A 52,317-nucleotide genomic window follows, 5' to 3' on the forward strand; every position below is an offset into this window, starting at 1 on the left:
GAGGTCACGGCGATGCCGGACCCGAAGTCGATGAGGCGGTTGCCGTCCACGTCCTCGATGACACCGCCGCCGGCGCGGGCGGTGAAGACGGGCAGCACGGACCCCACACCGCCGGCAACCGCGGCGGTACGGCGGGCCTGCAGCTCGATCGACTTGGGCCCGGGAATGGCGGTGACGACGCGGCGCTCCTGCGGGATTGCGGTCATGAGGGGCTCCTGGGGGTGCTTTGGACGCTACTTCTCTTTCTCCGCAGGCTAGGCGCGGGGGAGGGGGGCGGGCATGCGCCGTTCGGGAGTGTTGGGGGTGTGTCGTTGTCCGTGCCGGACATAGGCGGGGCGGGCGGGGACCGGTCCCGCCGGACCCCCGGCAGAGACCACACGAGCCCACACGGGGCGAGGCGAACCACTGAACTACCCACGGCGGGGCACTAGATTGACGGGTGCACAGAGCGGGCCTGGCTGGTCAGGGGGCAGCAGTTCATGGATTCCGAAGGCACATTCGACGCACGCGGCACACGGTCCAATCCCGTGCCACGGCCCGCGAGGCCACCCGTCGTGCCCGGGATCCCCGCCATCCCCGGCCACGCCCCCACCACCCGCCCCGCCGTCGTCGACTGGCTGCGCACACCCCGCCCGGCCGCCGAGCCCGGAATCTGGCGGCTCGGCCACCGCGCCCGGCCCGAGGAGGAGCCCGAGCTCGTCCCGGCCCGGCGTCTGTTCGCGGGTGCCGTCATCGCGCTGCTCAGCGGCTGGCTGCTGTGGTCACTCCTGTGGAACGGCTACCTCGGCCGCTACTGGATCTGGCCGCTGCTCGTCCTGACCCCCGACTCCTGGCGTTCCGACCCGCCCACCTGGGCGACCGCCAGCTACATCTACTACGCGATCGTCGGCGGGGCCCTGCTCGTGTTCTTCGCCCGGATCGGTCATGTGCCGGAGATCTGGCAGCGCTATGTGCGCCGTACCGACAAGCCGGTCACCGCACCACTGCCGCCCCCCGAGGCCGACCCCGCCGACTGGCCAGACCTGCGCTCAGCGGGGCTGACCGACGCGGCGCAGAGCCTCGCCGAGGCCACCCGCTCCGGCTCGCTCGGCGATGTCGACTACGCACGGATCCGGCGTGCCTGGCAGGGCGTCCACGCCCGGCCCGACCGGCTCGCCGCCTTCACCGAGACCGTGCGCAAGCACGGCGCGGCAGCCTGCGCGCATCCCTCCGGCGTACGCGATCTGCCCGTGCGCACCGCCACCCACGATCTGGCCACCGCCCAGGTCAAGATCGGCACCGCCGTCGACGACGCGCGCAACCCCTACGCCCGCCGCACCACCGGTGTCGCCCTCGAACCCGCCCTCCTCGGGACCTCCCTGCTCGCCGTCGGCCCCTCCGGGTCCGGCAAGAGCGTGCGGCTCGTGCGGCCCGTCGTCGAGTCCATGTGTCTGCTCGCGCTCGCGAACCGCGCCGCCGTCGTCGCCGTCACGGCGTACGGCACCGGGCTCGCCCCCGACGACGCCTTCGATCTCGTCATCGGTGTCGGACGGCCCGACTCCACCCACGACCTCGACCTCTACGGCGGCGCCGACGACCCCGACGAGGCCGCCCGGGTGCTCGCCGAGGCGCTCGTCGGGGATCTCGCCGCCACCCTTCCCGGCGGCGACAGCAGGCGCGCCGCCACCGCGCTGGCGCAGCTGATCGGGCCGTATCAGTGCGTCCACGGGCACTTCCCCGCCGTGCCGGAGCTGCGTGAGCTGCTCGGCGGCGCGCCCGCCGCTCTCGACGCGCTGCGCACCGCCCTGGAGGCGGCGGGCGATGCGGGAGCCGCCGCTCAGCTGCGTGAACTGGACGCCCGCGAACGGCAGTCGGCCCGCTCCGACGACATCGGCGTGCTGCTCGCCGAGCGGATCGCCTTCCTGGACCGGCCCGCGTTCGCGAGCTTCTTCCGTACCGACGGCACCGGCCGGCAGTTCTCGCTGCGCGCCATCGAGCACCCGCTGCGGGTCCGTATCGATCTGCCCGAGCGCGGCCACGCCGAGGCATCGCGGATCGTGGCGCGCCTGGTCCTCGCCCAGTTCACGGAGGCCGCGCTGACCCGCTCGGACCGCTCGCTGTTCGCCGCTCTCGTCCTCGACGACGCGACGAACACCGTGACGGCCGACTCGGTGCGCGCGGTCCAGCGGCTGCGTTCGGCCAACGCGGGCGTGCTGTTCGCGCTGCGCACCCTCGAGGACGTGCCGGAGCCCCTGCGCGGCCCGCTGCTCGGCGCGGTCGGCTGCCGGATGGCCTTCGCCGGGCTCGCCCCCTGGGACGGCGGCCGCTTCGCCGAGACCTGGGGCACCGAATGGGTGCAGACCCGGGATGTCACCAACCGGCAGATCATCTCCGACGAGCCCCTCACCAAGGCGCTGCACATGATGCGCCGCCTGGTCACCGGAAAGGCCCCCACCACCGAGGCGGTCACGGTCCGCGAGGTCGAGCGGGCCCGCTGGTCCGCATCCGACCTGGCCCACGCCGTTCCCGCAGGGCACGCGGTCCTCTCGCTGACGACCGTACGGGGCGAGCACGCACCGCCCCTTCTGGTGGATCTGCGCACCTGAGCCGAGCCCGGCACTGCTACGCCCTGGCAGAATCGATGTACGCCGTTCATACGGGACGGCGAAATCATCCACTGCTGGAAGGGCCACCGGTCCCATGCCGCCCACGCTCGCCTCGCTCGTCCAGCACTCGGCGCTCAAACTCACTGTGCGCGCCGGTGAGGACCGGCTCGAGACGCCCGTGCGCTGGGCGCATGTCAGCGAGCTCGCCGACCCCGTTCCGTACATGGAGGGCGGCGAGCTGCTGCTGGTCACGGCGATGACCCTGGACGCCGAGGACCGGGAGGCCATGCGCCGGTACGTACGCAGGCTGGTGGGCGCGGGTGTCGTCGGGCTCGGCTTCGCCGTCGGCGTCTACTACGAGGACATCCCGGACGCGCTGGTCGAGGCGGCGAAGGAGGAGGACCTTCCGCTGCTCGCCGTACCGCGGCGCACGCCGTTCCTCGCCATCAGCAAGGCGGTCTCGGCGGCGATCGCGGCCGACCAGTACCGCGCGGTCACGGCCGGTTTCGAGGCCCAGCGCGAGCTGACGCGGGCCGCACTCGCCGAGGGCCCGGCCGCTGTCGTGGCCCGGCTCGCCGCGACCGTCGACGGCTGGGCCGCGCTGTACGACGCGTCCGGCGCGGTCATCGCCGCGGCCCCGGAATGGGCCGCGCGCCGGGCGGCCCGGCTCACCGCCGACGTGGAGCGGCTGCGCGAGCGGCCCGCGCCCGCGAGCGCGGTGGTCGGCGACACCGACGACGACCGGGTCGAACTGCAGTCGCTGGGCACCGGACGGCGGGTCCGCGGCGCCCTGGCCGTGGGCACGGGAGCCCCGCTCGGCACGGCCGAGCGGTACGCCGTGCACTCCGCCGTGGCCCTGCTGACCCTCACCACGGAGCGTTCGCGATCGCTCCAGGCGGCGGAACAGCGCCTCGGCGCCGCGGTGTTGCGCATGCTGCTCTCCGGCCAGCAGGACCATGCGCGCGCCGTCGCCGGTGATCTGTACGGCGGGCTGCTCGACGCGCCGTTCCGGCTGCTGATCGCCGAGTTCGCGGGCGAGCCGGACCCGACCGCCGAGCCTCCGCTCCAGGCCTTCGCCGAATCGCTGGAGGCGGCGGCGTCACGTGCCGCGGAGCCCCTGCTCGTCGTCCCCGACATCGACGGCCGTCTCGTGGTGCTCGCGGCCGACGGCGGCGCGGTCGTCGCCGCCTGCACGGCTGCGTACGGCGACAAGGAGGCCGAGGACGCCGAGGTGGTCGTCGGGCTCTCGGCGCCGACGGGACCGATAGCGGCCGCGGGCGCGTACAAACAGGCCGAACAGGCGCTCTCGGTGGCCCGGAGGCGCGGCCGCGCGCTGGTCGAGCACGAGGAGCTGGCCGCCGGTTCGGTGCTGCCGTTGCTCGCCGACGACGCTGTGCGCGCCTTCGCGGACGGCATGCTGCGCGCGCTGTACGAGCACGACGCGACCGGCAGGGGCGATCTGGTCGCCTCGCTGCGTGCCTGGCTCTCGCGCCACGGTCAGTGGGACGCGGCGGCTGCCGACCTCGGCGTGCACCGTCATACGCTGCGCTACCGGATGCGGCGGGTCGAGGAGATCCTCGGACGCTCGCTGGACGACCCGGATGTGCGTATGGAGCTGTGGCTGGCGCTGAAGACGACGGCGGGCCCGGTCACGGAGTAGACGGCGACGGAGTAGAGGGCCGGCGCGAGAGATTCTTCCGTTTCCGTGCCCGAAGTCGGGCAAAATCATTGGAACTTGCTGGCGAAAGTGCCTAGGGTCCTGCCTCGTGGCCACCAACTCCAGCACCCCCGAGGCCGGCACCTCCGCCTCCGACACCTCCGACGCCGTTGCGGCTGGCCCGCCCCGCAGCCGGATATCCGGAGCCGTCTGGGGCGCGCTCGCGATCGTGTACGTCGTCTGGGGCTCCACCTACCTCGGCATCCGCATCGTCGTCGAGACCATGCCGCCCTTTCTCTCCGCCGGAGCCCGCTTCATCCTGGCGGGCCTGATCCTCGCCGGGCTCGTGGCCTGGCGGCAGGGGCCCTCTGCACTCAAGGTCACCCGCGTCCAGCTCGCCTCGGCCGCCGTGGTCGGCCTGATGCTTCTGCTCGGCGGCAACGGACTCGTCGTACTCGCCGAGACCTCCGTGCCCTCCGGGCTCGCCGCCCTGCTGATCGCCGTCGTGCCCGCCTGGGTGGTCGTGCTGCGCAGGGCCTTCGGCGAGCGGCCCGGCCTCGGCGCCTATCTGGGCGTGCTGCTCGGCCTCGCGGGTCTCGCGGTGCTGACCCTCCCCGGCCTCAGCGGCGACGTACGCCTGTGGGGCGTCCTCACCGTGATCGTGGCGACCGTCATGTGGTCGGTGGGCTCGTTCTCGTCCTCGCGCATCCCGATGCCCGCCAATCCCTTCGCGGCGAGCGCGTACGAGATGGTCGCGGGCGGCATCGGTTGTGCGCTGGTGGGCCTCGGCAGGGGCGAGCAGTACGGCTTCTCGCTCGGCGAGGTATCCGGCCGCTCCTGGACGGCGCTCGGCTATCTCGTCGTCTTCGGCTCGCTCGTCGCGTTCACGGCGTACGCCTGGCTGCTGCACTCAGCGCCGCTGTCCCTGGTCGCGACCTATGCGTACGTCAACCCCGTCGTCGCGGTCCTCCTCGGCTCTCTGATCCTCAACGAGCAGCTGACCTGGCCGATCGCGCTCGGCGGCGCGGTGGTCGTGGCGGGGGTCTGCCTGATCGTCTCGACGGAACGCCGCCGCTAGTTTTCCGGCCCGGCCGGCGATTGAGGCGCGGGCGAACCACGTCACCCAGTCGCAGTTCGCCCGCGACACCACCCACCGGACAGCAACCGCCAACGCCCCCTGGCCCACGCTCACCACGAACCCGTTCACTGGCCAAAGCGGCGGACACGCCGCGTCCACCACTCCACCCCGGACAAACGCCGACGCGCTCTTCCGCCCCTACCGTGGGGCAGAGACAACCCCATCTATCTCGGAAGGGCCGGGACATGACCTCCACCCACGCCTTCTGGCTCGCCGGCCGTCAGGCCACCGGCGAGACCGCCTTCGACGTCACCTCCCCCTGGGACGGACGCCTCGTCGGCCAGGTCTCGGTCCCGACCGAGGCCCAGATCGAGGAGGCCGTGGCCGCCGCGCACGCTGTGCGGGACGAGTTCGCGGCCACCCCGGCCCATGTACGCGCCGCCGCGCTCGACCATGTGTCGCGCCGGCTCGTCGAGCGCACCGAGGAGATCGCCCAGCTGATCTCCGCCGAGAACGGCAAGCCCGTGAAGTGGGCCCGCGGCGAGGTCGGCCGTGCCGTCTCCGTCTTCCGCTTCGCCGCCGAGGAGGCCCGCCGCTTCAACGGCGGCGAGGCCCAGCGCCTCGACACGGACGCCGGCGGCCAGGGCCGTCTCGCGCTGACCCGCCGCTTCCCCAAGGGCGCCGTCCTCGGTATCGCGCCGTTCAACTTCCCGCTGAACCTCTGCGCCCACAAGATCGCCCCCGCGATCGCGGTCGGTGCGCCGATCATCCTCAAGCCCGCTCCGGCCACCCCGCTCTCCGGCCTGATCATCGGCGAGCTGCTCGCCGAGACCGAGCTTCCCGCGGGCTCCTGGTCCGTGCTCCCGGTCCCGAACGACCAGATGCCCGCCCTTGTGAAGGACGAGCGCCTGCCGGTCATCTCCTTCACCGGCTCCGACAAGGTCGGCTACGCGATCATGGACTCGGTGCCGCGCAAGCACTGCACCCTGGAGCTGGGCGGCAACGGCGCGGCCGTCGTCCTCGGCGACTGGGCGAGCGAGCAGGATCTGGACTGGGCGGCGACCCGTATCGCCACCTTCTCCAACTACCAGGGCGGCCAGTCCTGCATCTCCGTGCAGCGTGTGATCGCCGACGCCGCGGTGTACGACCGGCTGCTGCCGAAGATCGTCGCGGCCGTCGAGACCCAGGTCACCGGCGACCCGTCCGACTCCGCCACCGACGTCGGCCCGCTGGTCAGCGAGGACGCCGCCAAGCGCGTCGAGTCCTGGGTCGACGAGGCGGTGCAGGCGGGCGCGAAGCTGCTCGCCGGCGGCAAGCGCGACGGTGCCTCTTACGCGCCGACCGTCCTCACCGACGTCCCCGCGGACACCACGCTGGCCTGCGAGGAGGTCTTCGGACCCGTCCTGACGGTCACGAAGGTCGACGGCGAGGCCGAGGCCTTCGGCGCGGTCAACGACTCCAAGTACGGCCTGCAGGCAGGTGTGTTCACACACGACGTGCAGACCGCCTTCCGCGCCCACCGTGCCCTCGAGGTCGGCGGCGTGATCATCGGCGACGTCCCCTCGTACCGCGCGGACCAGATGCCGTACGGCGGCGCCAAGCAGTCCGGCGTGGGCCGCGAGGGCGTGCGCTACGCGATGGACGACTACACGTACGAGCGGGTGCTTGTCCTCACGGGCCTCGCGCTGTAACCCGTACGCGTACAAGACCGACGGCCGGAGCCCACTGTGCGGGGGCTCCGGCCGTTGCCGTTCTGGCGGGCAGTTCCCTCCACTGCGGTACTGAGACTGGTGGACGGGTGAGGAATCGGGTACTACGGACGAGTAGCACCGGTCGGTAAAGGCGATCCCCGCCCCGGCCGACGCCCCCGGATTCCCGACTCGCGGCGAGGTGAGCCTCATGTCCGCACCACTCGACAAGACCCAGTCCCAGCCCCACTCCCAGCCTCCGAAGGTCAGTGAGCGCGAAGCACGACAGGTCGCCGAGGCCGCACGCGAACAGGACTGGCGCAAGCCGAGCTTCGCCAAGGAGCTGTTCCTCGGCCGCTTCCGGCTCGATCTGATCCATCCGCATCCCACGCCCCCCGAGGAGGACACCCGGCGGGGCGAGGCATTCCTCGCCAAACTGCGCGACTTCTGCGAGACGAAGATCGACGGGGCGCTGATCGAGCGCGAGGCGCGGATCCCCGACGAGGTGATCAACGGGCTCAAGGAGCTCGGCGCGCTCGGCATGAAGATCGACACGAAGTACGGCGGTCTCGGCCTCACCCAGGTGTACTACAACAAGGCGCTGGCCCTTGCCGGGTCCGCCAGTCCCGCCATCGGCGTGCTGCTCTCTGCGCACCAGTCGATCGGCGTACCGCAGCCGCTGAAGATGTTCGGCACCCCGGAACAGAAGGAGCGGTTCCTCCCCCGCTGCGCCCGCACCGACATCTCCGCCTTCCTGCTCACCGAGCCCGACGTCGGCTCCGACCCGGCACGCCTGGCGACCACGGCCGTGCCCGACGGGGACTCGTACGTCCTCGACGGGGTCAAGCTCTGGACCACCAACGGCGTCGTCGCCGACCTGCTGGTCGTCATGGCCCGGGTGCCGAAGAGCGAGGGACACAAGGGCGGCATCACCGCGTTCGTAGTCGAGGCCGGCTCGGAGGGCATCACCGTCGAGAACCGCAACTCCTTCATGGGGCTGCGCGGCATCGAGAACGGCCTGACCCGCTTCCACCAGGTCCGGGTCCCCGCCGAGAACCGCATCGGCCCCGAGGGCGCCGGCCTCAAGATCGCCCTCACCACGCTCAACACGGGCCGCCTCTCGCTGCCCGCCTCCTGCGTCGCGGCCGGCAAGTGGGCCCTGAAAATCGCCCGAGAGTGGTCCGTGGCGCGCGAGCAGTGGGGCAAGCCGATCGCCAAGCACGAAGCGGTCGGCACCAAGATCTCCTTCATCGCGGCGACCACCTTCGCCCTGGAAGCGGTGCTCGACCTGTCCAGCCAGATGGCCGACGAGGACCGCAATGACATCCGTATCGAGGGCGCGCTGGCCAAGCTCTTCGCCTCTGAGATGGGCTGGGTCATCGCCGACGAACTGGTCCAGATCCGCGGCGGCCGCGGCTTCGAGACGGCGGACTCGCTGGCGGCGCGCGGCGAACGCGCCGTACCGGCCGAGCAGATCCTGCGCGATCTGCGCATCAACCGCATCTTCGAGGGCTCGACCGAGATCATGCACCTGCTGATCGCCCGCGAGGCGGTCGACGCCCACCTGGCCGTGGCCGGGGACATCATCGACCCCGACAAGCCCCTGTCGGCCAAGGCGAAGGCGGGCGCGCGCGCCGGTGGGTTCTACGCCCGCTGGCTGCCCAAGCTGGTGACAGGGCCGGGTCAACTCCCGCGCTCGTACTCCGAGTTCGGCGATCTCGCGACTCATCTGCGCTACGTCGAGCGCTCGTCCCGCAAGCTGGCCCGCTCCACGTTCTACGCCATGTCGCGCTGGCAGGGCCGGATGGAGACCAAGCAGGCCTTCCTCGGCCGGATCGTCGACATCGGCGCCGAGCTGTTCGCGATGAGCGCGGCCTGCGTACGGGCGGAACTGCTGAGCACCACCGGGGACCACGGCCGCGAGGCGCACCAACTGGCCGACGCCTTCTGCCGCCAGTCCCGCATCCGCGTCGAGGAGCTCTTCACGCGCCTGTGGTCCAACACCGACGACCTGGACCGCAAGGTCGTGGACGGCGTCCTGTCCGGTACGTACACCTGGCTCGAACAGGGCATCGTCGATCCGAGCGGCGAGGGCCCCTGGATCGCCGACGCGACCCCGGGCCCGTCCGAGCGGACCAACGTCCACCGCCCGATCCGCTGAGCAAAGAGAGGCACGCACTCGACCGCTCCGGCACCCCTGCCCCACAATCGACCTCTGATCACGGATCACGGTCAACACGGAAACGGGGCAGGGATGTTCGGGGCAGGGAATCGGAGTGTCCGACAGCGGACGGCCGCCCTTGTGGCGGTCGTCCTCGGCGGGATCGGCGCGTGCGACGGCGCCAAGGAGAAGAAGTCCGACGACAAACCCACTGCCGTCGTCGCCAAGGCCCTCACCGAGGCGCAGCTCAAGGCCGTTTCGTTCACCGATGGAGACAAGGTCGGCGCGTACACCGCGTCCGAGTACGACCTCGGTTCCCCGCTCGGTGAGGACTACACCGCCGATCCCGCCGACTGCCAGCCCCTCGTCAGCCTCGCCAAGGGCGCAACCGCACACGACCCCGCCGCCGAGGTCAACCGCGGGCTCGACGTCCTCGACGAGTGGACCGGGCCCAGCGTCACTGTGCAACTGCGCTCGTACGCCAAGGGTGAGGCCGCCGCCGTCATGAGGTCACTCGGGGCCGCCGGGAGCCGGTGCGCAGCCGGATTCACCGAGGAGCGGGCCATCGCCAAGGCGAAGTACCTCAGGGTGGAGCCCGTCAAGGCGCCCGCCTTCGGCGACGAGGCCAGGGCGTACCGCTTCACCGTCCTCGATGTGAAGGGGAAGCTGAAGCTGTACGAGTACCTGACCGTCGTCCGCTCCGGCTCCACCACGCTCTCCTTCCGCGCCGAGATCATCGGCACCAAGGACATCGGAGGAGTGCCCGAAGAGGTCATGAAGGCCCAGTGGGAGAAGTTCCGGGCGGGCTCGAACACCGGCGCGTAGGGACGCACTGTCCAGTCGGACAGGTGGAGCGGCCACAATGGGGGGATGAGCGACAGCCCATCCCCCCTCGCCGACCCGCATCTCGCCTTCGACGCGACCGAAGGCCGCCGGGACATCGTCGTCCTTGGCTCCACCGGGTCCATCGGCACCCAGGCCATCGACCTGGTTCTGCGCAACCCCGACCGCTTCCGTGTCACCGCGCTCTCCGCAGCCGGCGGCCGGGTCGGACTCCTCGCCGAGCAGGCGCGGCAGTTGCGGGTCGACACTGTCGCGGTGGCCCGCGAGGACGTCGTGCCCGCACTGCGCGAGGCGCTGGCCGAGCAGTACGGCTCCGAACCCGTACCCGAGATCCTGGCCGGACCCGACGCGGCCACCCAGCTCGCCGCCTCCGCCTGCCACACCGTGCTCAACGGCATCACCGGCTCCATCGGCCTCGCGCCCACCCTCGCCGCCCTGGAAGCAGGCCGCACCCTCGCCCTCGCCAACAAGGAGTCGCTCATCGTGGGCGGGCCGCTGGTCAAAGCCCTCGCCAAGCCCGGCCAGATCATCCCGGTCGACTCCGAGCACGCCGCCCTGTTCCAGGCGCTGGCGGCCGGGACGAGAGCCGATGTGCGCAAGCTCGTCGTGACGGCCTCCGGTGGCCCCTTCCGCGGCCGTACGCGCGCCGAGCTGGCGGATGTCACCCCCAAGGACGCCCTCGCGCACCCCACCTGGGCCATGGGCCCGGTGATCACGGTGAACAGCGCCACACTGGTCAACAAGGGTCTTGAGGTCATCGAGGCGCATCTCCTCTACGACATCCCCTTCGACCGCATCGAGGTCGTCGTCCACCCCCAGTCCTACGTCCACTCCATGGTGGAGTTCACGGACGGATCGACCATCGCCCAGGCCACCCCGCCCGATATGCGCGGCCCGATCGCCATCGGCGTCGGCTGGCCCGAGCGGGTCCCGGACGCCGCGCCCGCCTTCGACTGGACCAAGGCCTCGACCTGGGAGTTCTTCCCGCTCGACACCGAGGCCTTCCCGTCGGTCGGGCTCGCCCGGCATGTGGGGGAGCTGGGCGGTACGGCACCGGCGGTGTTCAATGCCGCGAACGAGGAGTGCGTGGACGCTTTCCTCGCAGGGCGGCTGCCGTTCAACGGAATCATGGATACGGTCACCGAAGTAGTCACCGAGCACGGTGTGCCCGCCAGGGGAACCTCGCTCACGGTGGCCGACGTCCTGGAAGCGGAGACCTGGGCCCGGGCGCGGGCCCGGGAACTGGCAGTGAAGGCAACAGCGGAGGCTCACGCATGACGATTCTGTTGACGGTCATCGGCATAGCTCTCTTTGCTGTGGGCCTGCTGATCTCCATCGCCTGGCACGAGCTGGGCCATCTGTCGACGGCGAAGCTCTTCGGCATCCGCGTGCCGCAGTACATGGTCGGGTTCGGCCCGACCATCTGGTCCCGCCACAAGGGCGAGACGGAGTACGGGATCAAGGCCATCCCGGCCGGCGGCTACATCCGCATGATCGGGATGTTCCCGCCCGGTGACGACGGCCGGATCGAGGCGAGGTCCACCTCGCCCTTCCGCAGCATGATCGAGGACGCCCGCTCGGCGGCCTTCGAGGAGCTCAAGCCCGGCGACGAGAACCGTCTCTTCTACACGCGCAAGCCGTGGAAGCGCGTGATCGTGATGTTCGCGGGACCGTTCATGAACCTGGTCCTCGCCGTCGCGATCTTCCTCGGCGTTTCGATGGCCTACGGGTTCGCCACCCAGACCACCGAGGTCGCGGGCGTGCAGAAGTGCGTCATCTCGCAGAGCGAGAACCGTGACGCCTGCAAGAAGGGCGACCCGGTCTCGCCCGCCCAGGCCGCGGGCCTGAAGGTGGGCGACAAGATCGTCGCCTTCAACGGACAGCCCGTCGCCGACTGGACCACGCTGTCCAACCGCATCCGCGAGACGATCGGCCCGGCCACCATCACCGTCCAGCGGGACGGTGAGCAGCAGGTGCTCAACGCCAAGCTCGCCCAGAACATGGTGGCCAAGAAGGACGCAGACGGCCAGGTCGTCGCCGGCAAGTTCGTCCCTGCGGGCTATCTCGGCTTCGCCGCGAAGACCGAGATCCTTCCGCTCTCCTTCGGCGCATCCGTCGACCGCATGGGCGACATGATCCAGAACGGCGTCGAGTCGATCGTCGCGCTCCCGTCGAAGATTCCCGACCTGTGGAACGCGGCCTTCTCGGACGGCGAGCGCAAGGCCGACTCCCCGGTGGGCGTGGTCGGAGCGGCGCGCATCAGCGGTGAGGTGCTGAATCTGGACGTCCCGACGCAGAGCATCATCGCGACGTTCATGATGCTGCTCGCGACGTTCAACCTCTCGCTCTTCCTGTTCAACATGCTGCCGCTGCTGCCGCTGGACGGCGGGCATATCGCGGGCGCGCTGTGGGAGTCCGTACGCCGGAATCTCGCCAGGCTGTTCAAGCGTCCCGACCCCGGCCCCTTCGATGTGGCCAAGCTGATGCCGGTCGCCTACGTCGTGGCGGGCATCTTCATCTGCTTCACCCTGCTCGTGCTGGTCGCCGACATCGTCAATCCCGTCAAAATCAGCTGAGTGATGCCGTTTGGTGACGACCGGACACCCTTTGTGTCCGGTCGTTCACCTTTGGGTGGCGTTTCCCTTGCGATGTGCTCGGGTCAACCTCCGTGCCGTAATCTCGGAGCCTGGAGCCCGCCGATCTCGGGACCTCGATCCACACCTTGGGGTTGCACAGCAGATGACTGCAATTTCTCTCGGAATGCCGTCCGTTCCGACCAAGCTCGCCGACCGGAGGGTCAGCCGCAAGATCCAGGTCGGCTCGGTGGCCGTCGGCGGGGATGCGCCCGTGTCGGTGCAGTCGATGACGACCACGCGGACCTCGGACATCGGGGCGACGCTGCAGCAGATCGCGGAGCTGACGGCTTCGGGCTGCCAGATCGTGCGGGTCGCGTGCCCCACGCAGGACGACGCCGACGCGCTTGCCACCATCGCGCGGAAGTCGCAGATCCCCGTCATCGCGGACATCCACTTCCAGCCGAAGTACGTTTTCGCGGCGATCGACGCCGGTTGCGCTGCGGTGCGGGTGAACCCGGGCAACATCAAGCAGTTCGACGACAAGGTCAAGGAGATCGCCAAGGCGGCGGGCGAGACCGGCACCCCGATCCGGATCGGCGTCAACGCGGGCTCGCTGGACGCGCGGCTGCTGAAGAAGTACGGCAAGGCGACGCCCGAGGCGCTCGTCGAGTCCGCGCTGTGGGAGGCGTCGCTCTTCGAGGAGCACGGCTTCCGCGACATCAAGATCTCGGTCAAGCACAACGACCCGGTCGTGATGGTCAACGCCTACCGGCAGCTGGCCGCCCAGTGTGACTACCCCCTCCACCTCGGCGTCACCGAGGCCGGACCCGCCTTCCAGGGCACCATCAAGTCCGCCGTCGCCTTCGGCGCGCTGCTCTCGGAGGGCATCGGAGACACCATCCGCGTCTCGCTCTCCGCCCCGCCCGCCGAAGAGGTCAAGGTCGGCATCCAGATCCTGGAGTCCCTCAACCTCAAGCAGCGCCGCCTGGAGATCGTCTCCTGCCCCTCCTGCGGCCGCGCCCAGGTCGATGTCTACAAGCTCGCCGACCAGGTCAGCGCCGGTCTGGAGGGCATGGAGGTGCCGCTGCGCGTCGCCGTCATGGGCTGTGTCGTCAACGGCCCGGGCGAGGCACGCGAGGCCGACCTCGGTGTCGCCTCCGGCAATGGCAAGGGCCAGATCTTCGTGAAGGGCGAGGTCATCAAGACGGTCCCCGAGTCGAAGATCGTCGAGACCCTCATCGAAGAGGCGATGAAGATCGCCGAGCAGATGGAGAAGGACGGCGTCCTCTCGGGCGAGCCCGAGGTCTCCGTCAGCTGACACATGCGTACCGGCCCCGTTGTACGCCCAGGCGTTCAGCGGGGCCTTGCTGTGAGCTCGGCAGCCTCTGGACCTGGCAGGTACAGTTCGGAGACCAGCAGACCGTATGGTGAGGCCCCCTCGTGTTGACGCAGACCACCACCCGGGTCCTCGAACCCAGTGACCTCGGCGCAGCGCTCGCCATCCTCGAGAGCGAGCCCGTCGCCAACGCATTCGTCACGTCCCGAGTCCAGGTAGCCGGACTCGACCCCTGGCGCCTCGGCGGCGAGATGTGGGGCTGGTACGCGGACGGGCGGCTTCGCTCGCTCTGCTACTCCGGCGCCAATCTCGTACCCATCTGTGCCACCCCCGAGGCCGTGCGCGCCTTCGCCGACCGGGCCCGCAGAACCGGCCGCCGCTGCTCCTCCATCGTCGGCCCCGCCGAGTCCACGTCCGAGCTGTGGCGTCTGCTGGAGCCGAGCTGGGGCCCGGCCAGGGACGTGCGCGGCCACCAGCCGCTGATGGTCACCGAGCAGATCCCGGACGGCATCGAGCCCGACCCGTACGTCCGCCGCATCCACAAGGACGAGCTGGACGTGATCATGCCGGCCTGCGTGGCGATGTTCACCGAAGAGGTCGGCATCTCGCCGATGGCCGGCGACGGCGGATTGCTCTACCAGGCCCGCGTCGCCGAACTCGTCGGCGCGGGACGGTCGTTCGCCCGCATCGACGATGGCCAGGTCGTCTTCAAGGCCGAGATCGGCGCGGCCACCAACGAGGCCTGCCAGATCCAAGGCGTCTGGGTGGCGCCGGAGTTCCGCGGTCACGGGCTGTCCGTGACCGGCATGGCGGCCGTGCTGCGCTACGCACTCGCGGACGTCGCTCCGGTCGTCAGCCTCTACGTCAACGACTACAACACCGCAGCCAGAGCGGCGTACCGAAGGGTCGGCTTCCGCGAGGTCGGCGCCTTCATGAGCGTGCTGTTCTGACCGCGAGCCACGGCAAGTAGGGTTCGCGCATGGCAGCACTTTCAGGCGGTGGACCGCACACCCCCAGCGTTGTGATCGGGCCGGTCGATCTCTCCGCGCGGATCGACGAAGCCCTCGGGGTGCAGGCCCTTGCGTTCGGGCTCAGCGCCGACGAGGTCGAGGTGCGCCGCCATATCGTCTACCGGCATCTCCTCTACCCCGGCGCGTGCGCGCTCGGTGCGCTGACGGAAACGGGACGCCTCGTCGGTTTCGTGTACGGCATGCCCAACAACCGCACCCACTGGTGGTCCACCGTCGTCGAGCCGTATCTGCGCCGCAACGGCACCGACAGCTGGCTCGACGACTCCTTCGTGATCACCGAACTCCATGTCCACCCGGGCTTCCAGGGGCGGGGTATCGGCCGTTCGCTGATCACCACGATCACCGACAGCGTCAAGCAGCCGCGCTCGATTCTCTCGGCGATCGACGTCGAGAGCCCGGCCCGCGGCCTGTACCGCGCGCTCGGCTACCAGGACCTCGCGCGCCAGGTGATATTTCCGAGTGCGCCCAGTCCGTACGCGGTGATGGGCGCCCCGCTGCCGCTGGTTCGGGGGTGAGCCGGCCCTGCCGGGGGTCCGGGGGTTGTCCCCCGGGAATTGCAGCCCGAGTGCGCCCAGTCCGTACGCCGTGATGGGCGCCCCTGTGCCGCTGCTGCGCGAGAACTGATTTCCGCCTGCCGGTGCGCCCCGGCTAACCTCCTGCTCATCACACGTTCCGAGCAGGAGTTCACCATGGCCCAGGTCCAGCGCATGTCCCGTCTGATGGTCAAGACACTGCGCGACGACCCGGCGGACGCCGAGACGCTCAGCCACAAGCTGCTGGTGCGCGCCGGTTACGTCAGGCGCAACGCCGCCGGTATCTGGTCCTGGCTGCCGCTGGGCAAGAAGGTCCTGGAGAACGTCACGCGCGTGGTGCGCGAGGAGATGGACGCGATCGGCGCGCAGGAAGTGCTGCTGCCCGCCCTGCTGCCCAAGGAGCCCTACGAGGCGACGGGCCGCTGGGAGGAGTACGGCGCGGAGCTGTTCCGCCTCAACGACCGCAAGGGCGCCGACTACCTCCTCGGCCCGACGCACGAGGAGATCTTCACCCAGCTCGTCAAGGACCAGTGCACGTCCTACAAGGACCTGCCCGTGATCCTCTACCAGATCCAGACGAAGTACCGCGACGAGGCGCGTCCCCGCTCGGGCATCCTGCGCGGCCGCGAGTTCCAGATGAAGGACTCGTACTCCTTCGACACGACCAACGAGGGTCTGGCCGAGTCGTACGCGCTGCACCGCGAGGCCTACATCAAGACGTTCCAGCGTCTCGGGCTCGAGCACCGCATCGTGTCGGCGGTCTCGGGTGCGATGGGCGGCTCGGCGTCGGAGGAGTTCCTGGCTCCGGCCGCGGCGGGCGAGGACACGTTCGTCTACTGCCCCGCCTGCGACTACGCCGCGAACACGGAAGCCGTGACCTTCGCCGCCGCCGCTGCCGACTCCGCCGAGCACGGCCCCGTCGAGGAGCTGGACACCCCCGACACCCCGACGATCGAGTCGCTCGCCGCGCACCTGGGCGTCCCGGCATCGGCCACGCTCAAGAACCTCCTGGTCAAGGTCGACGGCGAGATCGTCGCGGTCGGCGTGCCCGGCGACCGCGAGGTGGACCTGGGCAAGCTGTCGGACCACCTGGCCCCCGCGGAGGTCGAGCTCGTCACCGCCGAGGACTTCACGGGCCGCCCCGATCTCGTACGCGGCTATGTCGGCCCGCAGGGCCTGGAGAAGGTCCGCTACATCGCCGACCCCCGGGTCGCGCCCGGCACCGCGTGGATCACCGGCGCGAACAAGGCGGATACGCACGCCCGCAATGTGGTCGCGGGCCGCGACTTCGCCGTCGACGACTACCTCGACGTGGTCGTGGTCGAGGACGGCGACCCGTGCCCGAAGTGCGGGGCGGGGCTGAAGCTCGACCGCGCCATCGAGATCGGCCACATCTTCCAGCTGGGCCGCAAGTACGCCGACGCCTTCCAGCTCGACGTACTCGGCCAGAACGGCAAGCCGGTCCGGGTGACCATGGGCTCGTACGGCATCGGCGTCTCCCGCGCGGTGGCTGCCCTGGCCGAGCAGACGGCGGACGACAAGGGCCTGTGCTGGCCGCAGGAGATCGCCCCGGCGGACGTCCACGTGGTCGCGGCGGGCAAGGCCCTCCAGACGGAACTGGCTCTCGACGTCGCGGACCAGCTTGCGGCGGCGGGCCTGCGGGTCCTGGTCGACGAGCGGCCCGGGGTCTCGCCCGGCGTGAAGTTCACCGACGCCGAACTGATCGGCGTCCCGCACATCCTGGTGGCGGGCCGCCGTGCGTCGGAGGGCGTGGTGGAACTGAAGGACCGCCGGACGGGCGAGCGCGAGGAGCTCACGGTGGCGGAGGCGGTGGCGCGGCTCCGGGGCTGACGCCTGCGGGCTCCGCCCCGGACCCGGCGCGGGGGCTCCACCCCGGACCCCCGCGCCTCAATCGCCGGCGGGGCTTGAATCGGCCCAGCCCCGGGGGCTACAACCAGCCCGCGAACTCCAGCGCCAGCTCGCCCTCCTGGCGCCGTCCGGCGGCAATCGCCCGCGTCCCCGACTCCACCGCCCTGAACAGCGTCCAGCCCCGCAGGCGGTCCGCGTCCACCTCCAGGGAGTCCGCGAGTCTGTTCACCCTGCGGCGTGCCGCCGACGCGCCCGCCGCGGAGGCGATCAGGTCCTCGACGCGGTCGCGAACCAGGCGGGCCAGATCGTAGGCGCGTTCCCCGACCAGGGGCTCGGGACCGACCGCCAGCCAGGGCGTGCGGTCTGCCGCGAGGACCTTGCCCTGGCGGAAGTTGCCGTGGAGCAGCAGGAGTTCGGGGGACGCGGCCGTGAGCTCGTCGCGGACGGCCAGTGCCGCCGAGACCAGCCCGGCCGACCCCGGCTCCGCGAACGCCCGCATCGCCTCGGCCTGCCGTGCCGTCCGTTCGGCGACCGTCTCGAAGTCATGGTCCGCCGGCGGCTCGACCCACAGCCGCCGCACCGTCCCCGCCGCCTCCAGCAGCGCCTTCGCCTCCGGCAGCGAGCGCAGCGAGACCTCCGGATGCAGCCGCTCGAGCAGCAGCGCGCCGTCCGTGGCGCCGAGCAGACGGACCGTGCCCCACCCGTCCCAGTGCGCGAGCGCCGCCCGTTCCAGGCCGGGGGATGCCGAGGGCGGGGCGACCTTCAGCGTGGCGGGAGCGCCGTCGGGCTGCCGTACGAGAAGAACGAGACCGCTCCGGCCACCGGGCGCCATGACCCGCTCGACGTCCAGCTCCCAGCGGTCCGCCGCCTCCTGGATGATCTTGGGCAGCTGCCCGAGCCAGTCATCACTCTCGCCCAGCGCCCGGACGAGCCGCTGCGGCGGTTCGAAAGCCATACGTCCGTTGATCCCTTTCCCCTTCAGCGCGCTCGACTCCCGGTCCGCTCGGCGAGCCCAGGAAAGGCTACGCCGCTGCCGCGCCACCTCACCGCACGGACGGCCGCCTCGCGCAGCGCGCCTGCGGCCTCCTCGCGCAGTAGCCCTTCGGCGGCCCGTACGAGATCGGAGTAGACGTTCGCGACCCGGTCCTCCAGCACCGCCGCGAGCCGCAGGGCCGCGGCCGCGTCCGGCACCGGGAAGGGCAGCGCGTACGCCGCGGCCGAGGCGGCGGGCTGTGCGCCCAGATCGCGGGCCGTGCGGGCCAGCGCGTCGCGGCGGGCCCGGTGTGCGGCGTACGCGGCCAGGGCCTCGCCCTCGCGGGCGTCGCCGATACGGCCGCCGACGACCCCGTACCCATACACCGCCGCGTGCTCAGCCGCCAGCGCGGCCTGTACGGCGTCAAGCGTGCTCATCGCTAGACCCCCTTCGTCAGCAGGTACTCATGCGCGGCTCCGGCCGCAGCGACCGAGGCGAGCAGTCGGGCCAGCTCGGGCTCCGCGTCCAGAAGCGCGGCGGCGTGCGCGTCGGAGGTGCGCCGCTCGGCCGCGGCCAGCGACCTGAGCGCGGCCGGGGCATCGGGCGGAACCGGCACCGGTGGTGCCACCCGCGTCGTCCCGCCAAGCGCCGCGACATGCTCGGCGACCGCGGCCCGCAGCGGGGTCAACTGCCCTGCCAGAGCCGGGTGTTGCGCGATGACGGCGTCGTACTGGTCACGCAGCGCGCCGCTCGCCGCGGCGAGGCGTCGCCGGAGTGCCGCCTCCGCCCGCGCCGGATCGGGAGCCGAGCCGGCTGTACGCCGTCGATCGGGCTCCTCGCTCGAACAGCCCGTCAACGCCGTGACCGCCGCAGCACCCGTCACGATGAGCGCACGCCTGCGTGTCGTCCCCGTGCGCCCCACGCCTGTCTCCCTGTGACCTTGCAGTGATCATCGCCGCAGGCGAGCGTACCTGCGGGTCCGGCACAGGTGGACGGCAACACCCCTCGGAACCGGATACCCTTTGATCTGACACGCGACGATCCCACAACAGCACACGCGGCCGAGGAGTCACCCGGATGAGCACCACCCAGAGCGAGAGGCTGCGCGGGCTGCTGGAACCGCTCGTCAGCGCCGCGGACCTGGATCTGGAAGAGATCGAGGTGTCCCGGGCGGGCAAGCGCCGCATGCTGAGGATCATCGTGGACTCCGACGAGGGCGCCACGCTGGACGCCTGTGCCGAGCTGAGCCGTGTCATCTCCCAGAAGCTGGACGAGACGGACGCGATGGGTGAGGACGAGTACGTCCTCGAAGTGAGCTCGCCGGGCGCCGACCGCCCGTTGACCGAGCACCGCCACTACGTACGCGCCATCGGCCGCCTCGTGAAGCTGCAGCTGAACGAGAGCGGGGAGCTGGTGGCCCGCATCCTCACCGTGGACGACGAGGGACTCGACCTCGAGGTGCCGGGCGTGAAGGGGCGCAAGCCCACCGCCCGCCGGGTCGCCTTCGCGGAAATCGCCAAGGCCCGCGTGGAGATCGAGTTCAACCGCAAGGACAAGAAGGAAGAGGAGGCGTAGCCGTGGACATTGACGTAAAGCTCCTGAAGGGCTTGGCACAAGAGAAGGAGATCCCCTTCGACCTGCTGGTCGAGGCGATCGAGTCGGCCCTCCTCATCGCGTACCACCGCACCGAGGGCAGCCGCCGGCACGCCCGCGTCGTGCTGAGCCGGGACACCGGCCATGTGACGGTGTGGGCCAAGGAGGAGGCGGCCGACCTCGAAGAGGGCCAGGAGCCCAAGGAGTTCGACGACACCCCCTCCGACTTCGGCCGGATCGCCGCCACGACTGCGCGCCAGGTCATTCAGCAGCGCCTGCGGGACGCCGAGAACGACATCACCTTCGGTGAGTACGCCCGCCGTGAGGGCGATGTCGTCGCCGGCATGGTGCAGCAGGGCAAGGACCCGAAGAACGTCCTGGTAAGGCTGGACGACAAGCTCGAGGCGATCCTGCCGGTGCAGGAGCAGGTACCGGGCGAGGAGTACACCCACGGCCTGCGCCTTCGTACGTACGTCGTGCGGGTGGCCAAGGGCGTCCGCGGTCCGTCCGTGACCCTCTCGCGCACCCACCCCAATCTGGTGAAGAAGCTCTTCGCGCTGGAGGTCCCGGAGATCGCGGACGGCAGCGTCGAGATCGCGGCGATCGCCCGCGAGGCCGGTCACCGCACCAAGATCGCCGTACGGTCGACGCGCTCCGGTCTGAACCCGAAGGGTGCCTGCATCGGCCCGATGGGCAGCCGTGTGCGTAATGTCATGGCCGAGCTGCACGGCGAGAAGATCGACATCGTCGACTGGTCGGACGACCCGGCGGAGATGGTGGCCAACGCCCTCTCGCCGGCCCGCGTCAGCAAGGTGGAGATCGTCGACCTCGGCGCCCGCTCCGCCCGGGTGACCGTCCCCGACTACCAGCTGTCGCTGGCGATCGGCAAGGAGGGGCAGAACGCCCGCCTGGCCGCCCGCCTCACCGGCTGGCGCATCGACATTCGCCCCGACACGGAGCAGAGCGACGAGGGCTCCGACCGGGACTCGGACCGGAGCTCCGACCGGGGCTGAGGAATGCATCCGGCCCGGAACCCGTTGCGCTGACGGCGGGATCCGACCGCGATCAGGACAACAACCGTTCGATTTTTGCCCCAAAGGGGTGAGGTCGGTGCGGGGAGGTAGACTAAAGGTGTCTGGCCGGACGCGTGCCCGCGCATGCCCTGAGCGAACCTGCGTGGGATGCCGGGAGCGAGCGGCCAAGACCGATCTGCTGCGCATCGTGGTGACCGGAGACGCCTGCGTCCCCGATGACCGCGGTACGCTGCCCGGCCGGGGTGCGTATGTACACCCCGCCTTGGTCTGTCTCGACCTGGCGGTCCGCCGCCGGGCGTTTCCCCGGGCCTTCAGGGCCAAGGGACCGCTCGATACCGCCGGTGTAAGGCGGTATGTCGAGCAGGCAGCACAGTAAGAAGAGAACGGCACGGGACCCCGTGCGGTCAGGTACCTCGCGAGTTGGAAGTAGGTCGAGATTGCGATGAGCACTCGATGAGTACGCGATGAGTACGCCCATGAAGTAGCGACGGTCCGGCGGTAACCCGGACCTAAAAGGAGCGAAGTGGCTAAGGTCCGGGTATACGAACTCGCCAAGGAGTTCGGTGTGGAGAGCAAGGTCGTCATGGCCAAGCTCCAAGAACTCGGTGAATTCGTCCGTTCGGCGTCCTCGACGATCGAGGCGCCGGTTGTACGTAAATTGACTGACGCTTTGCAGGGACCCGGCGGCACCGCCGGCAAGTCCGCTGCCAAGCCCGGCGCGCCCCGCAAGGCCGCGCCCGCCAAGCCTGCTGCGCCGTCTCCGGCGTCGTCGGCCCGTCCCGCTGCCCCCAAGCCCGGCGTCCCGGCCCCCAAGCCGGCCGCAGCCGAGGCTCCGGCGAGCAGCGCCCCCTCCGTGGCCCCGGCTTCCCCGGGCCCGCGTCCGGGCCCCAAGCCCGCACCGGCCAAGCCCGCTCCGGCGGCTCCGGTGCCCGCGGCCGAGTTCTCGGCCCCGGCTCCGGCCCAGCCCGCCGCGCCCCAGGCCCCGCGTCCCGCGGGTGCCACTCCCGGCCCGCGTCCCGCCCGTCCGGCTCCGGCCGGCGGACAGCGTGACGGCGGCCGTGACGGCGGCCGTGGCGGCGAGCGTCCCGCACGTCCCGCTGGTCAGGGCGCCCCGCGCCCCGGTGGTCGTCCGGCCGGTCCCCGTCCGGGCAACAACCCCTTCACCTCTGGTGGCTCCACCGGCATGGCGCGCCCGCAGGCGCCCCGTCCGGGTGGCGCCCCGCGCCCCGGTGGCGGTCAGGACCGTCCCGGCGCCCCGCGTCCGCAGGGTGGTCCCGGCGGCGCTCCCCGTCCGCAGGGTCAGGGCGGCGCCCGTCCGAGCCCGGGCGGTATGCCCCGTCCGCAGGGTGGCGCTCCGCGTCCCGGCGGTGCCCCCGGTGGTAACCGCCCGAACCCGGGCATGATGCCGCAGCGTCCTGCTGCCAGCCCCCGTCCTGGTGGCGGTCCCGGCGGCGGTGGCCGTGGTCCCGGTGGTGGCGGCGGCGGCGGTCGTCCCGGCGGCGCCGGTGGCGGTCGTCCCGGTGGCGGCGGCGGCTTCGCCGGTCGTCCCGCCGGTCCCGGCGGCGGCGGTCGTCCCGGTGGCGGCGGCGGTTTCGCCGGTCGTCCCGGTGGCGGTGGCCCCGGTGGCGGCGGCGGCTTCGGTGGCGGCGGTGGCCGTCCCGGCTTCGGCGGACGTCCGGGTGGTCCCGGCGGCCGTGGTGGCACGCAGGGCGCCTTCGGCCGTCCCGGCGGCCCGGCGCGTCGTGGCCGTAAGTCGAAGCGGCAGAGGCGCCAGGAGTACGAGGCCATGCAGGCCCCGTCGGTCGGCGGTGTGATGCTGCCTCGCGGCAACGGCGAGACCGTTCGCCTGTCGCGCGGTGCGTCCCTCACCGACTTCGCGGAGAAGATCAACGCCAACCCGGCGTCGCTCGTCGCCGTGATGATGAACCTCGGCGAGATGGTCACGGCCACGCAGTCGGTCTCCGACGAGACGCTGCAGCTGCTGGCCGGCGAGATGAACTACACCGTTCAGATCGTGAGCCCGGAGGAGGAGGACCGCGAGCTTCTCGAGTCCTTCGACATCGAGTTCGGCGAGGACGAGGGCGGCGAGGAAATGCTCGTCTCCCGTCCGCCGGTCGTGACCGTCATGGGTCACGTCGACCACGGTAAGACCCGACTGCTGGACGCGATCCGCAAGACGAACGTCGTTGCGGGCGAGGCCGGCGGTATTACGCAGCACATCGGTGCGTACCAGGTCGGCACCGAGGTCAACGGTGAAGAGCGCAAGATCACCTTCATCGACACCCCGGGTCACGAGGCGTTCACCGCCATGCGTGCCCGTGGTGCCAAGTCCACCGACATCGCGATCCTCGTGGTGGCGGCGAACGACGGTGTGATGCCCCAGACGATCGAGGCGCTGAACCACGCCAAGGCGGCCGGCGTGCCGATCGTGGTCGCGGTCAACAAGATCGACGTCGAGGGTGCGGACCCGACCAAGGTGCGCGGTCAGCTGACCGAGTTCGGTCTGGTGGCCGAGGAGTACGGCGGCGACACGATGTTCGTCGACATCTCCGCCAAGCAGGGTCTGCACATCGACAGCCTGCTGGAGGCCGTGGTCCTCACCGCGGATGCCTCGCTCGACCTCCGTGCCAACGCGGAGATGGACGCGCAGGGTATTGCGATCGAGGCTCACCTCGACCGTGGCCGCGGTGCCGTCGCCACTGTGCTCGTCCAGCGCGGAACGCTCCGCGTCGGTGACACGATGGTCGCCGGTGACGCGTACGGCCGTGTCCGGGCGATGCTCGACGACAACGGCAACAACGTCGAGGAAGCGGGTCCGTCGACCCCCGTCCTGGTCCTGGGTCTCACCAACGTCCCCGGCGCCGGCGACAACTTCCTGGTCGTCGACGAGGACCGTACGGCGCGTCAGATCGCCGAGAAGCGTGCTGCGCGTGAGCGCAACGCCGCCTTCGCCAAGCGCACCCGCCGGGTGTCCCTCGAGGACCTCGACAAGGTGCTCAAGGCCGGTCTGGTGCAGGATCTCAACATCATCATCAAGGGCGACGCTTCCGGTTCGGTGGAGGCTCTCGAGTCCTCGCTGCTCCAGCTCGACGTCGGCGAAGAGGTCGAGATCCGCGTCCTGCACCGTGGTGTGGGTGCGGTCACCGAGTCCGACATCGACCTGGCGATGGGCTCCGACGCCATCGTCATCGGCTTCAACGTCCGTGCGGCCGGCCGTGCCGCGCAGATGGCGGAGCGCGAGGGCGTCGACGTCCGGTACTACTCGGTGATCTACCAGGCCATCGAGGAGATCGAGGCGGCCCTCAAGGGCATGCTCAAGCCGGAGTACGAAGAGGTCGAGCTCGGTACGGCGGAGATCCGCGAGGTCTTCCGCTCGTCCAAGCTGGGCAACATCGCGGGTGTTCTCATCCGCTCCGGCGAGGTCAAGCGCAACACCAAGGCCCGGCTCATCCGCGACGGCAAGGTCATCGCGGAGAGCCTCAACATCGAGGGTCTGCGCCGCTTCAAGGACGACGTCACCGAGATCCGCGAAGGCTTCGAGGGTGGTATCAACCTCGGAAACTTCAACGACATCAAGATCGACGACGTCATCGCGACGTACGAGATGCGCGAGAAGCCTCGCGGCTGATCAGCACCTCTGACCGGGGCCGGTCGACGGGACGTATTTCCGTCGATCGGCCCCGGCCGTTGCGTGTACGGTTCTTGTGTCCCTGCCAAGTCGTTGGCGGGGCCGTCGAACCCGTACCGGCGGGACATCCGGACATACATGTATGTGGGGACACTGTCCTTCGATCTGCTTCTCGGCGACGTACGGTCGCTGAAGGAGAAGCGTTCCGTGATCCGCCCGATCGTGGCCGAGCTCCAGCGCAAATACGCGGTGAGCGCGGCGGAGACCGGCGGTCAGGATCTCCACCGCCGGGCCCAGATCGGCCTGGCCGCAGTGTCCGGGGACACCGGACACCTCACAGATGTACTCGACCGGTGCGAGCGCCTCGTCGCCGCCCGGCCCGAGGTGGAGCTGCTGTCGGTTCGACGCAGGCTCCACAGCGACGAAGACTGAATGAGCTAGGCAGAGCAGGAAAAGGGAGAAGGACCAGTGGCCGACAACGCGCGGGCGAAAAAGCTGGCGGACCTCATCCGGGAGGTGGTCGCCGAGAAGCTGCAGCGCGGCATCAAGGACCCGCGCCTGGGTACGCACGTGACCATCACGGACACCCGCGTCACCGGTGACCTGCGGGAGGCCACGGTCTTCTACACGGTCTACGGCGACGACGAGGAGCGGGCGAGCGCGGCAGCCGGGCTGGAGAGCGCCAAGGGCGTCCTGCGGTCGGCGGTCGGAGCGGCGGCGGGGACCAAGTTCACGCCGACCCTGACCTTCGTGGCGGACGCCCTCCCGGAGACCGCCAAGACGATCGAGGACCTCCTCGACAAGGCACGGGCCTCCGACGCCAAGGTGCGGGAGGCGTCCTCGGGCGCGGCGTACGCGGGCGAGGCCGACCCGTACCGCAAGCCGGAGGACGAGGACGAAGCCTCCGAATGACGCAGCAGAACAAGACGCCGGACGGCCTTGTCATCGTCGACAAGCCGTCCGGCTTCACTTCGCACGACGTCGTCGCCAAGATGCGCGGGATCGCACGGACCCGCCGCGTCGGGCATGCGGGGACGCTGGACCCCATGGCCACCGGTGTGCTGGTCCTGGGTGTCGAAAAGGCCACCAAACTCCTCGGGCACCTCGCGCTGACCGAGAAGGAGTACCTCGGCACCATCAGGCTGGGGCAGGACACCGTCACTGACGACGCGGAGGGCGAAATCACGTCCTCGACGGACGCCTCAAAGGTGACCAGGGACGCGATCGACGCGGGCGTGGCCGAGCTGACCGGCGACATCATGCAGGTGCCGTCGAAGGTCAGCGCCATCAAGATCGACGGCAAGCGGTCGTACGCGCGCGTGCGCGGCGGCGAGGAGTTCGAGATCCCGGCCCGTCCGGTGACGGTCTCCGCCTTCCGTGTGTACGACGTCCGCGAGGCGGTGGCCGAGGACGGGACACCGGTCGTCGACCTGGTCGTCTCGGTGGTCTGCTCCTCCGGTACGTACATCCGCGCCCTCGCCCGTGACCTCGGCGCGGGTCTCGGCGTCGGCGGGCACCTCACGGCGCTGCGGCGCACCCGGGTCGGCCCCTACGGCCTGGACGCGGCGAAGACGCTGGAACAGCTCCAGGAGGAGCTGACCGTGATGCCGATCGCGGAGGCGGCCGCCGCCGCGTTCCCCCGCTGGGACGTGGACGAGAAGCGCGGCAAGCTGCTCACCAACGGTGTACGGCTGGACATGCCGGCGTACGACACCGCACCCGTGGCGGTCTTCGGGCCCGACGGCCGATTCCTGGCGCTGGTCGAGGAGCAGAAGGGCAAGGCCAAGAGCCTCGCCGTCTTCGGCTGACCGCTGACCGTCTGCGCCTGGCCCGGGCCGCTTTCGCGGTCCCACCGTGGAACGGGCAGGGCCGCTGCCCGTTCCACGATCCCCCTCGCCCAAGGGTCTATCCGCCTCGCCCCCGGGATTCACCCCATCGGGAGGGCGCTCGGAGTGAACCCCGGGTGTATTGGGGGGCGCTTTCGGGATGCGACCTTCTCCCGCTGATCACTGCCGACCTACCGTCGACAGCATGGGACGCGGGGACCTGGCAACGCTGGTACGTATCTGCGATCTGGCGGGACGGCCTCGTGGGACCGGGTTCGTCGCCGACGAGCAGGGCACGGTCGTGACCAGTCATGAGGCGGTCGACGGGCTGGTCCGGGTCGTGCTGCACGCACCCGGCGACCGTACCTGTCTGGCCGAGGCCGACGCCATCACCCCGCTGCCGGAGGCAGGTCTGGCGCTGGTGCGCACCGAGGGGCTCGGGGTGCGGCCGCTGCCGATCAGTCCGCGGGAACAGGTCGGGGCAGGGACGTATGTACGGCTCGCTGCCCGCGGCTGGCGTGAGGCGCGGGTGCTCGGCGCGGCCCAGGTGACCTACACCGCGACGGACCGCTTCCATCTGGTGGGCGACGCCTTGGAGTTGGCGATCGGCACGGACGGCAGCGACGCGCTGCGGCTGGGCGGCGAGGCGGCCGGGGGACCCGTACTGGACGCCGAGACCGGAGCGGTTCTGGCCGTACTCGGCACCGCGCTTCAGTCCGGGCGCAGGGCGGCCGGGTTCGCGCTGCCGCTGCGCGCCGCGGGCATGCCGCCGGACGGGCCGCTCGCCGAACTGCTGCGGCGCAACGCGGCGACCGTCCCCGCGTACGGGTACGACCTCAACCTTGCCGCGGTACTGGAACTCACCGCGACCTCCGTGGGGCCGGTGGGCGGACCGAGCGCCTGGCCCGACCCCGTTGAACGGCCCGACACCGTAAGGGAGTTCGGGGCCTTCACCGCCCTGGTGATGGGGCTGGTCGGCGATCCCGGAACGGGCCGTACGACCGAACTCGCCGCTCTCGCCGCCCGCCGTGCCCGTGGCGCGGAGCCCGCGCCCACCGTGTGGCTGCGCGGCGCCGATCTGCATGCCGACGACGGCTCGGTCGCGGACGCCCTCGCGCGCACCCTTCGGCAGGCCGGACGCATCCTCGCCGCATCGGGCGCCCGCGGCGACATGGAGCTCGTCACCCCGGCCCGGGTGGCGCGGCTCGCCCGGGAGGCCGGGCGGCCGCTGCTCGTACTCCTCGACGGGCCCGAGGAGATGCCGCCCGTACTGGCCCACCGGCTGTCCGACTGGACCGCGGGCACGGTGAGTTGGCTCGGCGCCGGCGGGGTGCGGATGGTCGTCGGCTGCAGGCCCGAGCACTGGGAGCAGGCCGGGGCGCTGTATCCGCAGGACGTACTGCACCAGCCCGCCACGCCCGCGCACCGGTTGCCGCCCGCGCTGCGGATCGGCGGACTCTCCGCCGCCGAGGCGGAGCGCGCGCTGGAGCGGTACGGGCTGCCGGCCGGGGCGATCGCCGCGGCGGATGAACGGCATCCGCTCGCGCTGCGGCTGCTCGCTGAGGTACGGGAGGCGCTGCCCGGCGAAGTGCCGGGGCGGCCGTGCCGCGTGGAAGTCCTCGCAGCGCATCTGGACCTGTTGTGTCTGCGGATCGCGGTCCGCATCGCCGCGGCATCCGGGCCGCAGCTGCGCGGCTCGGCCGTGCGGCGCCTGGCGGCGAAGGTGGCGGGCCAGGTCCATGAGGCGGCGCGGCGCTGCCTCGGGCCGGGGCAGGGGGAGTTGGACCGCGAGTCCTTCGAGGAGATCTTTCCGTGGCATATGGGCTGGGCATCCGCGGTGCTCACCGAGGGTCTGCTGGTCCCGGCGGGCGGGGGCTACCGCTTCGCGCACGAGGAGCTCGCGGACTGGGTGCAGGCCGCCCACCTGGATCTCGACGCTGCGCTTCACTCACTGGTCCACCGCTGGCATGCGCGGGCGCCGGTGGGGCTGCCGTCACGTCCGGGGGCGAGCGGGCGGCGGACCGGCTACGTGCCGCCCCCACCCGGGTCGGGCGTGCGGGAACCGCGCTCCCTGCCGGTACCGCGGCACCGGATCGGCCCGGTGGTGCAGGCGCTGCTGCTTACGGACAGGGTGCACGGGCACGCGGGACTGGCGCCCAGGCTGGCGGAGCTGGTCGAGGCGCTGGACGGCCTCGAGGAGGCGCGCGGCGAGAGCGGTGAGGGCAGTACGCGGGCCGACGACGCCCGGTGGTGGGGTGCTCATCTCCTGGGGGAGGCGTTGCTGCGGGTGCCCGACGCGGGCGCGTACGTCCCGGTCCTTCGGCTGCTGGCCGAGCGGATCACACGGCGTTCCGTCCGCGAGGGCGGGCCCGAACACCTCGGCGGGCTGGGGGAGTTCGGGCCCTGGTTCTGGGAACGGCTGCGGGTGACCGAGGCGCAGCGCCTCGACCTGCTGCGACGGCTGGTGCCGGCGGACGGGGCGCCGGGGGGCCTGACGGTGGCGGCCGACGGGGCGCCGGGGGGCCTGACGGTGGCGGCCGCCGGGGGTGCACCGGGGAGCCGGACGGCTCGGGTGGACGCGGTGCCGGGGGACCGGACCTCGCCCCGGGCCGACGCGGTGCTTGGGGCCGTCGAGGTGCCGGGGGCTGACGGGGCGCCTCGGGCCGATGCGGTGCCGGGGGGCGACGGGGCGCCTCGGGCCGATGGTGCGCCTGGGGGCCGGACGCCTCGGGCGGACGCGGTGCTTGGGGCGGACGAGGTGCCGGGGGCCGATGGTGCGCCCGGGGGACGGACGTCTCGGGGCGACGCGGTGCTTGGGGCCGCCGAGCTGCCGGCGGACGGGGCGCCCGGGGGACGGACCCTGTCCCGGGCCGACGGTGCGCCTCGGACCGACGGTGCGCCCGGGAGCGGGATGGCTCGGGGTGACGCGGTGGCCGTGGGCCCGACGGGGCCGCGGTATCTGGACGCCGTCGTCGCTCGGCTGACCGCCGCGCCCAGCGCCGTACAACCCCTTCTGTGCCGGTGGTTCACCGATGAGACGCCGCTGCCCGCCGATCCCGGCGCCGAGGTGCGGCCCACCGTCGCCGCCGCCGCGCAGGCGCTGCTCTACGTCCGCCGTGACCTCGCCATCGACGACCTCACCGAGGCCCTCGTCGCCACCGCCCATCCCCGCGCCGACGAGCTGCTCGCCGCGCTCGCCGAGGAAGAACCGTCCGCCCTGTGCCGGGCCGTCGACCGCTGGGCCCACGACCCGCGGCCCGAGCGGCGCGTCGCGGCGGCGTCGTACGGACTGGCCACCGTTCCCCGGGTCACCACCGACGCCGACCGCGAGCTTCTGCGGTACGCGGCGATCGCGCTGCTCGCCCGGCCCGCCGACACCACGCTGCACGGCCCGGCCCTGGCGCTCCTCGTCCGCGATCCGTGCTCCCGCTCCCGTTATCTCGCCAGGGCGCTGACGGCCTTCGCGGCCGGTGACCCGCGGCTGCCCGCGAGCGCGCTCGCCGCCGCGCTCACCACGCACCTCGAGCCCGTACTCGCCGCCCTTCAGACACGGCTGAATCAGCCCGGCGACGGTGCGGGCGAGGTACTGAACGCCCTCGCCGGGGTCACCACGCCCGCGCTGGCCCGCCGGGCCGCCTCGCTCGTCGGCGAGTACATCGACCACCGGCCCGAAGGCGCGGCCCACGCCGCCGCGTACGTCGACCGCCGCCTGGAACAGGGCCCGGCCGCCCGGGCCCTTCTGTTCCCGCTGGTCACCGCCCTGCTGCGGGGGCGGCCCGTCCAGGTACGCGGCGCCCTCGCCGCCGTGCTCGCGGCGCCAGGCAGCCGGGCCTCGCGGCCACTGCGGGCCGAGCTCCTCGACGTACTGCTCGAGTACGAGCAGTACGAGACCCGCGACCTGGCCGTCCTCGACGCGGTGCTGCGGGCCGCCGCGCTCGGCTGCGCGACCCGCACCGAGTCCCGCACCCGCGAGCTGGTCCACCGCACCGGCCTGCTCCTCGTCCGTACACCCGAGGGCGCGACCTGCTTCGACCGGCGTCTGGTCGAGCTGGCCCGCGAGGTCCCCGGCTTCGCGGCGCTGGTTGCGGGGTGGCTGGCCCGGGCGCCGCAGGAGTGGGCCACGGTGGTCGGCCCCAGTGCGCGCCGGACGGTCGAGAGCATGGGCAGCCCGGTGCCGATGCGAACCGACAGTCGCGGGCATGGCAGTCTTAGACCTGCGTAATCGGCAATCACGTACACAGGTTCGGGCGAGGAGCGGTCACAGTGCAGCGCTGGCGTGGCTTGGAGGACATCCCCCAGGACTGGGGACGCAGCGTCGTCACCATCGGCTCCTACGACGGTGTGCACCGCGGTCACCAGCTGATCATCGGCCGGGCCGTGGCCCGCGCGCGCGAGCTCGGCATCCCCTCCGTCGTCGTGACCTTCGACCCGCACCCCAGCGAGGTCGTCCGCCCCGGCAGCCACCCGCCGCTGCTCGCACCGCACCACCGGCGTGCCGAGCTGATGGCGGAGCTGGGCGTCGACGCCGTGCTGATCCTTCCCTTCACGACCGAGTTCTCGAAGCTGTCGCCCGCCGACTTCATCGTGAAGGTCCTCGTCGACAAGCTGCACGCGCGGGCGGTCATCGAGGGCCCGAACTTCCGCTTCGGCCACAAGGCGGCGGGGAATGTCGAGTTCCTCGCCGAGCTGGGCGCCACGTACGACTACGAGGTCGAGGTCGTCGACCTCTTCGTGAGCGGCGTGGCGGGGGGCGGCGAGCCGTTCTCCTCCACCCTGACCCGCCGCCTTGTCGCCGAGGGCGACGTCGAGGGCGCGGCCGAGATCCTGGGCCGCCCGCACCGCGTCGAGGGCGTGGTGGTGCGGGGCGCACAGCGCGGTCGCGAGCTGGGCTACCCGACGGCGAACGTGGAGACGCTGCCGCACACGGCGATCCCGGCGGACGGGGTGTACGCGGGCTGGCTGACGGCGGACGGCGAAAGGATGCCGGCGGCGATCTCGGTGGGCACGAACCCGCAGTTCGACGGCACGGAGCGGACGGTGGAGGCATACGCGATCGACCGGGTGGGGCTGGATCTGTACGGGCTGCATGTGGCGGTGGACTTCCTGGCGTATGTGCGGGGGCAGGAGAAGTTCGACTCGATCGATGCGCTGCTGGATGCGATTGCGGCGGACGTCAAGAAGTGCCGGGAGTTGACGGGCGCGGTGTAGCCCCCTCCCGGGCCCGCCCCGGTCCTGGGCGCGGGTCCCCTTGCGGGGTGCGCGTTTCGGGCTCCGCCGCGCGGTCACCACGCTTCGTGCGAGCCGCCCCGGTCCGGGGCGCGGGGGTCCGGGCCTGACCGGTGGCCCGGGGCCGTGTTGGTTGCGGTCTGGGGCCGCTCCGGGGCTCGTGTCCTGGACTGCTTTCCTCACCGCGCTTCGCGCGAGCTGCGCCGCTTTACGTCCAGAACACGACCCCTACGCGTCCCCCTGCTCGCTGAACGAGCCCCGTGCACCCGGCGTGCAGCACTGCTGCCCGAAGCCGCCGCGAGGCGGGGGCATGCTTCCCCGGCGGCCCGAAGCTGGCCCCCCGGGGGGTACGGGGCGCCAAACCCCTCTGTCCCGTCCATGCCCGCTGCTGCGGACCGCGGTACGAAGCCGTCCGCACCAGTTCCGGCGCGAAGCTGCCGCAAGGCGCGCGTGGGGGCGCCGGCCCCAACTCCCCACGCAGGCCCGCGCCTGCGGCCTGCGGCGCGAAGCCGCCGCGAGGCGGGGGCATGCTTCCCCCGCGGCGCGAAGCTGCCGCCCCGGGGGTACGGGGCGCCAGCGCCCGCCGTTCCCGTCAGGGTTTCGGGAAGGGGCGGGGTGGGGGACCCTCACCCCCGCGCCCAGTGGCACGCCACCCCCGCCCCACTCCCCAGCACCCCCACCTCCCCCGTCCTGCATCTCTCCGCCACCCCCGCCCTTTCCGCCTCACCCGACGCCAGCACCTGGCACCGTGCGTGGAAGCGGCATCCGGTCGGGATGCGGGACGGGTCCGGGGGTTCTCCCGTCAGGACGACCGGGGGGATCGTCGATTCCGGGAGGACCGACAGCAGGGCCTGGGTGTACGGGTGGCGGGGTGATCCGAGGACCTCCTCGACCGTGCCCGATTCCACGATCCGGCCCAGGTACATCACCGCCACCCGGTCCGCGATGTTCCACGCCAGTCCCAGGTCGTGCGTCACCACGAGTGCCGACAGGCCCAGTTCGTCCCGCAGGCGCAGAAGGAGGGCGAGGATTTCGCCGCGTACGGACGCGTCCAGTGAGGCCACCGGCTCGTCGGCGACGATCAGTTCGGGCTCGAGGACCAGCGCGCCTGCGATGACGACGCGCTGGCGCTGGCCGCCGGACAGCTCGTGCGGGTAGCGGAGGAAGAAGCGCTCCGGCGGGCGCAGGCCCGCGCGCGCGAGGGCCTGTGAGACCGCCGCGCGCTCGTCGCCCGCGTACCCGTGGATCCGCAGGCCCTCGGCGACCGCGTCGTACACCGTGTGCCGGGGGTTGAGCGAGCCGCTCGGGTCCTGCAGGACAAGCTGCACGCGCTTGCGGTACGCCTTGAGTGCGCGCGACCCGTGGCCGAGCGGGGCCCCGCCGAAGGTGACCCGCCCCGACGTCGGCGGCACCAGCCCGAGCAGCGAGCGTGCCAGCGTCGTCTTGCCGCAGCCGGACTCGCCGACCAGGGCCACGATCTCGCCCGCGCCGATGTCGAGGTCGACCCCGTCGACGGCACGGGCGGACGGGCCGCCGCGGCGCCCGGGGAAGGTGACATGCAGACCGCCGGCCGAGAGGAGGGGAGTGGTGGGCACGGCATCCTCCTGTTGGGGGGTCACAGGGCCTTCTCCGTCCGTACGGGCGCGCCCACATGCACGCACGCCGCCCGATGCCCCTCACCCGCCGCGACCAGCACCTGGTCCTCCGCAGCGCACGCGTCCACCGCGACCGGGCAGCGCGGATGGAACGTACAACCGCTCGGCAGCGCCGACGGATCGGGCGGATCGCCCGGCAGGCCGCGCGGCGCCCGGCGGGACGCGGCGTCGCCGATGCGCGGGAAGGCCGCCGACAGCGCCCGCCCGTACGGATGCTCCGACGAGCCGTACACCGCCCGCGCCGGACCCTCCTCGACGATCCGGCCCGCGTACATCACAGCCAGCCGGTCGCAGGTGTCCGCGAGCACGGCCAGATCGTGGCTGATCATCAGCAGGCTGATGTCCTGCTCGGTGACCAGCTGCTCGATCAGCCGCAGGATCTGCGCCTGGATCATCACATCCAGCGCGGTCGTCGGCTCGTCGGCGACGATCAGCCGGGGATCGCAGGCCAGCGCCATCGCGATCATCACGCGCTGCCGCTGCCCGCCGGACAGTTCGTGCGGATACGCGTCCGCGCGTGCGACCGGCAGCCCGACATGCGCGAGCAGTTCGCGGACGCGTCTCTTCGCCTCGGCCTGCGTGGTCCTGTGGTGCAGCAGGACCGGCTCGGCGATCTGGTCGCCGATCCGGTGCACCGCGTTGAGGGAGTGCATCGCACCCTGGAAGACGATCGAGGCACCCGCCCACCGCACGGCCCGCAGCCGTCCCCACTTCATGGTGAGGACGTCCTCCCCGTCGAGGAGGATCTCGCCGCTCAGGTGCGCGGAGGCGGGCAGCAGGCGCAGCAGCGCGAGGGCCAGCGTCGACTTGCCGCAGCCGGACTCGCCGGCGATGCCCAGTTTCTGCCCTGCGGCGACGTTCAGATCGACACCGCGTACGGCGGGGACCGCCCGGGCCCCCGATCCGTACGTCACCTGCAGGTTCCTGACTTCGAGCAGGCTCAACGAGCCACCCCCAGCTTCGGGTTGAGCACGGCCTCGATCGCCCGCCCGCACAGCGTGAACGCCAGCGCCACCAGCGCGATCGCGATGCCGGGCGGCGCCAGATACCACCAGTGGCCGGACGAGACCGCGCCCGCCTCCCGCGCGTCCTGGAGCATGCCGCCCCAGGAGACCACCGTCGGGTCCCCGAGTCCGAGGAACGCCAGCGTTGCCTCGGTGAGGATCGCGGTCGAGATGCCGAGTGTCGTCTGGGCGAGGACCAGCGGCATGACATTGGGCAGCACATGGCGGGTCATGATGTGGCCGTGGCCGCCGCCGAGTGCCCTGGCGCGTTCGATGTACGGACGCGACTCGACCGCGATCGTCTGCGCCCGCACCAGCCGGGCGGTGGTGGGCCAGCTGGTGACGCCGATCGCGAGGATCACCGTCCATACGCTCCGGGACATCACGGTCGCCAGGACGATCGCCAGGACCAGCGTCGGCATCACCAGGAACCAGTCCGTGATCCGCATGATGACGGTCGAGAACCAGCCGCCGTAGTGCCCGGCGATGATGCCGACCAGGGTGCCGATCGCCACCGACAGGGTGGCCGCGAGAAGTCCGACGGTGAGGGAGATCCGCGCGCCCCACACCAGCAGCCCGAGCAGCGAACGCCCGAACTGGTCGGTGCCGAGCGGGAATTCACTGCTCGGCGGCTCCAGTGCGGTGCCGGGCGCGTTGGTCACGCTCTGCACGTCGCGGCCGACGAGCAGCGGCGCGGCGAGCGCGATCAGGGCGATGAGCGCGAGCCCGCCGAGGCCGAAGAGCCCCGCCCGGTGGGTGCGGTACGCGCGCCAGAAACGGCTCACCGACTCGCGGCGGCGCGCCCAGGCCAGGGAACGGGGGGAACCAACAGCGGTCGTCATCGGCCCACCCGGGGATCGAGCAGCGGATACAGCAGGTCAGCGGCGAGGTTCATCAGGATCATCGCGCCCGCGAACACGACGAACAGGCCCTGGACGAGCGGCAGATCGGGCACGCTCAGCGCCTGGTAGAACAGCCCGCCGAGCCCCGGCCAGGAGAACACCGTCTCGACCAGGATCGAACCCGCCGCCACATGGCCCAGATTGATGAAGACCATGGTGACGGTCGGCAGCAGCGCGTTGGGCACGGCATGGCGTCGGCGTACGACGTCGTCCCGCAGCCCCTTCGCCCGTGCCGTCGTCAGATAGTCGTTGCCCATCTCGTCGAGCAGCGATGAGCGCATCACCAGCAGTGTCTGCGCGTAGCCGACCGCGACCAGGGTGATGACCGGCAGCACCATGTGGTGCGCCACATCGACGAGGTATGCGAAGCCGGTCGTGTCACCCGACTCCATGCCACCGGTCGGGAACAGGCCGGGGATCGGACCGACCCCCACCGAGAACGTGATGATCAGCAGCAGCCCGAGCCAGAAGGACGGCACGGACCACAAGGTCAGTGCCACACCCGTGTTGAGCCTGTCGCCGAGGCTGCCGTGCCGCCATGCGGAGCGCGTGCCGAGCCAGAGTCCGATCGTCGAGTAGATCACCACGGCGACACCGGTGAGCAGGAGCGTCGCGGGCAGCTTCTGGGTGATCAGGTCGCCGACGGGGGCGTGGAACTGGTACGACGTACCGAGATCGCCTGTCAGTGCCTTGCCGCAGTAGTCCGTGAACTGCTGCCACATCGGCTGGTCGAGACCGAACTGGCGGCGTAGCGCGGCCAGTTGCTCGGACGACGTCGGCGCCCCGTGCGTCATCGCCTTCACCGGGTCGCCCGGGATGATCCGGAAGAGGAAGAAGCTGGTGACAAGGACGGCGAGCAGCGAGATCGCCGCGCCGCCCAGCTTGCCTGCCACATAGAGGACGTAGGCGCGTGCGTTGCCGCTGGTGGCGCGGGCCTCGGGGGCCAGCGCCACAGCGGCAGTACCGGTCGTGCTTGTGGTGCTCATCGGCTATTCACGGTCTTCCGCGGTGGAACGGCGACGCATAACGACGAAGACCCCGAGCCCTGCGGCGAGGGCCACGACCGCGGCGATGCCGATCACGACGCCCGTGGAGGAGCCACTGTCCGAGCCGCCGTCACCGGCCGCCGGCTCGGCCGACCACCAGCTCCAGTAGCCGTCCTGGCCCCAGAGATTGCCCGCGGCCGCCGGCATCGTCGTGATGGACTTGATCTGGTCGGTACGGTACGCCTCGACTGCGTTCGGATACGCGAGGACATTCATGTAGCCCGTGTCGTACAGCCGCGATTCCATCTGCTTGACCAGGGCGGTCCGTCTGGCGGTGTCGTACTCCGCGGTCTGCTGCGCGTACAGCCCGTCGAACTGCTGGTCGCAGATGAAGTTGTCCGTCGCGCCGGTGTCCTTGGGCGTGGCCGGCAGCGCGGCGCAGGTGTGGATGGACAGGACGAAGTCGGGGTCCGGGTTGACCGACCAGCCGTCGAAGGCCAGGTCGTAGTCGCCCTTGATCCACGGGTCGGAGACATTGTCCAGACAGTCGACCTTGAGCCCGACGCCGAGCTCGCCCCACCACTCCTGCAGATATTTGCCGATCGCCTTGTCGTTGGGGTCGGTGGCGTGACAGAGGATACGGAGGTCGAGCGCTTTGCCGTCCTTGCCGACGCGCTTGCCGCTGCCGTTCTTCCTGTAGCCCGCCTGGTCGAGGAGAGCTGCTGCCTTCGCCGGGTCGTAGGCGATCTTCTGGCTCGCTTCGGGCTGCCAGAAGTACGAGCCGAAGCGCGGCGGGATATAGCCCTCGCCCTCCACGGCGTGGCCCTGGAAGACCTTGTCGACGAGGGCCCTGCGGTCGGTGGCATGGAACAGGGCCTTGCGCACGGCCGGTTCGAGCAGCGCCTTGTGGCCGTTGCCGAAGGTCTTGCCGTCCTTGGACCTGGCCCCCGGGTTGGTGGCGAGGGCGAAGAAGCGGCGGCCGGGAGCGTCGTTGACCTTGATGTTCCCGGCGCTCTTGAGGGCCGTGGCCTGTGCGGGCGTGAGGCCCTGGACGAAGGAGACCTCGCCCTTCTGCAGCGCGGCGACGGCCGCGTCACCGTCCTTGTAGTACTTGAACACCAGCTCGTCGAACTTGGGCGCGCCACGCCAGAAGTCCTTGTTCGGCTTGAGCTTGACGAACTGGTCGACCTTGAAGTCGGTGACAATGAACGGACCGTTGCCGACGATCGGGAACTGCTTGTCGTTGTTGAACTTCGAGAAGTCGCCGACCTTCTCCCAGATGTGCTTGGGCACGATCGGCACATCCAGCGCGAGCATGGTGGCCTGAGGCTTCTTCAGCTCGATGACCAGGGTCTCGGGACTGGGGGCCGTGACCTTCTTGAAGTTGGCGGTGAAGCTGCCGTTGGCGGTGGCGGCCTTCTCGTCCGTCATCATCTTGTTGAAGGTCCATGCGGCGTCCTCGGCGGTCGCCTGCTGTCCGTCGGACCACTTGGAGTCCTTACGGATGGTGTACGTCCACGTCAGCTTGTCCGGGGACGTCTGCCACTCGGTGGCGAAACCGGGGATCGGGTGTGCGTCCTTGACGTCGTAGTTCGTCAGGTACTCGTACGCCAGCCGGTGAACGGTGGTGCTGACGAGCTTCTGCGCCAGGAACGGACTGAGGGAGTCCACACTCTGCGAGACGGCGACGGTGAGGACCTTCTTGCCGCCGTCGTCGGCGGCTCCGGCCGAAGGGGTCACCGAACCGGCCATCAGTATGGCCGCGGCGCCGGAAGCCAGAAGCAGTCGGATGCGGGGCGGAATCGTATGGACCATGAGACGGGGACCTCGCGTCATCACTCGCTCGGAAAAGGCGGCTTGATGCCTGGTTCGCCAGCTGGTGAAGCGAAGGTTTATCAGCGGTGGCCGAGTCGAGTCAACGGCCCGTCAAATGCCGTGTGGGCTGCGGGAATGCGCTGAGGGCCCGCACCGTCGGGACGGTGCGGGCCCTCATTGGTCGAGACCTCTGCTGCGCTACTGCTGAGGGGCTGGCGGCGCCTGCGGAGGCTGCTGCTGAGGCCATCCGGCGGGCGGCACGGGACCCTGGAGATCTGCCTGTCCAGGACCACCCGACTGGCCCTGCTGACCCGGCTGCCCCGGCTGCGGGAAGCCGTAGCCGCCCGGCTGTCCGGGCGGCGGTCCGGCCGGGGCCGCGGGGGACTGGGCCTGGGAGGGATGCGACTGCTGCCAGCCCTGCGGCGGGTAGGGCTGCTGCGGCGGCTGCTGGCCTCCGTACTGCTGCGGCGGCTGACCCTGAGGATAGGGCTGCTGACCTCCGTACGGCTTCGGCTGGTGGGGCTGCTGAGGGGGGTACGGCTGACCGGGCACGGGCTGGCCGGGGACAGGCTGCCCAGGGATGTGCTGTCCGGGGACGGGCTGGCCCGGTGCCTGCTGGTGGCCCGGCATCGGCGGGGCCAGGTGCGGCGGCGGGTTGCCGTCAGCGGTCCAGAGCCCCTGCTGCTGCTGGGCGCGTACGAAGTCCTCGGCGATCAGGGCCGAGAGGTTGAAGTACGCCTCCCGGGTCTTCGGCCGCATCATGTCGAGGTCGACCTCGGCACCGGCCGAGAGGTGCTCGTCGAACGGCACCACGACCACACCGCGGCAGCGCGTCTGGAAGTGCTGCACGATGTCGTCGACCTTGATCATCTTGCCGGTCTCGCGGACTCCGGAGATGACCGTGATGGACCGCTGCACCAGCTCCGCGTACCCGTGCGCCGACAGCCAGTCGAGCGTCGTCGACGCGCTGGACGCGCCGTCCACGGACGGGGTGGAGACGATGATCAACTGGTCGGCCAGATCCAGCACTCCGCGCATCGCGCTGTAGAGCAGACCGGTGCCGGAGTCGGTGAGGATGATCGGGTACTGCTTGCCCAGTACGTCGATCGCGCGCCGGTAGTCCTCGTCGTTGAAGCTCGTCGAGACGGCGGGGTCCACGTCGTTGGCGATGATCTCCAGACCGGAGGGCGCCTGCGACGTGAACCGGCGGATGTCCATGTACGAGTTGAGATACGGGATCGCCTGGACGAGGTCCCGGATGGTGGCCCCGGTCTCGCGGCGCACGCGACGGCCGAGCGTACCGGCGTCCGGGTTGGCGTCGATCGCCAGGATCTTGTCCTGCCGCTCGGTGGCCAGCGTCGAGCCCAGCGCGGTGGTCGTCGTGGTCTTGCCGACACCGCCCTTGAGGCTGATGACGGCGATCCGGTAGCAGGACAGCACCGGCGTACGGATGAGGTCGAGCTTGCGCTGGCGCTCGGCCTCCTCCTTCTTGCCGCCGATCTTGAAACGGGCGGCGTTGGAGGGATTGCGGGTGCTCTTGGCCTTCTGCTTGTTGTTGCGCAGCAGGCGGTCGGAGGAGAGCTCGACGGCAGCGGTGTACCCGAGGGGCGCACCCGGCACGGAACGCTCGCGCTGGTCGTGCGTCACGGGCGTGGGCCACGCGCCGCCGGCCCGCGGATCGGCCGGGGGCTGCGGGTGGGCCTGCGGCTGCGCCTGCGGGTGGGACTGCTGCGCGGGCAGATGGGGCGTCTGCGGCGGCTGCGGAACCTGCGGCGGCAGCGGTACGGGCGCGTTCGCGCCGGGCTGCGGGAACCCGTAACCACCTTGCGGGGCCTGGGCGTTGGGGCCGGGAACGGCCGGCGGCAGGGGTGCGGCGGGCGCGGGCTGCGGCGGCTGGCTGGGCTGCGGGAAGCCGTAGCCCCCCGGCTGTACCGGCTGCCCGGGCTGTCCCGGCTGGGGGAAGCCGTAGCCGCCCTGCGGGCCGGGGGGTTGTACCGGCTGTCCGGGCTGGCCTGGCTGGGGGAAGCCGTAGCCGCCCTGCGGAGCCGCGGACTGATCGGCGGTCTGGGGAGACACGGTCTGCGGGGACACGGGCCACTGCGGCGCGGAAGTCGGCGCGGCCGGCTGGAAGGCGGGCGGCAGTGGCGGCAGCCCGGCACCACCCTGCACCGGCTCGGGCGGCACGGGAGCCCAGGGCTGTGCGGGCGCGGGCGCAGGGGCTGCGTCCCGGGGGTCGTTGGCCACGGCGGGCACTGAGTCCTGGGGGACCGAGTCTTGCGGCACTGAGTCCTGGGGGACCGAGTCTTGCGGTACGGAGTCCTGCGGGACGGAGTCGGCCGGTTCCTCGGCCGCACCCTCCGGGGCGTCCTCGTCACGAGGCTCGTCGCCCTCGCCGTCGGCCTCGACCTCCGCGTCGGCGGTCTCGTCGGCAGCGTCGACCGGCTCCTCGGCCGAAGCCTCTGCAGCTCCTGAAGTCTCGGCGACCTCGGCGGCATCCTCCGCCTCGGGCTCAGCGGGTCCCTCCACGAGGTTCGCGGCACTGACCGAGTCCGGCCCGGGAGCGGCCTCGGCCTCCTTGGCCGCCGCCCGCACCTCCATCTCGCGCTTCAGCGCGGCAGGGGAGAACCGCATGGTCGCCCCGCTCTCCACATCGCCGCCCCCGAAGGGCTGCGCCGCGGGCTCGGCAACGGGAGCCGGAGCCGCCGGCGGCGTCTGCTGCACAGGAGCAGGCGCAGGCCCAGGAGCAGCCACAGGAGCAGGCGTCTGCAGCACGGGCGCTTGGGCAGGGGCAGGGGCAGGTGCGGGCGCGGGTGCGGGTGCGGGTGCCGGAGCCTGCGCCGGAGGAGGTGTCGGCGCCCAGTTCGGCTCGAAGCCACTGCCCGCGGGCAGCCCCGGCACGGCAACCGGCGCCCCGTTCGGCGGCGGAGGCGGCGGCTGACCTGCGCCCCCGCCCGACGTGTCGCCCGCGTTCTGCGTGTACCAGGCCGGCGGGGTGTAGTCGATGGTGAACTCACCCGTCAGCTCGGCGGGCTCCGCGTCGGACTGATCATCGACGGGAATGTTCCAGCCCCCGTGGATCTCGTCCCGATCGCCGTTCACTTTGCCTCCTGGTGTGGTCGAGCACCCTTGTGCCGTCGTGGGTGGGGGCGACCTCTTCGTCCGATCGGCCCGGCTCTCCCCCTAGGGACGCGGCCACCATGCCCGCAGGTTCTTCTGCCGCGTCATGTCCCACCCTAATCGTCAACAACGCCCGACCGGCAGGCCCGACCGCCCCTTGGCAACTGTCCGGTACGTCACGCGGCGGCCCCAAGTGAGCCGGGTGCGGCGGAGTGTGAGGAAGCTGATGGGTCAAACCGGTACAACTACGTACGGATTTCCGGCCGTCGGTCCCCGTCAGTCCCTGTCAGTCCGTCCGCGGGGCGCTGCCCAACAATCCGGTCTCGGCTTCCGTGGCCCGCGTCATGACGAACTGCCGGTCCCGCGCCGTGCACCACAGTGTGACGCCGTCAGGGAGGGTGGACAGCGCCTCTGTCCCGCACTACGACCATCGGTCGGCCGAGGCACCGAGCGGAGGCACTCGGCCGAGGCATGTGGCGCGGCGGCACCGGCCCCGCATCACGGAGCGAGCTGCGGGGCTGTCCGCCGCTCGGGCCCGATCTTGGCCGCTCTGCCTCTCAGCGCAGATCGAATTCCCCGTCGCGCGCACCGAGGACGAACGCCCGCCACTCGGCCTCGGTGTATCGCAGCACGGTCTCCGGATCCACCGACGATCGCATGGCCACGGCCCCGCCCGGCAGATGCGCGATCTCCACCCGCTCCTCGTCCTCACTCGTGCCGGGGGCGCTGAGCCACTCGACGCCAGAGATGTCGAGGGCGTACAGCTCTTCCTTCTCCTGTGCGCTCCCCATCAGTCATGTTTCCCTTCGTCGCGGCCGAGAATGAACGTACGTGCCCATGCGCCAAGAAACGTCGCGTAGTTGGACGCAACTCAGCGTCACTGCGAGCAATCTTAGGGCAGCTCTTTCCCGACCGACGGCGGAAACTCAGTCCATCCGCCGGGCCACACCCAGCAGTCCGGACTCGGCATCCGTGGCAGTCGTCATCACCCAGTGCCGCTCACGTCCGGCGCACCAGAGGGTCACGCCGTCCGCGAGAGTCGGCAGGGCATCGATCTCGACCCGGGTCAGCCCCAGGATCCGGCCTATCTGCTGCGCCTCCTGGGGCGAGACTCGCTGGATACCCACGAGCGTGGAGTCCCGCATCAACCGGGGCGCAACCGGGCTCAGATACGGCAGCAGCGTCAGCACCGACTGCCACGGCGAAGACACCACGCGCCCTCGCGGCGGCCGCATGCCGCAGTCCCGTACCACCACGACCGGGCTGCCCACCGTCGCGCCCATCGGCGGAACTCGCCCCACGTCATGGAGCGTGATGCATTCCAGGCCGGCGCCCGCGGCCTGGGCGAGCAGGGTCCACGCCTGGGCGCGCCCGGTTTCGACCGCGACCCGCGCGCCCGTGCCCGCCGCGCGCAGCGCCAGCACCTGGGCCGTCCACAGACCGCCGATCAGCAGTACGTCGTACGGTGACGAACGGTGGAACCCCACCATCTGGGGGCGCCCCTCCGCGTCGTCACCGATGACCACACCGTCGTCCCCGACGGGCAGCGAGAGCGCGCCAAGATCGTCGGCGGCCATGGTGTGCCCCGCGTGACGCGGGCCGAGCAGCCCTCGCAGCCCACGCGCTACTCCGGTTGCGGTTGTCATCGCGCACCTCCCAGGGGCAGCGTCGCCAGCACGCCCGGCAGCTGCTCGCGGTCCAGCCGTACAAGTCCGACCTTCGCCGCACGCGCGGCACGCTCCAACGCCCGCCGTACCCCTACCAGTTCGGTGTCGGAGCCGCCGGTGATCCGTACATGGCCGCCCACGGTCATCGATCCCTGGTGCGAACCACGCCGCAGGGTGAGGCTGAAGGTGGTCGCGTACGCCGGTGCCGAGGTGAGCAGCGACACCACCTTGGGTAGGGGAGAGGCGCCGCGTCCCAGCTCCGGCCAGCGGCCGACGGCGTAGGTGGTGTGCCAGCGGTCGTCGCACCGCCAGACGCGCGCCGTCTCTGCGGTTCGCCGCTGCGGCGCGGCATCCGGCCGGCTCGCACGGGCGGACAGTCTCGGGCTGGCGCAGGCAGACGTTGCCACGGTGGTGTTCAGATCCTCCTGGTCCAGCACCACGGCCCGGAATCCGGCCCCGGTGATCCGGCTCGCCACGTGGTCCGCCACGCGCACCAGGCAGCGCTGGGCACCTTCGATGCCGCCTCCACGCGCCTCGACGGCCTCCCGGCACATCTCGGGGTCCAGCTTCACGGCCACCCAGGTCATCCTCAGGGCAGGCGCCCCGGTCCGCTCCTGCAGGGGTGCGTACGACAGTCGTGCCACCGACTGCTGGGGCAAGTGGGGCGCCGGCGCCGAACGCACCTGCTGCACCAGCTGCACCGACTCCAGCACGATGTCGTCCACTTCCAGGGCCCCACCAAGCAGGGACAGCGGAAGCGCCCGGGCGCCGAACGCGGGGCGCAGCCCGTCACCGCTCGCTTCGACCCTCACGACCGCGGTCAGGAATGTGCCGTCGCCGAGCATCCCGACCGTGCGGCGATCCCGGTCGACATAGGTGAACGGACGGAACCCCGGCACACTCTCCACGACCGGGGCAAGGGACGGATCCACTTCCCCGGCGGGCAGTCCGCCGGTCCGTCTGCGCGCGCGGAGCGCGAGGGCCGTCGACAACCAGTCCTGTAGGGCGTGGCCGCGGCGGCGTATCACGGCGAGCAGTACCAAGGCACTGGCGACGGTGACGGTGGGTACGAGCCAGAGCCCGCCGAGCGCGACGCCGACCGCCGTCAGTGCGAGGGCCAGCTCGACGAGCACCAGCTGTCGCAACTGGAAGGGGCCGACGCGGTTGGTTCGTGAAAGAGGGCGCAGAGTCGTCGTCGGGGGGATGCGCTGCGGCGTCGAAGTTCCGCGTTCGTTGCTGCGTTGCCGTCGGGAAGTATCAGGGGTCCGTTCCGTAGTCCGCCCATTTCGCGCGCGCGTCGCCGTACCCATCGCCGCGTTGCCCCCTCGTGTCCGTAATTACCAAATTCTTATGGGCGTTGACCGGGCGATCACCCTACCTGAGCAGTGAGACGGAAGCGCCAGCAGGCATAGTAGGGGGCTGGTGCGACGGCAGCCCTGCTCGGTGAGTATGGGAACCTGGTCGCTCAGCGGGGAGAGGGACAGCGGACAGATGGCATCACGACGGGACGAACTCAACGCCTACACCTTCGCGAAGCGAAGGCTGATTGCGCAGTTCGTGCAGCCGAACTCGACCGGTTCGGAAGAAGGTGCGCCGCGCCCACTGCGTGCGGTGATGCCCGGAGCGATCGTCGGAGTGGTGATCCTCGCTGTCTTCGGGGCGTGGGGCATGTTCAAACCGGTAGCTCCCCAAGGGTGGGACAAACCGAAAGAGAACGTGATCATTGCCAGCAAGTCCACCACTCGCTATGTGGTGTTGGAGACCAATGGCAAGCGGCAGCTCCACCCCGTCCTGAACATGGCCTCCGCCAAACTCCTCCTTGACCCGGACAAGGGCAAGGTCATCAACGTCTCCGAGTCGGTACTCGACAACGGGAAGATCCCGCACGGCGCGACCCTCGGTATTCCCTACGCCCCCGACCGGCTGCCCGACGCCAAGGAAGCCGGTGCCGCCAAGCGCTGGGCGGTCTGTGAGCGCCCGGGCGAGGGCGGCAGGGCCATCGAGAAGGCGGCGTTCGTCTTCGCCGAACGCGAGCTGAAGAAGACCGAGGGCCCGGACCGTCTCAGCGGCGGTGAACTGCTGTACGTGGAGGGGCCGGACCGCACCCGCTATGTCGTCGACGCGGAGGGCAAGGCGTATCCCGTCCAGAAGGACGAACTGCTCCTGCGCCAGCTGGTGGGACAGGGTCGCGCAGCTCAGCGGGTGTCGGCCGCCTGGCTGGACACGCTGCACAAGGGTGACCTCATCAAGTTCCCGACGATCACGGGCACCCCTGGAACCGACGCCAACGTCCCGGGCGGCCTGGAGCCCGAGCTGAACAAGGTGGGCATGGTCCTCATGGCGACCGACGGCACCAGGGACCAGCAGTACGTCGTCCTGAAGGGCCGCGTCGCCCCCGTCTCGGACTTCACCGCAAAGCTGTTGCTCAACAGCAAGGACCTGATCGGGCTCGGCCAGGCGGGCCGCGCGAAGTCCGTCAGCGCCGCCACCTTCCAGCCCGGCGAGGCGTTCGGGCAGGACAACGACTGGCCGGACCAGGCACCGAAGCCCGTCAACTCGGCGAACATCGCCGAAGGCAGCCGTAACACCGTGTGCAATGTGCTGCGCACGGTGGACGGGGCCAACGGCGCGACCACGCTCGGCACTTGGGCGGGCACCGACTTCCCGGCGACGCTTCCGACCGGCTCGAGCAGCGCTTACGTCACCCCCGGTTCCGGCCTGCTGTTCCGGCAGTTCAAGGGCTCCACGACCAACTCCGGCTTCCTCTTCCTCGTCACCGACACGGGTCTGCGCTATGCCATGCAGTCCAACGGAGACAGCGCGACCGGCGATTCCGGCATCGGCTCCTCCGGCTCGGCGAAGGAGAAGGAGGCGCGGCAGCAAGAGGCCCAGCAGGCCCAGAACCGGCTCGGCTACAAGAACGTCGACCCGGTGCCGGTTCCCGCCGCCTGGTCCTCGTTCCTGCCGACCGGTCCGCGTCTGTCCACCGGGTCTGCCCGCCAGCCGCAGGGTTCGTGAGGTCGGGGCAGAGATGACACACATGTATCGACGCCTCCTCGCCGCTGCTGCCGCCACCGCCATCACGTTCATAGGCATGCCAGTGGCCCCCGCGGCCGCGGACTCGGGCACCACGCAGTGCACCTTCCCCGGAAAGAAGTACGAGGGCCGCCCGTGGGCGCTGCAGCGTGTCCTGCTGGACGAGCTGTGGAAGCAGTCCACGGGCAAGGGTGTGAAGGTCGCGGTCATCGACACCGGAGTCGACGTCAAGAACCCGCAACTGACCCGCGCGGTGGACGTCAAGAGCGGCATGAACCTGTTGCCCAAGAACCTCAAGGACGAGAGCGGCAACAAGATCGAGCGCGGCAAGGAGAACGGCACGACGGACGTGGTGGGCCACGGCACGAAGGTCGCCGGCATCATCGCCGCCCGCTCCGCGAAGGGCACGGGCTTCGTCGGCCTCGCTCCGGACGCGACGATCATTCCCGTCCAGCAGAACGACGCCGAGGGCCACGGCACCGCCGAGACCCTCGCCAAGGCCATCAACGAATCGGTGAAAAGGGGCGCCGGCGTCATCAACATCTCCCAGGACACGGCCAATGCCCTGGAGCCCACCCCCCTGCTGAAGCGGGCGGTGGACGACGCCCTGGCCAAGGAGGTCGTGATCGTCGCCTCGGCGGGCAACGACGGCCTGGGTGGCAACGTCAAGAAGACCTACCCGGCCTCGTACCCCGGCGTCCTGGCCGTGGCCTCGTCCGACCGCAACAACGAACGCGCCTACTTCTCCCAGTCGGGCGATTTCGTCGGCATCGCGGCCCCCGGTGTGGACATGGTCTCCACCGTCCCCGGGGGCGGCCACTGCGCCGACAGCGGCACGAGTTTCTCGGCCCCGTACGTCGCCGGCATCGCCGCTCTCATCAAGAGCAAGCACAACAAGTGGACGCAGAAGCAGATCGTCGCCCAGATCCAGCAGACAGCCGAACGCTCGATCGCGGGCCACGACCGCCTTGTGGGATGGGGCGTCGTCGACCCGGTGCGAGCGCTGACGGAGGACGACAAGCCGATCGAGGAACCGGTCGCCCACGAGGGCATAACCAGAGGCGAGGCACCGACCCCGGCCGAACTGCACCTCGGCGAGACGGCGGATGAACGCAACGCGCGCCTCGCGACGTATGTGGTGGTGGGCGGAGGCGTCCTGGTCGCGGCAATCGCCGGTGGCGCGGTGGCGCTTCGCGACGCGCGGCGCAGGACGAGGCGGATCCAGGGGCAGGCGAGTGGCTGAGTGATCGGCCGCATTAAATCGGACATGGCGGAGAACGTTGCAACCGCATAGGCCTCCTGGAACGTCACACGTGGAGGCCGAGGGAAGTCGCGTGATGCATAAGACACTTGGGGCTGTCATAGCCAGTGGCTAGACTGGCAGTTGCGCGATCAGTGAGGTGCGAGTCACCACGATCGCAACGTGTGACAGCTGGAGCAAACGGGGAGGAACGGGCATCGTGCTCGATGGCGGCGGTGGTGGGGGCGGAGGCGGCCCGAAGGGTGCAAGTGACGTCGAGCGCGGCATAGGGGCGCTGAAGGACTTCCAGAACAAGGTCAATGAGCTGCTGGATAGGCTCAATGAGGGCCCCGCCGGCAGGTCCAAGGTCTCTCTGGCGAATGTCAACCGCGCTTCCTTCGGCGGACATAAGGGCGCAGGCTTCGCCGAGGCCGAGGACTTCTTCGAGCAGTACGAGCGCGTTCACAACCTGCTCGTCTCGTTCTCCAAGGGGCTCGGTGATCAAATCGCGCTGCTCAGCATCGGCGTCCATGCCGCCGATGTCGGCTACGACAACGTGGAAGAGGAAATGCGGCGGCGCTTCCATGCAATCCAGGCGCGCCTCGAACAGGCGCGGGATGCTGCCGAGGGCCGGAAGCCGGATGAACATTCCAGCAGCGAGCCTCCTCGTAACAACGACACGTCCGCTCCGAAGAGTCTGAAGTGATGGCAGATGACTGACGACACGAAGCACGCGAAGCCGGACCTCACTCCGCAGGAAGAGAGCCAGCAGAAGACCCGGGACAACATCGAGGGCACGTACGCCGGCACGGACATGCTGGAGCGGCTGCCGGAGATCTTTGCCCCATTCGGCCCTCTCCCTCCGGGACGAAGTGTCTTCGGCTCGACCATCTTCGAGGAGAGGGAGCTGAACGACATGCTCGACATCCTCGAAAGTACGAACCCGTCGGACCTTGAGAACGCCGGCGAAGCCCTCGAGAAGGCGACGACCGCCCTCAACAAGGCTGCGAAGGAGCTCGCGGACTTCATTTCCAAAACTGACTGGAAGAGTGACGCCGCGACTGAGTTCGAGCGATACGGCACAGGAGTTGTGAAGTACACCTGGGAGCTTGGGGCCTACGCCAACGCCGCCGGCGCCCAGATGAAGGTTGCCAGCACAGGCCTGACCTCCGTGCGCAATGCCATGCCGTCGCGTGACGACCGGGATGTCCCGAAGCGCCCTGACAAGTTTCCGCCGGACAAGCAGACCCAGGACAACCCGGAGTATCAGAAGGCCGTCCAGAAGGAGAAGGACCGCCAAGAGGCCATCAATCAGATGAACCGCCTGGCGTCGTTCTACGTAGTTTCAAAGTCGGCCCTGGCGTCGCAGAAGGAACCGACGCTGCCGACGGCGCTGAAGGCGGCGGTGCCACGCCCGACTGTCGGTAAACGAGGTGTCGAGTCCGCCGATTCTTCAGGTGATGAGCTCTCGAATTCGGCCAGACAACCGACGCCTGTGAGGGAATCGCAGGTCGTCGGAATTGAAGGCAAGCCTCGGACTGACGCAACTGACTTGGCAACGCCGACTCCATCCCGAGATCCATCGATGGAGATCGACAGCGTCGCGACGCCGCCGGCAACCACAACCAGCCCTGGGGCTACGCAAATCCCTTCGACCACGGGTCCATCCAGCACGGGGAGCGGCCCTGTTCCCCCAATGGTGGGGAAAGTGGGAAACCCTGCGCGTACCTCCCCTCCGCGTGCCGCTGGTACTTCTGGCCGTGTGCCCAAGGCCGTTGGCGGTCCGGGCGCCCGTGCGGTCGGTCGTCCCGGTACCGCCGGGGGCGGCGGGTCCAGAGCCGTTGGACGTCCGACAGCCATGGGTACTGGTGCCGGCGCTACGGGACGCGGCGGCGGTGCCGCCACCCGCGGTCAGTCCCCTGTGGTCGGCCGGCCGGGTGCAGCAGGACAGCCCATGCCCGGACGCCCCGGTGCCTCAGCCGGACCCCGCTCCGGTCGTGCGAGTGGCATCGTCGGCGGCACGCCGCAGCGTGCCGCGAGCGGGTCGGCTGGGTCACGCATCCCTAAGGGCACGGTCATCGGAGGAGAGGGAACGGCCACAGGGCGTTCTTCCACTGCACGGCCTGGCCAGTCGGGCGCGATCGGCGCCAACCCGGCGAAAAGTGCTGCCCGGCCCACCGGTCGCGGCACGCCGAGTGTGAACGGCGTGGTCGGCACTCCACGTGGTGGCGCTTCTGGCCGGCCGACGGCTGGGGGCGCCGCGACCGAAGGATCCGCTTCCCTGGGTGCCCGTTCCAACCAGCGTCGGCCCGGGGACGAGGAGGAGCGCACATCGTCGCGTCCGGACTACCTGACGGAAGACGAAGAAACGTGGGCGGCCCGGCGGCGCGGAGCCGTCCCGCCGGTGATCGACTAAGCACTGGAAAGGTTCGGAAGTCAGGATGACGGCAGGAATGAGCCAGATCCGGAAGCGCAGCAGGCCGTACGCCTTTCGGCGAGGCCTGCTCTCCACGGCGGCCGTGATCGGCGCCATTGCGGCAAATATCAGCGGTACCGCTCCTGCAGCTTTTGCTGCGGATGTGCAGTCGAACCAGTGGTACCTGGACGCGATGGGTGCCGAGCAGATCTGGAAGACTGCTACGGGTAAAGGGATCAAAGTTGCCGTCATTGATACGGGAGTCAATTCCGCTACGCTTTCGCTGAAGGGGCAGGTCCAGAAGGGTTTGGACCTCACGAATGTTGCTGGAGAGGCTACGGACGACTACGACGGGCATGGGACAACAATGGCCGAGCTGATCGCCGGAACTGGCCGGGGCGGCGGCCTGCGTGGTCTGGCACCAGAAGCCAAGATTGTTCCTTATCGCATCGCGGAAGAGAAATTCGAAGCCAAGCGCAAAGTCAATGACTGGGATGTGAAGGACGCCATCAGGGCGGCAGCCGACAGCGACGCGCAGATCATCAGCATGTCGTTCGGCAGCGAATACTGGATTGCCCAGGAGGAGGAGGCAGTCAAGTATGCGCAGAGCAAGGGGAAGCTCTTCTTCGCGTCCGTCGGCAATTCGGCAAAAAAGGGCAACAAGCCAGAATACCCGGCCAGCTACGCTGAAGTTGTCGGTGTCGCCGCATCTGGACCCGACGGTAAGGTAGCCGACTACTCTCAGCACGGGGACTTCGTGGACATCGCCGCTCCCGGTAACGACATCCCGCACTGGTGCGACGCGAACTTCAAGCGCTACTGCGACGGCGACGGCGGAACCAGCGCTGCCACTGCCATTGCTTCCGCCTCCGCCGCCCTGATCTGGTCCGCTCACCCGGACTGGACTGCGAACCAAGTCCTCCGCGTCCTGTTCGAAAGCGCAGCTCGGGCAGAGGGCTCGAAAGCAGGCACGCTCAGCAACTACCTCGGCCACGGCATCGTCCGCCCAGGCGCCCACATCAACCGGGGCCTCGGCAAACCTGGTGACCCGAACCTCAGCCCGCTGACCAACAAGAAGACGTCCGGCTCGACCGCCTCATCCGCCCCCTCTGCACCAGCTTCGTCACAAGCCCCCAAGGGCAATTCAGGTGACGACGCAGTCGTGGCAGGCTCCAGCAAGAAGGCTGAAGATGATGACCAGTTGGGCCTGATCCTCGGCGCGGCCGCAGCTGTCGTAGTCCTTGCCGCTGGGACCTTCGCCGTACTCCGCAGGCGCCGCAGCGCCTGATTGCGGTTCCTTCAACCACTCGGCCCACCAAGCCGTCGCGCCGGACGCACGCACCGCCACGACGCAATCCATAGAAAACACAGGGAAGGAAGATCGACACATGGCAGTCCAGAAGGTTGGCGATCAAAGCCTCAAGGATTTCCAGGACGAAATCTCGAGGAACTTCGAGGACGTCAAGGGCCAGCTCAAGACCCTCCAGGGCGTCATCGACGGCGTTGAGGGCCACTGGAAGGGTGTCGGCGCCGGCGCCTTCGACACCAAGCAGACCGAGATCAACCAGGGCATGGTCCGCATCGCCAAGATGCTGCTCAACTTCCAGGAAGCGATTCAGGTCACCCGTACCACCGCCGGCAACACCGACGACGAGGTCTACCAGGCCCTGCACGGGGTCGACGTGACCGCCGGCTTCTCGGGTGACGCGGGTGCGACCAGGGCAGCCACCTCGAACATCGCCGGCTACTGACAGAGCCCGTCGGCATCGCGCATTCAGTAGCCAACACATAAGTCACAAGCGGTAATTGGAGGACCCGTGGCACAGCAGAACGACGGCATCATGGTCGTCACCTACGCGTCGCTGGACGAGGCGGCGAGTCAGATCGAGAAGCAGGCGGCACGCCTGGATCAGAGCCTTGAGGCCATCCAGACGAAGATCCGTGGCGTTTCCAACACCTTCGAAGGTGAAGCCAAGACCGCGGCGGACGGTGCTCACAAGAAGTGGGACACCGAGACGCGGGCTATTCACCAGGCCCTGAAGGGCATCGCGAAGGCAGTTCGCGAAGCGGGCCCCGCGTACCAGGCGGGCGACAAGAAGGCCGCCGGCAACTTCTAAGAGCTGTTCGGCAGGGTGGGCAACAGGGTGGGCACGCGCGGGAGGTGCCCACCTCTGCCTTTGCCTGGTGCGTGAGTAGGCTCAGGCGGCTCAGCCACCTACACGGTGGAATTGCGCATGGAACGCCTACGCCACGACGACCCGTCACAGATCGGGCCCTACATCACCCTGGCCCGGTTCGACGCAGGAGGCACCGAGGAACCGTTCCCGACCGCCGCTACATTGCCCGCAGCGCCGACGGCGATCGCACGTCATCGTGTCCATCCCGCGTATCGGCGTCGACCCGAGCCGCTGGACGGTTGAGGCGGAGGAGGAGCCGGCCGACACCTCCCGGGCAAGCCGCACTCGGCAGTCGGTAGGCTCTGCTGCTGTTGTCTTGTCGACGGGGGATTCGCACATGGAACGACCACGCGCGGATGCACCGCGCCAGATCGGGCCGTACTGCCTCATAACCCATCTCGATCCGACCGGCCCCGGCTTCCCGCCCGGCCCCGAGCGGCGTTTCATCGCGCGCAGCGCCGACGGCGACCGTACGGTGCTGGTGAGCTCCCCCCTCGAGGGCGTCGATCCCGGCCGTTTCCTCGTTGAGGCCGACGCGGCCCGCCGGCTGCTGGGCCCCTGGGGCCTTCCCGTCGCCGCGATCGCCCGCCAGTCCTCCGAGGTTCTGGCTGCCGAACTCCGCATCTCCCCCAGGAACTGACGCGATGCTGTCCCCTCTCACCCAC

General features: G+C 70.5%; 42 protein-coding genes (1 of these 42 running past the window's edge). 29 read left to right on the forward strand and 13 right to left on the reverse strand.

The window, feature by feature from the left end; genetic code table 11:
* Positions 1 to 206 carry the 5' portion of a 4-aminobutyrate--2-oxoglutarate transaminase gene (gene gabT, locus ABZS64_RS17750; RefSeq protein ID WP_355829887.1) on the reverse strand. Its footprint begins 1,129 nt before the window's first position, so only the first 206 of its 1,335 coding nucleotides appear in the window; the start codon lies at positions 204 to 206; the stop codon falls past the left edge of the window.
* A 273-nt stretch (positions 207 to 479) separates the two neighbouring features.
* Between gabT and ABZS64_RS17755 the strand changes: the two genes are divergently transcribed.
* The 12 genes from ABZS64_RS17755 (at position 480) to ABZS64_RS17810 (ending at position 17,339) form a co-directional block, all read left to right on the forward strand.
* Positions 480 to 2,585, forward strand: coding sequence for an ATP-binding protein (locus ABZS64_RS17755; RefSeq protein ID WP_355829889.1), 2,106 nt, complete (start codon positions 480 to 482; stop codon positions 2,583 to 2,585).
* A 94-nt stretch (positions 2,586 to 2,679) separates the two neighbouring features.
* Positions 2,680 to 4,245 (forward strand): PucR family transcriptional regulator, encoded by a 1,566-nt coding sequence (locus ABZS64_RS17760; protein ID WP_355829892.1) that lies wholly within the window; start codon positions 2,680 to 2,682, stop codon positions 4,243 to 4,245.
* Positions 4,246 to 4,438: 193 nt separating this feature from the next.
* Positions 4,439 to 5,320, forward strand: a complete 882-nt coding sequence (locus tag ABZS64_RS17765; protein ID WP_355830011.1) for an EamA family transporter — start codon at positions 4,439 to 4,441, stop codon at positions 5,318 to 5,320.
* 245 nt (positions 5,321 to 5,565) lie between these two features.
* Entirely contained in the window at positions 5,566 to 7,011 is a 1,446-nt protein-coding gene (locus tag ABZS64_RS17770; protein ID WP_355829895.1) for an aldehyde dehydrogenase family protein, read from the forward strand.
* Positions 7,012 to 7,219: 208 nt separating this feature from the next.
* Positions 7,220 to 9,169: an acyl-CoA dehydrogenase family protein gene (locus ABZS64_RS17775; RefSeq protein ID WP_355829898.1), complete on the forward strand. Its 1,950-nt coding sequence runs from the start codon at positions 7,220 to 7,222 to the stop codon at positions 9,167 to 9,169.
* Positions 9,170 to 9,310: 141 nt separating this feature from the next.
* The gene (locus ABZS64_RS17780; RefSeq protein WP_355829901.1) at positions 9,311 to 9,994 is read left to right on the forward strand and encodes a hypothetical protein; all 684 of its coding nucleotides are present in this window, start codon (positions 9,311 to 9,313) and stop codon (positions 9,992 to 9,994) included.
* 45 nt (positions 9,995 to 10,039) lie between these two features.
* Positions 10,040 to 11,290: a 1-deoxy-D-xylulose-5-phosphate reductoisomerase gene (gene dxr / locus ABZS64_RS17785; RefSeq protein ID WP_355829903.1), complete on the forward strand. Its 1,251-nt coding sequence runs from the start codon at positions 10,040 to 10,042 to the stop codon at positions 11,288 to 11,290.
* Positions 11,287 to 12,588 (forward strand): site-2 protease family protein, encoded by a 1,302-nt coding sequence (locus tag ABZS64_RS17790; protein ID WP_355829906.1) that lies wholly within the window; start codon positions 11,287 to 11,289, stop codon positions 12,586 to 12,588. Before dxr ends, ABZS64_RS17790 begins: the two co-directional genes overlap by 4 nt.
* Before the next feature lie 163 nt (positions 12,589 to 12,751).
* The gene (gene ispG, locus ABZS64_RS17795; RefSeq protein WP_355829909.1) at positions 12,752 to 13,906 is read left to right on the forward strand and encodes a flavodoxin-dependent (E)-4-hydroxy-3-methylbut-2-enyl-diphosphate synthase; all 1,155 of its coding nucleotides are present in this window, start codon (positions 12,752 to 12,754) and stop codon (positions 13,904 to 13,906) included.
* Between the two features lie 125 nt (positions 13,907 to 14,031).
* Positions 14,032 to 14,874 (forward strand): GNAT family N-acetyltransferase, encoded by an 843-nt coding sequence (locus tag ABZS64_RS17800; RefSeq protein WP_355830014.1) that lies wholly within the window; start codon positions 14,032 to 14,034, stop codon positions 14,872 to 14,874.
* Between the two features lie 29 nt (positions 14,875 to 14,903).
* Positions 14,904 to 15,470 carry a GNAT family N-acetyltransferase gene (locus ABZS64_RS17805; RefSeq protein WP_355829912.1) on the forward strand — a complete coding sequence of 189 codons (567 nt, stop codon included), beginning with the start codon at positions 14,904 to 14,906 and terminating at the stop codon, positions 15,468 to 15,470.
* A gap of 174 nt (positions 15,471 to 15,644) precedes the next feature.
* Positions 15,645 to 17,339 carry a proline--tRNA ligase gene (locus ABZS64_RS17810; protein ID WP_355829915.1) on the forward strand — a complete coding sequence of 565 codons (1,695 nt, stop codon included), beginning with the start codon at positions 15,645 to 15,647 and terminating at the stop codon, positions 17,337 to 17,339.
* A 97-nt stretch (positions 17,340 to 17,436) separates the two neighbouring features.
* On the opposite strand, the gene ABZS64_RS17815 is transcribed toward ABZS64_RS17810, so the two are convergent.
* From ABZS64_RS17815 to ABZS64_RS17825, 3 genes are read right to left on the reverse strand one after another with little or no spacing between them, the layout of a single operon-like run.
* Positions 17,437 to 18,312, reverse strand: coding sequence for an aminoglycoside phosphotransferase family protein (locus tag ABZS64_RS17815; RefSeq protein WP_355829918.1), 876 nt, complete (start codon positions 18,310 to 18,312; stop codon positions 17,437 to 17,439).
* 23 nt (positions 18,313 to 18,335) lie between these two features.
* Positions 18,336 to 18,767: a DUF4439 domain-containing protein gene (locus ABZS64_RS17820; RefSeq protein WP_355829921.1), complete on the reverse strand. Its 432-nt coding sequence runs from the start codon at positions 18,765 to 18,767 to the stop codon at positions 18,336 to 18,338.
* Positions 18,768 to 18,769: 2 nt separating this feature from the next.
* Positions 18,770 to 19,252 (reverse strand): hypothetical protein, encoded by a 483-nt coding sequence (locus ABZS64_RS17825; RefSeq protein WP_355829923.1) that lies wholly within the window; start codon positions 19,250 to 19,252, stop codon positions 18,770 to 18,772.
* A 155-nt stretch (positions 19,253 to 19,407) separates the two neighbouring features.
* Here ABZS64_RS17825 and rimP point away from each other — a divergent pair, with 155 nt between their 5' ends.
* The 9 genes from rimP (at position 19,408) to ABZS64_RS17870 (ending at position 31,619) form a co-directional block, all read left to right on the forward strand.
* Positions 19,408 to 19,905 (forward strand): ribosome maturation factor RimP, encoded by a 498-nt coding sequence (gene rimP, locus ABZS64_RS17830; protein WP_355829926.1) that lies wholly within the window; start codon positions 19,408 to 19,410, stop codon positions 19,903 to 19,905.
* A gap of 2 nt (positions 19,906 to 19,907) precedes the next feature.
* Positions 19,908 to 20,936, forward strand: coding sequence for a transcription termination factor NusA (gene nusA, locus ABZS64_RS17835; RefSeq protein WP_355829928.1), 1,029 nt, complete (start codon positions 19,908 to 19,910; stop codon positions 20,934 to 20,936).
* Between the two features lie 118 nt (positions 20,937 to 21,054).
* A complete protein-coding gene (locus tag ABZS64_RS17840; protein ID WP_355829931.1) occupies positions 21,055 to 21,333 on the forward strand; it encodes a YlxR family protein in 279 nt (92 codons plus the stop codon).
* Between the two features lie 147 nt (positions 21,334 to 21,480).
* Complete coding sequence (gene infB / locus ABZS64_RS17845; protein WP_355829934.1) at positions 21,481 to 24,585, forward strand: translation initiation factor IF-2; 3,105 nt, start codon at positions 21,481 to 21,483, stop codon at positions 24,583 to 24,585.
* 138 nt (positions 24,586 to 24,723) lie between these two features.
* Positions 24,724 to 25,017 carry a DUF503 domain-containing protein gene (locus ABZS64_RS17850; RefSeq protein ID WP_355829936.1) on the forward strand — a complete coding sequence of 98 codons (294 nt, stop codon included), beginning with the start codon at positions 24,724 to 24,726 and terminating at the stop codon, positions 25,015 to 25,017.
* 36 nt (positions 25,018 to 25,053) lie between these two features.
* Positions 25,054 to 25,497, forward strand: a complete 444-nt coding sequence (rbfA, locus tag ABZS64_RS17855) for a 30S ribosome-binding factor RbfA (protein WP_355829938.1) — start codon at positions 25,054 to 25,056, stop codon at positions 25,495 to 25,497.
* Positions 25,494 to 26,393 carry a tRNA pseudouridine(55) synthase TruB gene (gene truB / locus ABZS64_RS17860; protein WP_355829941.1) on the forward strand — a complete coding sequence of 300 codons (900 nt, stop codon included), beginning with the start codon at positions 25,494 to 25,496 and terminating at the stop codon, positions 26,391 to 26,393. Before rbfA ends, truB begins: the two co-directional genes overlap by 4 nt.
* Before the next feature lie 223 nt (positions 26,394 to 26,616).
* Entirely contained in the window at positions 26,617 to 30,633 is a 4,017-nt protein-coding gene (locus tag ABZS64_RS17865) for a trypsin-like peptidase domain-containing protein (protein ID WP_355829944.1), read from the forward strand.
* A gap of 41 nt (positions 30,634 to 30,674) precedes the next feature.
* Positions 30,675 to 31,619 carry a bifunctional riboflavin kinase/FAD synthetase gene (locus ABZS64_RS17870; protein ID WP_355829947.1) on the forward strand — a complete coding sequence of 315 codons (945 nt, stop codon included), beginning with the start codon at positions 30,675 to 30,677 and terminating at the stop codon, positions 31,617 to 31,619.
* A 644-nt stretch (positions 31,620 to 32,263) separates the two neighbouring features.
* Here ABZS64_RS17870 and ABZS64_RS17875 read toward each other — a convergent pair.
* From ABZS64_RS17875 to eccE, 9 genes are all read right to left on the reverse strand, one after another.
* The gene (locus ABZS64_RS17875) at positions 32,264 to 33,232 is read right to left on the reverse strand and encodes an ABC transporter ATP-binding protein (RefSeq protein WP_355829950.1); all 969 of its coding nucleotides are present in this window, start codon (positions 33,230 to 33,232) and stop codon (positions 32,264 to 32,266) included.
* A gap of 20 nt (positions 33,233 to 33,252) precedes the next feature.
* Positions 33,253 to 34,236 carry an ABC transporter ATP-binding protein gene (locus ABZS64_RS17880; protein ID WP_355829952.1) on the reverse strand — a complete coding sequence of 328 codons (984 nt, stop codon included), beginning with the start codon at positions 34,234 to 34,236 and terminating at the stop codon, positions 33,253 to 33,255.
* Entirely contained in the window at positions 34,233 to 35,138 is a 906-nt protein-coding gene (locus tag ABZS64_RS17885) for an ABC transporter permease (RefSeq protein ID WP_355829954.1), read from the reverse strand. Before ABZS64_RS17885 ends, ABZS64_RS17880 begins: the two co-directional genes overlap by 4 nt.
* The gene (locus ABZS64_RS17890; protein WP_355829956.1) at positions 35,135 to 36,184 is read right to left on the reverse strand and encodes an ABC transporter permease; all 1,050 of its coding nucleotides are present in this window, start codon (positions 36,182 to 36,184) and stop codon (positions 35,135 to 35,137) included. Before ABZS64_RS17890 ends, ABZS64_RS17885 begins: the two co-directional genes overlap by 4 nt.
* Positions 36,185 to 36,187: 3 nt before the next feature.
* Positions 36,188 to 37,999: an ABC transporter substrate-binding protein gene (locus ABZS64_RS17895; RefSeq protein WP_355829959.1), complete on the reverse strand. Its 1,812-nt coding sequence runs from the start codon at positions 37,997 to 37,999 to the stop codon at positions 36,188 to 36,190.
* A gap of 198 nt (positions 38,000 to 38,197) precedes the next feature.
* Complete coding sequence (locus ABZS64_RS17900; protein WP_355829962.1) at positions 38,198 to 41,098, reverse strand: SCO5717 family growth-regulating ATPase; 2,901 nt, start codon at positions 41,096 to 41,098, stop codon at positions 38,198 to 38,200.
* A gap of 575 nt (positions 41,099 to 41,673) precedes the next feature.
* Positions 41,674 to 41,907 carry a DUF397 domain-containing protein gene (locus ABZS64_RS17905; RefSeq protein WP_355829965.1) on the reverse strand — a complete coding sequence of 78 codons (234 nt, stop codon included), beginning with the start codon at positions 41,905 to 41,907 and terminating at the stop codon, positions 41,674 to 41,676.
* A 135-nt stretch (positions 41,908 to 42,042) separates the two neighbouring features.
* Complete coding sequence (locus ABZS64_RS17910; RefSeq protein WP_355829967.1) at positions 42,043 to 42,762, reverse strand: hypothetical protein; 720 nt, start codon at positions 42,760 to 42,762, stop codon at positions 42,043 to 42,045.
* Positions 42,759 to 44,093, reverse strand: a complete 1,335-nt coding sequence (gene eccE / locus ABZS64_RS17915; protein ID WP_355829969.1) for a type VII secretion protein EccE — start codon at positions 44,091 to 44,093, stop codon at positions 42,759 to 42,761. The genes ABZS64_RS17910 and eccE overlap by 4 nt, the downstream gene beginning before the upstream one ends.
* A gap of 181 nt (positions 44,094 to 44,274) precedes the next feature.
* On the opposite strand from eccE, the gene eccB reads away from it, so the two are divergent.
* From eccB to ABZS64_RS17955, 8 genes are all read left to right on the forward strand, one after another.
* Complete coding sequence (gene eccB, locus ABZS64_RS17920; RefSeq protein ID WP_355829973.1) at positions 44,275 to 45,801, forward strand: type VII secretion protein EccB; 1,527 nt, start codon at positions 44,275 to 44,277, stop codon at positions 45,799 to 45,801.
* 13 nt (positions 45,802 to 45,814) lie between these two features.
* Positions 45,815 to 47,062, forward strand: a complete 1,248-nt coding sequence (gene mycP, locus ABZS64_RS17925) for a type VII secretion-associated serine protease mycosin (RefSeq protein WP_355829975.1) — start codon at positions 45,815 to 45,817, stop codon at positions 47,060 to 47,062.
* Between the two features lie 217 nt (positions 47,063 to 47,279).
* Positions 47,280 to 47,765: a hypothetical protein gene (locus ABZS64_RS17930; protein ID WP_355829977.1), complete on the forward strand. Its 486-nt coding sequence runs from the start codon at positions 47,280 to 47,282 to the stop codon at positions 47,763 to 47,765.
* A gap of 6 nt (positions 47,766 to 47,771) precedes the next feature.
* Positions 47,772 to 49,475: a hypothetical protein gene (locus tag ABZS64_RS17935; RefSeq protein ID WP_355829978.1), complete on the forward strand. Its 1,704-nt coding sequence runs from the start codon at positions 47,772 to 47,774 to the stop codon at positions 49,473 to 49,475.
* 25 nt (positions 49,476 to 49,500) lie between these two features.
* The gene (locus ABZS64_RS17940; RefSeq protein ID WP_355829981.1) at positions 49,501 to 50,763 is read left to right on the forward strand and encodes a S8 family serine peptidase; all 1,263 of its coding nucleotides are present in this window, start codon (positions 49,501 to 49,503) and stop codon (positions 50,761 to 50,763) included.
* A gap of 100 nt (positions 50,764 to 50,863) precedes the next feature.
* On the forward strand, positions 50,864 to 51,226 hold the full coding sequence (locus ABZS64_RS17945) for a WXG100 family type VII secretion target (RefSeq protein ID WP_355829984.1): 363 nt from the start codon (positions 50,864 to 50,866) through the stop codon (positions 51,224 to 51,226).
* A 90-nt stretch (positions 51,227 to 51,316) separates the two neighbouring features.
* Positions 51,317 to 51,592: a WXG100 family type VII secretion target gene (locus ABZS64_RS17950; RefSeq protein WP_355830017.1), complete on the forward strand. Its 276-nt coding sequence runs from the start codon at positions 51,317 to 51,319 to the stop codon at positions 51,590 to 51,592.
* Positions 51,593 to 51,989: 397 nt separating this feature from the next.
* Positions 51,990 to 52,292, forward strand: a complete 303-nt coding sequence (locus ABZS64_RS17955) for a hypothetical protein (protein ID WP_355829987.1) — start codon at positions 51,990 to 51,992, stop codon at positions 52,290 to 52,292.
* Positions 52,293 to 52,317 lie beyond the last annotated feature (25 nt).

Origin of the sequence: Streptomyces sp. NPDC005408 (genome assembly GCF_040606445.1) — a bacterium.
Classification (GTDB): domain Bacteria; phylum Actinomycetota; class Actinomycetes; order Streptomycetales; family Streptomycetaceae; genus Streptomyces.

Excerpts from the sequence above, each read along its gene's own strand:
- ABZS64_RS17755 (WP_355829889.1), top strand. The coding sequence starts at position 480 with ATGGATTCCGAAGGCACATTCGACGCACGCGGCACACGGTCCAATCCC.
- ABZS64_RS17760 (WP_355829892.1), top strand. The coding sequence starts at position 2,680 with ATGCCGCCCACGCTCGCCTCGCTCGTCCAGCACTCGGCGCTCAAACTC.
- ABZS64_RS17770 (WP_355829895.1), top strand. The coding sequence starts at position 5,566 with ATGACCTCCACCCACGCCTTCTGGCTCGCCGGCCGTCAGGCCACCGGC.
- ABZS64_RS17775 (WP_355829898.1), top strand. The coding sequence starts at position 7,220 with ATGTCCGCACCACTCGACAAGACCCAGTCCCAGCCCCACTCCCAGCCT.
- dxr (WP_355829903.1), top strand. The coding sequence starts at position 10,040 with ATGAGCGACAGCCCATCCCCCCTCGCCGACCCGCATCTCGCCTTCGAC.
- ABZS64_RS17790 (WP_355829906.1), top strand. The coding sequence starts at position 11,287 with ATGACGATTCTGTTGACGGTCATCGGCATAGCTCTCTTTGCTGTGGGC.
- ispG (WP_355829909.1), top strand. The coding sequence starts at position 12,752 with ATGACTGCAATTTCTCTCGGAATGCCGTCCGTTCCGACCAAGCTCGCC.
- ABZS64_RS17805 (WP_355829912.1), top strand. The coding sequence starts at position 14,904 with ATGGCAGCACTTTCAGGCGGTGGACCGCACACCCCCAGCGTTGTGATC.
- ABZS64_RS17810 (WP_355829915.1), top strand. The coding sequence starts at position 15,645 with ATGGCCCAGGTCCAGCGCATGTCCCGTCTGATGGTCAAGACACTGCGC.
- ABZS64_RS17815 (WP_355829918.1), bottom strand. The coding sequence starts at position 18,312 with ATGGCTTTCGAACCGCCGCAGCGGCTCGTCCGGGCGCTGGGCGAGAGT.
- ABZS64_RS17820 (WP_355829921.1), bottom strand. The coding sequence starts at position 18,767 with ATGAGCACGCTTGACGCCGTACAGGCCGCGCTGGCGGCTGAGCACGCG.
- rimP (WP_355829926.1), top strand. The coding sequence starts at position 19,408 with ATGAGCACCACCCAGAGCGAGAGGCTGCGCGGGCTGCTGGAACCGCTC.
- ABZS64_RS17850 (WP_355829936.1), top strand. The coding sequence starts at position 24,724 with ATGTATGTGGGGACACTGTCCTTCGATCTGCTTCTCGGCGACGTACGG.
- truB (WP_355829941.1), top strand. The coding sequence starts at position 25,494 with ATGACGCAGCAGAACAAGACGCCGGACGGCCTTGTCATCGTCGACAAG.
- ABZS64_RS17865 (WP_355829944.1), top strand. The coding sequence starts at position 26,617 with ATGGGACGCGGGGACCTGGCAACGCTGGTACGTATCTGCGATCTGGCG.
- ABZS64_RS17885 (WP_355829954.1), bottom strand. The coding sequence starts at position 35,138 with ATGACGACCGCTGTTGGTTCCCCCCGTTCCCTGGCCTGGGCGCGCCGC.
- ABZS64_RS17890 (WP_355829956.1), bottom strand. The coding sequence starts at position 36,184 with ATGAGCACCACAAGCACGACCGGTACTGCCGCTGTGGCGCTGGCCCCC.
- ABZS64_RS17895 (WP_355829959.1), bottom strand. The coding sequence starts at position 37,999 with ATGGTCCATACGATTCCGCCCCGCATCCGACTGCTTCTGGCTTCCGGC.
- ABZS64_RS17905 (WP_355829965.1), bottom strand. The coding sequence starts at position 41,907 with ATGGGGAGCGCACAGGAGAAGGAAGAGCTGTACGCCCTCGACATCTCT.
- ABZS64_RS17910 (WP_355829967.1), bottom strand. The coding sequence starts at position 42,762 with ATGACAACCGCAACCGGAGTAGCGCGTGGGCTGCGAGGGCTGCTCGGC.
- eccE (WP_355829969.1), bottom strand. The coding sequence starts at position 44,093 with ATGGGTACGGCGACGCGCGCGCGAAATGGGCGGACTACGGAACGGACC.
- eccB (WP_355829973.1), top strand. The coding sequence starts at position 44,275 with ATGGCATCACGACGGGACGAACTCAACGCCTACACCTTCGCGAAGCGA.
- mycP (WP_355829975.1), top strand. The coding sequence starts at position 45,815 with ATGACACACATGTATCGACGCCTCCTCGCCGCTGCTGCCGCCACCGCC.
- ABZS64_RS17935 (WP_355829978.1), top strand. The coding sequence starts at position 47,772 with ATGACTGACGACACGAAGCACGCGAAGCCGGACCTCACTCCGCAGGAA.
- ABZS64_RS17940 (WP_355829981.1), top strand. The coding sequence starts at position 49,501 with ATGACGGCAGGAATGAGCCAGATCCGGAAGCGCAGCAGGCCGTACGCC.
- ABZS64_RS17945 (WP_355829984.1), top strand. The coding sequence starts at position 50,864 with ATGGCAGTCCAGAAGGTTGGCGATCAAAGCCTCAAGGATTTCCAGGAC.
- ABZS64_RS17950 (WP_355830017.1), top strand. The coding sequence starts at position 51,317 with ATGGTCGTCACCTACGCGTCGCTGGACGAGGCGGCGAGTCAGATCGAG.
- ABZS64_RS17955 (WP_355829987.1), top strand. The coding sequence starts at position 51,990 with ATGGAACGACCACGCGCGGATGCACCGCGCCAGATCGGGCCGTACTGC.